The sequence below is a fragment of the Pseudomonas sp. FYR_7 genome (genome assembly GCF_043106155.1).
GTDB lineage: Bacteria > Pseudomonadota > Gammaproteobacteria > Pseudomonadales > Pseudomonadaceae > Aquipseudomonas > Aquipseudomonas parafulva_B.
In genome coordinates this window covers 1-56,986 of the sequence record NZ_JBICMI010000051.1, presented here as the reverse complement: position 1 = coordinate 56,986, position 56,986 = coordinate 1, and the positions used below count along the sequence as shown (strand labels likewise).

Below are 56,986 nucleotides of genomic sequence, written 5' to 3'. Positions count from 1 at the left end.
TCGCGTGTGTTCCACCAGGTCACTTCCAGCGCAGGTAAGGCCAGCGGGCCGCTGTGGGTAGGGATGAGCGCCTCGCGTTCCTCGCGGGTGGCTGTCATGCCCCGTTCGCTGATCTCGTTGCGCAACAACGGCTGGTCGGGGTAGCGGCGCAGGCCGTTGGCCTCGGTGGGCGGCACTGGCGGCAACTGAGCGCTGGACAGGCCTTCGGCGCGCAGGGTGACGGTGCGGGTCAACGAGTCGCCGATCTGGGTCTGCTGAGCGGCAGGATCGGGGCTCCAGCGTTCCTCCAAGGTCAGGCTACGCGCGGGCAGCCAGGGCAGTCCGGCTGGCCACTGGGCCGGGACGGGCCGTACCGTCAGGCGCAGCGGCAGTGAGCTGACCTGTATCTGGCGGCCGGCACGTCCAGCGCCGTTGCCGTTCTGCTCGGCCTGGCTGCTGGCCGCAGCCGTGGCGGTGAAGGTCAGTGAAGGAATGTCCAGGGTGCCGCTTTGCTGGGCATAGACCGCATAGCGCGTTTCGATCACGCCATGGCGCACACCCTGGATTTCCTTTTCGTAGGTGCGCGATTCGCCCAAGGGCTCGACCTTGGCGTTGTCCAGTTGCAGCGGGCTGAGGCTGCTGTCGTCATACAGCGCCACCGAATGGTAGATGCGCAGGGTCAGTACAGCCTGGGCCTGCACGTAGACATCGGTGCTGTCCAGGGTTGCCTCGATGAATACCTGGGCGTTGTCCTCGCGGTTGGCATCGGCTTGCAGCACTTGCAGGTCCACCGGCTGGCTGAACGACTGCCCCAGTTGCAGAGCAGGAATCTGCAGGCTGCCGCTGCGCCGGGGCAGGAGCGTGATGATCCAGCGGGTGCTGGCGCGGGTTTCGCCATCGAGGGTGTGCAAGCTATTCAGCTGCCGGGTGCTGCGCACCTCGAAGTCGCCTTCCAGGGCTCGCAGGTCAGGCTTGCCGAACTCGGTCACATCCTGGCTTTCGAGGGTCAGCTCCAGGCTCTCGCCGGCTTCCAGGCGGGTACGGTCGACACTGGCCTTGAGCGACGGCTCGGCATGAGCCAGCAGGTTCCAGAGCAGCATGAGGAGAAAGACGCCGCAGCGACTCATCGTGGGGTTTCCTGTTGCAATTGCTGTTCGTACCAGAATTTGCGCCGGAGCAACTGCGCGGGATTGTCGGGGATTTCTCGTAGCCATTGTTCAAGCGCCTGGCGTTGCTCGGCATCCAGCGCGGTGGTGACAGGCGTGTGGGGTGGTTCGACCACATCGTCATCCTCGCCTGGCGGGTTGCCAGGTGCACCCTGGTCACTGCCGTCGCCTTGCGCCGAGGCGCCGTCCCCCGCCTGCTCGTCGGAACCGGGCGCAGGCTCTGCCGGGCTGCCTTGTGCGCTGCTGTTCCCCTCGGTTTCACGACCTGGCGAACCCTGGGCTTCGGTGCTGGCGGGCTGTTCGGCAGCTTTGCCCTGGCGCTGGGCCAGCATTTGCTCGACCAGGGCCTGATTGTCCAGCGCCGCCTGCAAGTCCGGCTGACGCTCCAGGGCTTGATCATACGCGTCCAGCGCTGCTTCCAGTTCACCACTGTACGCCAGGGCATTGCCGCGATTGTAGTGGGCGGCGGCGGTGTCCACCTGCAGAAAGGCCTCGGCGGCGCCGGCATAGTCGCCCGCCTGGTACAAGGCCATGCCCCGCCATTGGGGGTCACGGAAGCGGCCGGCGGCTTCGGCGGCTCGACCCTGTTCGAGCAGGCGCTGGCCTTGCTGGTCGGGGCGCAGCCACAGATCCTCGAGTTCGAACGCCTGGCCGGGCTGGGGCAGGGCGAGCAACAGGGGCAGGCAGAATAGCCAACCCCGCCGACCGGCACAGGCTGCCAGCAACAGCAATGGAATCAGCAGCCAGTACCCCTGGTCGGCCCAGCTGTCCAGTTGCAAGGTCTGGCCCTCGCTGCGTGTGCTGCGCGGGTTGTCGAACAGCCCGAGGCCGCGCAGGTCCAGGTCATCGATGCGGGCATGCCGGTAGCGCCCGCCGGTGCCGTTGATGAAGCCTCTAAGGGCTGCACTGTCCAGCCTGGGCAACAGGATCGCGCCCTGGTCATCCTTGAGAAATTCGCCGTTGGCCTGGCGCACTGGCGCCCCGTCACGGCTGCCGATGCCCAGCATCAGCAGGCTCGGACCATGGCGACCCAGTGCCTGGCTGATGCCTTGGCGCTCGGCGGCGCTGAGCGAGGACCCGACCAGCAGCAATCGCCCCTGGCCAAGGCCGCTCTGGGCGAGCAGCGCCAAGCCCTTGTGCACGGCAAGGTCTGCCCGTTGGCCGGGCTTGGGCATGATCGAGGGGGCGAGCGCTTCGAGCAGGTTGCGGGTGGTGGCCAGGTCATCGGACAGCGGCACCAGGGTATGCGCCGACCCCGCGTAGACCACCAGTGCGGTCTGGCTGTCACGGCGGTGCTCAAGTACGTCGAGGACCTTGCGGCGCGCCTGCTCAAGGCGATTGGGCGGACTGTCCTCGGCCAGCATCTGCGGGGTCAGTTCCAGCAGAATGACCAGAGGGTCGGCAGGCCGCTGGTGGTTTTCCTCCACGCGTTGCCAACTCGGGCCCAGCAGGGCCAGCACCACCAGCAGCCAGGCCAGGCCCAGGGCTATCCAGGGTAGCTTGCTGGTGGCGCCGCTGCCGCCACCGAGCAGCACGTTGTGGAAGGCCGGGGGCAGGATCATTTGCCAACGCCCGGCGCGCCTGCGCCGGTGCCATAGCTTGAACAGCAACCAGCCGAGCACGGGCACGCTCAACAACCACAGCGGGCGTAGCCATTGGGGCCACAGATCAATCATCGCGGCCTCCTCAGGCGCAGGCGTTTGAGGCGCTGCCGCCATTGTGGGTGCGGTTGCAGAAAGCGCGGCTTGCGCAGCTGGCGCTGCAGCGGGTTGTCCGGCCACTGCACGCTGATCACCAGCAGCACGCTCAGCAGCAGCGCCAGGGCCAGCGGCCAGGCATACAGGGCCTTGGCGGTACGCGCCTGGGTCGGCTGTTGCGCCACAGGTTCCAGCCGGTCCAGCGTGTCGCCAATGGCGTCGAGTTCGGCGCCATCATGGGCGCGGAAATATGCGCCTTCGGTGGTCTCGGCGATTTCGCGCAAGGACGCTTCATCCAGGTCCAGGCTGGGGTTCAGGCCCAGCAGGCCAGGGGTGCCGGTGGCTTGCGGGTCGGCGCCAATGCCGATGGTGTAGATGCGCACGCTCTCCTGAGCGGCCAGACGGGCGGCGGTGAGGGGGTGGATCAGCCCGCCATTGTTGGCCCCGTCGGTGATCAGCACCAGTACCCGGCTCTGCGAGGGCCGCTGGCGCAGCCGCTTGACGGCCAGGCCGATGGCGTCGCCGATGGCGGTGTTCTTGCCGGCGATGCCGATCTGGGCTTCATCGAGAAAGGTGCGCACCGTGCGCCGGTCGAAGGTCAGCGGGGCCTGCAGGTAGGCCTGGCTGCCGAACAGGATCAGCCCCACTCGGTCACCTTCACGGTCCTGCAAAAAGTCGCCCAGCAGGGCCTTCACCAGGTCGAGCCGGCTGATGTCCTCGCCTTGCCACTGCATGTCCGGGAAGTCCATCGAGCCAGACACGTCCACCGCCACCAGTAGATCGCGCCCACTGGCTGCCACCGGCATCGGCTCGCCCAGCCATTGGGGGCGAGCGGCGGCGCACAGCAACAGCAGCCAGATCACGACGAACGGGGCCTGCTGGCGCCAGGTTGGCAGGTTCAGACGGGCGCGGCGCCCCGCCAGGCTCTCGAGCTCGTGCAGGAAGCCGACTTTCAGCACGGGCTCGCCACTGTCGGCGGCAGGCAGGACGAGCCGTGCCAGCCAAGGCAGGGGCAGCAAGGCGAATATCCACGGCCAGGCCAGTTCAAACATGCTTGCGAATCCAGGTTTCCACCGCCTGGCTGAGCCCGGCGATGGCCTTGTCGTCCAGGCGGCATTCGGGTTTGTAGGCCCCTTCGACCAACACCATCCAGCGGGTCAGGCCTGCCGCCGGGCAGCGGTTGTCAAGAAACGCCAGCCACTGCCGGCCATTGAGCGTGTGGCTGTTGGCCAAGGGGTAGTGACTGCGACACAGCCGTTTGAGCAGGGCGTTGATCTGCTGCAGCCAGGCGCCGGCAGGCGCTTTGTCATAAGGGCGGGGCAGGCGCGCCAGTTCCTCGAGGGCGGCCACGCGCACCGGGTCCAGCGGCTGCTCGGTGCGGGGTACGGGCCGTTTGCGGGGGCGCCAGTGACGCACGCGCCACAGGCCCCAGGCCAGCACGGGCACCAACGCCAGCAACAGCCACCAGCCAGGCGCCGGCGGCCATGGGCTGATCGGCGGGGGCGCGATCAATGGCTGCAACTGGTCAAGCGGGTTCATGAGGCGTTGCCCAGGCGTTGTGCGCTCAGGTAATCGCGCAATTGCTCGATCATCTCGCTTTGCGTGGTCAGGGGCATCAGCAGCACCCTGAGCTTTTGCGCCATCAATTCCCAGCGCTCGATGCGCGCCTCGGCCTGTTGCCGGTAGGCCTGGCGCAGCCCTTCGTCCAGCGTGTCCAGTTCCAGCTGCGCACCCCGTTGCGCGAACCTCAGCAAGCCGGCTGCCGGCAGGGCGTGGTCCAGTGGGTCCGATACCGGCATCAGCAACAGGTCGCAGTGACGGGAGAGCATGGCCAGGTGCTGTTCGCACTGGGGCGTCAACGAGCGCTCATCGCAAATCACGATGGCCAGGCTGCCAGGCCTCAATACTTCCCGCGCCCTGCGCAGCGCAAGGCCGAGGCTATCGGTCTGGGCCACGCCTTCGGTGTGCAGCGACTGGTTGACCTTGGCCAGGCGATTGAGCAGTTGCAGCAGGCTTTGCTTGCTGCGCCTGGGTTTGATCTCGTGGGGATCGTTGTCACCGAACACCAGCCCCCCGATCCGGTCGTTGTGCCCCAGCGCGGCCCAGCCGAACAGGGCAGCTGCCTGAGCCGCCAGTACCGACTTGAACACCAGCCCGGAGCCGAAGAACAGCCGCTGGCTCTGCTCAACGAGAATGAAGATCGGCCGCTCGCGTTCTTCGTGGAACAGCTTGGTGTGGGGCTCTTGGGTACGGGCAGTGACCCGCCAGTCGATATTGCGCACATCGTCACCGGCCTGGTACACCCGCACCTGATCGAAGTCCACACCCCGGCCCCGCAACTTGGAATGGTGCAGGCCCACCAGCGGGCTGCGTTGGCCGGGGTTGGAGAACAGTTGGATTTCGCGCACGCGGTGGCGCATGTCGATGAGTTCGGCAAGGGTGATGCGAATGCCGGGTTCGATCAGCGGGGCGCTGGACATGGGGTCAGGCAACGGCCACGACGTCGAGGATACGCTGCACGACCCGGTCCTGGTCGACCCCCGCCGCCTCGGCTTCGAACGACAGGATGATGCGGTGGCGCAACACGTCGAACAGTACTGCCTGAATGTCCTCGGGGCTGACGAAATCGCGCCCGGCAAGCCACGCGTGGGCCCGTGCGCAGCGGTCCAGGGAAATCGAACCGCGCGGGCTGGCGCCGTAGGCAATCCAGTCGGCCAGTTCGTTGTCGAATTTGGCCGGCGTACGCGTGGCCATGACCAGTTGCACCAGGTACTCCTCCACCGCGTCCGCCATGTACAGACCGAGGATCTCCTTGCGTGCTGCGAAGATCGCCTGCTGGCTGACCCGCCGTTCGGGCTTGGTCTCACCCCCCAGCGCCTCGCCACGGGCCTGGGCCAGGATGCGGCGCTCCACGGCGGCGTCGGGGAAGCCGATCTTGACATGCATCAGGAAACGGTCGAGCTGCGCTTCGGGCAGGGGATAGGTGCCTTCCTGCTCGATCGGGTTCTGCGTGGCCATGACCAGGAACAGCGGCGACAGGTCGTAGGTACTGCGCCCCACACTGACCTGACGCTCGGCCATGGCTTCGAGCAGCGCCGATTGCACCTTCGCCGGCGCCCGGTTGATTTCGTCCGCCAGCACCAGGTTGTGAAAGATCGGCCCCTGCTGGAACACGAAGCTCCCTGTCTCGGGCCGATAGATCTCGGTGCCGGTGATGTCAGCGGGCAGCAGGTCAGGGGTGAACTGGATACGGTGAAATTGCGCCTCGATGCCCTCGGCCAGTTCCTTGATGGCCTTGGTCTTGGCCAGGCCCGGTGCACCTTCCACCAGCATGTGGCCATCGGCCAACAGCACGATCAGCAGCCGCTCGACCAGCTTTTCCTGGCCAAGGATCTGGGAAGAGAGAAAGGTGCGCAGCGCGATCAGCGCCTCACGGTGTTCCATCGGCGACGGTTCCTGATAGAGGACCAGGCGGCTGATGGCAGCGGCCCGGCAAGGGTTGATACTTTAATCCATCCGAGGGGGTGGCGACCAATGGCGGCTTGGAAATTTATCCATCCTCGGCTGCCTGGCACCCGGAAATGTCCTGCCCGATGATCGCCATTGCCTGATGGTTCGGCATCGTGCCGTGGCGCTTGCTTGTGCTTTTCAGCCAGGCAGGTAGCACTACAATGCAGACGCACATCACCGGGAGCCACAGGGCAGACGCTATCGAAATACGTCTGGGCCTATTCTTCGACGGCACGGGCAACAATCAGCACAACACCACGGTGTCGCACGGCAAGGGGGCAAGCTACGACAATGCCTTGAGCAACGTCGCACTGCTGCATGACCTCTATGCGCAGCAACCGGAAGACGATGGGCAGCGCGTCGTGCTCAAGCACTATGTCCAGGGGATTGGCACCCAGGCTGGGGAAGCCGATGACATCTATGCATCGGCCACCGGTCGCGGGCGTACGGGCATCCAGGCGCGTGTGGAGCAAGCGCTGGCCGATATCGCCGCGCTGTTGCGCGACTGGCAGCAAGGCCATCGGCAAACGCGCATCGAGCGGATAAGTGTGGACCTGTTCGGTTTCAGCCGCGGTGCAGCGGCGGCCAGGCATATGGCCAATGTGTTGCGCAACGAGCCCGCGCGTTTGTTTCCACACTGCCCGATCGTCATCCATTTCATCGGCTTGTTCGACACGGTGGCAGCCATCGTTGCACCCCTGCAAGGGGATTTCGACCCCGCCGATACCCGTCAGGGTGGGCTGCAGCTCGGGTTGCCCGAAGGCATTGCCAACCATGTCGTGCAACTGGTGGCCGGGGATGAGCAGCGCCACAACTTTCCCCTGATAGGCAGTGGGCACGACATCGTGCTACCGGGTGTGCATTCGAATATCGGTGGTGGCTATCAGGATGTGGTCGACGAAGACGTGCTGCTGTGCAAGCCCCAGTCCCAGCGGGTAGCGGCTGGGGTGCCTGCACAACAGACCGGCGTCTACACAGCCGTCGCCGCATTGATGGTCACCGCGTTCAAGGACCTTGGCCAACCGCCTGCGCGGGTGGTTAGTTGGGAACATCCTGTGCCTGGTGGGGAGCCCCGTGAACCGCAGAAACAGGTTTATGCCGCCATCGGTCGAAGGCGACAGGTAGCCGGGCAGCTGTCACGGGTCTACTTGAGCATCATGCGCGAGTACGCAGCGCGCGCGGGCGTGCCCTTTGCACCGCTGGGCTGCCACAGGCAGCACGCTGTACCGGAGGAGCTGCGTGGCATCAGCGACAAGTTGCATGCCTATGCGTTGGGGGCCTGCCCATCGCTGGAACTGACCGAGCCGGAGCAAACTCTATTGCGCGAGCGCTACATCCATACCTCGGCGCACTGGAATGCCGTCAAGGGCATGCGCAGCAGTTCACTGGACGTGCTGTTCATCGACCGGCCGGGCGTAGCGGGGCGGGTGGTGCATCCTAATCCTGTCTAGGGTGTTCGGGTGCAGAGTGGGGCTGCCTTGCACCAAATCCGTAGGCTATCGGGTTTTCCGGGGGTGCAGCTTAGCCGCGATGGGCCGCAAAGTGGCTCCCCGACATTCTCGGCTGCAAAGCTGAAATATTGGGGCCGCTTCGCGCCCATTGCGGTCAGTCCGGCCCCCCGGCAAGCCCGCTCCCACAAAGAATCCCTCACACCTCGGTATCCTGAGCCCTGCACGCTATCGATCACAGCGATAACCACTATCGAGCGGCCGGCCTCTCGCCTGGCAGCCCTTGCTCTTATACTCGCGGCCTGATTTAGCCTCTCGTGCGCCTGTCTCAGGCGCCCTGTCATGGAAGTGTGCACAATGCCAAGCGTCAGCCCGGCCCCTCGTGGTCTGCCCGAACACCAACAGCAAAGCCTGCTCCAGCAATGGCTGGCCATTCTCTCCGTGGCCGTGGGCGCGTTCGCCCTGGTGACCAGCGAGTTTCTCCCAGTAGGCGTGCTGAACGACGTCGCCAACGATCTGGGCATCAGCGCAGGGCTTGCCGGGCTGATGGTCACCTTGCCCGGCATCATGGCGGCCCTGGCGGCGCCGACCATTTCTGTCGGTGTCGGCAACCTGGACCGGCGCTACCTGCTGATTGGCCTGACCCTGATCATGATCCTGGCCAACGCCATCGTCGCCTTTGCCGGTAACTTCCACCTGTTGCTGCTCGGGCGCGTGCTGCTGGGGGTGAGTATCGGTGGCTTCTGGGCGACCGCCATCGCCTTGAGCAGCCGCCTGGCGCCCGAGGGCGTCGGGGTGGCCAAGGCCAATTCGATCATCATGGCCGGCGTCACCCTGGCCACGGTCATCGGCGTGCCGGTGGGTACCTGGCTCAGCGGGTTGATGGGCTGGCGGATGACGTTCCTGGTCACCGCTGTGGTAGGGGTGCCGGTACTGCTGGCGCAGGTCATGCTGCTGCCCCGGTTGATGCCGGAAAAGGCGATCCGCATCAGCGACCTGCCGGCGTTGTTCATCAACCCGCAAGCGCGCGTGGGCCTGATTGCCGTGTTGCTGATCGGCCTGGCGCATTTCGCGGCCTACACCTACGTGGCCCCTTTCTTCAAGCAAAGCGCCGGCTTCGATGGCCCAACCATTGGCTCATTGCTGCTGCTTTACGGTGTGGCAGGCTTCATGGGCAACATCTTCGCCGGCTTTGCGGCCAACCGCAGTGTGCGGCATACCCTGCTGCTGGTGGCATTGCTGATAGCCACCAGCACGGCGCTGTTCCCGCACTTTGCCACTGGCATGACGGGCGCTGCCATGCTGATCGCGTTATGGGGCTTTGCCTTCGGGGCGTTTCCTGCCTGCGCGAACATCTGGATGTTCGTGGTCGCGCCCAAGGATGTGGAACGGGGCATGCCGCTGTTCGTGGCCATGTTCCAGGTCATCATCGCCGTGGGCTCGTTCTTCGGTGGTCAGGTGGTCGATCACTTGGGCACCGGCGTGCTGCTGAGTGCGGCCACGGCACTGGTAGGTTGCGGTTTCGTGACGGTGCTGGTGCTCGGGCGCAGTGTCAGCAATGCGATGGTCAGCCAGCCGGGTTGAGCCTGGCAATGATCGACCCGCGTCTGGGCGGTGTGGGGGGATTGGAATGAACGCGGCGCACCGACTAAGGGTCGCATGTTCACACCCTCCAAGAAGGAAACCTGCAATGAAAGCGATGACTCGACTGTTCACTGGCCTGGCCCTGGTTGGCGCGATGGGCGCTTCTGTTGCCTGGGCCGATCAGCCCGGCGCCGACTGGAAAGTGAACAAGGATCAGGCCGAAGCTGCCCTCAAAGGCGCCGGTTACACCCAGATCACCAAGATCGAAGCCGATGACGGTCACTGGGAAGGCGAGGGGATGAAAGCTGACGGCAAGCAGTACGAGTTCAAGGTCGACCCGCACGATGGCCGTATCGTCAAGGATGAACTGGATAACTGAGTTCAGCCTGCATTCAAAGCCCATCAGGCCCACGCAACAGCGTGGGCCTGATGCATTGGGTCAGCGGCGCAGCAGGCGCGAGACTACCATGGCCAGCGCGGCACCGATGGCTACAGCTGCAAACGGCTTTTCCTTGACGAACGACGAGACGCAGTTCACGGCATCACCGTAAGTCTTGGTCACCTGGCCGGCAGCCTGACGGCCTTCGCCTTCGGCTTCCAGGGCCGGATCGTCGATCAGACGACCTACAGCGCTCTGGGCTTTACCGGCAATGTTCTCTGCTACACCTTCGATCTGTTCGCGTTTCATGGTTCGGTCATCCTTTCGCTAACGGGATTGGTTAAATAGCAAAAGGTTAGGGCTTTAGCGCCGCCCATTGGTTCCAACGAAAGCGGTCCCAACTACTGCCGCCCCGTGCACCTGCCGCTGCTACGTGCCCTCACGCACATGCCGTTCCAGGATCCTCGGCCCGCTGCCTTCCTCGCCCAATACATCCTGTGGGTTACGTAGCGGGCATTGCTCCAGCGACAGGCAGCCGCAGCCGATGCAGTTGTCCAGGTTGTCGCGCAACGCCTGGAGCAGACGGATGCGCTGGTTCAGGTCTTCTCGCCACGCGCTGGACATTTCGCCCCACTGAGCCGCCGTGAGCTTGCTGTTGGGCGGGTAGCGCCCCAGCGCCTGCTTGATGTCATCCAGGGCAATACCGGTACGCTGGGCCACCTTGATGATCGCCAGGGTGCGCAGCACCAGCGACGGATAGCGGCGTTGGTTGCCAGCTGTGCGCGTGCTGGCGATCAAACCTTTGCTTTCATAGAAATGCAGTGCCGATACTGCGATACCGCTGCGGCGAGCCACCTCACCTACGGTAAGCATCCGTGTCGAATCTGCTGCCATGCGGGTCGATCTCCAATGAGTGGCTGTGGTGCGTCAGAACGCTGGGGGGAAAGCAGCGGCGCTGGCGGGCATGCGGTCGCGGCGTAGCTGGTTGACCAGGCTGTAGCGATCAGCGGGGTAAAGGTTTTCGCAGACCGCCATCAGGTCGCCGTTTTCCTCGCGGTAGTGGCGCACCACGCACAGCGCCGGTGAACCCGGCTCGGCACTCAATACCTGTGCCTGTTGCAGGGTGAGCGACTGTGCCTGAATGTGCTGGTCGATCACCGCGATGACTCGCCCGTAATGCTGCTCGATCAGGCGGGCGATCAACTGCTCGGGATGTGCCTGGGCCAGCTCGATCACCTGCACGTAGTCGGATTGGGCATAGACGGCGCTTGCACACAGCGCCAGGGCGTGCCCGGCAGAGGTACGGTGCAGCGCCTCGATGCAGAAGTACTGTTCCCCTGGCACCAGTCCCAGGCGCTCGGCCTCTTCAGGGGCGGCCACGAATTGGCGGATATCGCGAATCTGACGTACCGGTGCCTGAAGGTGATGCGAGAGCTCTGCCAGGTTCGCGATCGACTGCCGGTAGCCGATCTCGGGGTGGCGCGCCTGGACACGTGTCCCAACGCGCTTGCGCCGGGACACCAGGCCCAGGCTCTGTAACTGCTCGACCGCCGCGCGAACCGTGTGCCGGCTTACACCATACAGCGCGCACAGCTCCATTTCAGTGGGCAACAGGCCCCCGACCGGGTAGCGGCTGCTGGCGATTGCCTCGATCAAGTCCTTGGCCACGGTGGCATAGCGGGCTTGGTGCATGGGTCGAACCTGTCTGGATGTTGTACAAAGGCGCCAGTGTACCAGCCGTCGGTCGCTCCCGAGCCAAGCTCCCCTCCATGGCCTCATTGCCCCTTGTGCGACCTCAGTAGCAACGCTGCCACCGCACAGCCGAGCAACGCCAGGCAGGCCAGGTAGAACGCATCGCTGTAGGCCATCAGGTAGGCTTCGCGGCCGATGGTGCCCGACAAACCTTCGAGCCACTGCTGTGAGTGCCAGAGCCATGTCTGCACGGTCGGGTCCAGGCGCGCGTGCAACTGCGGCTCGAACACGGTCACGTGCTCATGGATGCGCGCACTGTGCAGGCGTTCGCGCGTGGCTACCAGTTGGGTCAGGCCGGCCGTGCCGATGGCGCCACCCAAGTTACGCAGCATCGAGAACACCGCCGAGGCGGACCCGGCCTCGCGCTTGTCCAGCCCGGCCACTGCCAGCACGGACAACGCGACCATGATGAAAGGCTGGCCGATGCCCCGCACCACGGTGGAAGGGATGATCACATTGTCGGCACTGTCAGCAGTCAGGCTGGCGCCCATCCAGCAGCCCAGCGCCATGATCAGGAACCCGCTGGCCACCATGAACTTTGCGCTGGTCCACCTCATCAGGCGCGGCATCAACGGCGCCAGCAGCAGCTGCACGAGCCCGTAGGCGATCAACGCCACACCCACGTCTCGTGCACTGAAGCCCTGCAGTTGCGACAGGTAGTTGGGCACCAGAAACACCAGCCCGAAGGTGGCCGCGCCGAATATGAACATCGCCAGGCTGGCCACGCCGAAGTTGTAACGGCCCAGCAACCGCAAGTTGATGAACGCGCGGGGGCCGAACAGCTGGGCCGTCACGAACAGCACCAGGGCCAATGCCGACACCACGGTCATGCCGGTGATGAACGAAGACCCGAACCAATCCAACCGGCCGCCTTCTTCCAGCACGATCTGCAGCCCGCCCAGGCCGATCACCATGGCGGCGATGCCCAGCCAGTCACCGTGGCGCAGCAGCTGCAACTTCATCGGCCTGGCCTCGATGGACCAGGCAATGGCGCACAGCAACGCGATACCAGGAAACAGCTGCAGGTAGAAGATCCAGCGCCAGGAATAGGCATCGGTCAACCAGCCGCCGATCGAAGGGCCCGCGGCCTGCGCCACGCTGTTGGCCAGGCTGAACAAGGCCATGCCCATGGCCATCCGGCTGGCCGGCAATTCGGTGATGATCAGCTGGAACGACAGCGGAATCAGGACGGCACCGGCGGCGCCCTGAATTACCCGGATCACGATCATGGTTTCAAGGTTCGGCGCCCACGAACAGGCCACCGACGCGATCAGAAAGACCAGCGAGCCCGTCCACATCACCCGGCGCAGGGAGAACACCTCCACCAGCCAGGCCGTCAAGGGGATCATCACGATCTCTGCCACCAGGTAGGCAGTGGATATCCATGAGCCTTCCTCGAAGCTGGCGCCTAGCGAGCCGCGTATCTCGGGCAGTGCGGCGCTGGTGACGTGCACGTTCATGCCGGCCATGAAACAGCCGAACAGCCCGCCCAGCACGGCCACCCAGGCGCGCAGGGATACCGGTTGTTCAGCGCGCATCGGCAGGCTCCGACGTGCGCGTGTCGACGGTGGTTACCACCGACATGCCGGGCAGTATCTGCGGCCCGTTTGCGGGCAGGTCGAGCAGGATGCGCACCGGAAAACGCTGGACGATCTTGGTGAAGTTGCCCGTGGCATTGTCCGACGGCAGCAGCGCGAAGACATTACCCGAGGCCGGCGAGAAGCTTGCCACGTGACCTTTGAATGCATGGCCAGGGAAACTGTCTACCTGAACCTGCACAGGCTGCCCTGGGCGCATCCGAGCCAACTGGGTTTCCTTGTAGTTGGCCACGACATAGGCTTGCGCCACCGGCACCACCGCCAGCAACGGCTGGCCTGGCGCCACGTATTGCCCTGCACGCACGCGGCGTTGGCCCACTACGCCTGCCACCGGGGCGCGCAGTACGGTGTCTTGAGCGTCCTGTTCGGCCAGCCGGCGTTCGGCGCTGGCGCTTTCGAAGGCGGCCTGGCGCTGCTGCAAGTCGGCCTCGGCCTGGGCAGCGCCGGCCTTGGCCATCCGTTGCTGTGCCTGTTGTTCACGCCATGCTGCCTTGGCCCCTTGCTCGACAGCCTTGGCCTGGTTGGCGGCGGCCAGCGCCTGCTCCAGCCGTTGGGTCGTGGCGGCCTCATCGCGTACCAAGCCCTGGTAGCGCTGCAGGTCCAGCTGGCTGCGACGACGTTCGGCGCTGGCACTGTGCACGGCGGCTTCGGCCTTGAGGGTTGCTTGGGCCTGCTGCTCGATGCGCTGCACGGCCAGCTCGCGGTGAGCCTGCGCCGCGTCTATGGCCGCCTGCGCCTGGCGTTCGACAGCGCGCGCGCGATCCCTGCGAGCCTGGTAATCGCGATCCTGCAACCGCACCAGCACAGCGCCGGCTTGAACCGGCTGGTCATCTTCGACCTCTACCGTCGCCACATAGCCTGCCACACGCGAACTCAATGCCACCCAATCGGCGCGGATGTAGGCGTCATCGGTACTTTCCAGGTAGCGCCCGGTGGTGAACCAGTAGCCAGCGAGCGCCAGTAGCGCCAGCACGCCCAGGCCTGCGCCGCCGATATAGACCAACCGCCGTCGTGTGCGAATGGTTGCATGCTCGGTAGTCGGGGTTGGGGTGGGCGTTTCTACAGCAGCGTTCATAGCGGCGTTCCATTGTCGAGTGAAGGCAGTTGCGCTTTGCGAGCGGTGGGCGTTGGGTGGTGAGCGGTGCCTGGGGCGTGGCGGATTCACCATCCCCCGCCCAGCGCGCGAAACAGGTCGATCTGCGCCCTGGCCACCTTGCCGCGCGCCTCGAGGAGCTGGTCATGCAGGGCAATCAGCTCGCGCTCGCTGTCAAGCAGGGCCAGCCCGTCCTGGGTGCCCGCACGGTAGCTGGCCTCTGCCAGGGCGAAGCCACGCTGGCTGTGCTCAAGCGCGGCCTGCAGCGAAGACAGGTGCTGCTGCTCACCGGCATGACGGGCCAAGGCCTGGCGCACATCCTTCAGGGCCTTGAGCGCGACGCTGCGATAGTGAGCGCGCTGAGCCTGCTGCAAAGCCTGGGCCTTGCCCAACCGGGCACGATTGGCTTGCAGGTTGGGTAATTCCCAGCTGATCAGCGGGCCGACGCCGAACGTGATGGCGCGGCTGGCACCCAGGCCATTGATGTGGCGATCAGCACTAGCCAGCTGGGCGCCAAAGCGAACCTTGGGGTACAGGTCGGCGCGCACGATGTCCGTTTCCAGGCCGGCGGCTTGCAACGCTCGTTCAGCCTGGCGTACGTCGGGGCGCCGTTCGAGCAGGTGCCAGCCATCGCCTGTGGGCAGCGCTGCCGTGAGCGACGGGATGGCAGCGCAGGGTTGGGTGTGATCGACCGTGACCTCACCCGCCAGCGTGCTCAGCTCGAACAGTGCCACCTGGCGCCGCGCCTCGAAAACGGGTATCCGGGCGCGAACCTGCTCACGCAGGCCAAGCAGCCGCTCACCGTCCAGCGCCGTAGCGATGCCGGCCTGACGCTGGCGGTCGCTCAACAGCAGGCTGCGATCAAGGGTGTGTAGGGCTTGCCTGGCTTGACTCAGGCGAGCGGTGTAGACGCATTGTTCGATGTAGGCACGGCTGGTCTGGGCTGCCACCTGCAGCCCCACGGCATCGTGTGCGGCGGCCGCGGCCTGCGCTTGCGCCTTGGCGCGATCGATTTGGGCTTGCACCTGCCCCCACAGGTCCACCTGATAGGCCAGCTCCATGCCCGGATTGAACTGCCAAGAGGAAGTAGCTCGGCTGTCACGGGCCTGGGCCAGGGTCTGATCGTCACTGTCCCTGCCGTAGGTCGCAGCAATGCCCAGCGAGGTGGCAGGCAGGCGCTGCGCCTGGAACTCGCCAATGCCGGCCAGCAGTGCGCGCACGTTGGCTTGAGCCTGAGCCAGGTCCTGGTTATTGGCCAATGCGCGCTCCACCCAGTACTCGAGTTGCGGGTCCTGGTACAGCTGCCACCAGCGCCCGGGTAAAGGCTGTGCGCTAACCCCGGCCTGGGTCTCGGTCAAAGGGTTGACCCGCATGGCCGCAGGGGGCTGTTCGCAGACGACAGGGTGCGTGCAACCTGCCAGCAGGCCGAACGTCAGCACAGTGCAAAGGCGTACGGGGGAGGGGATCATCGACAAAGTGGGCATCATGAACATCGCTTGGCAGTCATGATGCAACGTTAACGAGACCAGTCAGGCCAAGGCTGCCGCAAGCGGGACAACCATGCGCGCCAGCCGGACAATCCGAGCCGTTTCAGCGGGGGCGTGCGCTACCGTCCTGCCAGTCGCTGGGCGCGCACCCCAGGATGCGCCTGAACACGGCTGCAAAGGCGCTGGGGCTCTGGTAGCCGTGTTCGAGCGCCACATTGATGATCGGCTGACCTGCCGCCAGGCACTGCTGGCTCAACATCACCCGTGCCCGAGCGCGCCATTGGCCGTGGGACATGCCCAGCTCGCGCTGGAACAGCCGGGCCACATTGCGTGTGCTCATGTTCAGCGCCGTGGCGCACTGTTCAAGGGCATGTTCCTCGGCTGGTGCCTGCAGCATGCGCTCGCACCAGGCCCTCAGGCGTGGGTGCGTCGGCAGTGCTATGAACGTGTCGATGCGCCTTGCGTGGGCGAGCTCGCCCAGTATGAGCGCCCGTACGTGCTCGCCCTCCCGGATACCGAGCATGCGCGAGGCGGCCAGGATCAACTCACGCAGCAACCCCGTCACCACGATCACCTGGCAGTGGTCGACGTGGGGCGCCAGCAGCAGGGAGCGCATGCTGACGACGCCTTCCATGACAATCGCATGGCTGACGCCGGCCGGCACCCACAGCGCATTGCCCCCATGAATCACCCAGCTTCCCGAATCGGTACTCACATGCACAGTGCCACTGGCTGCGTAGATCAGCTGGTCGTGGGCGTGGCAGTGGCTGGCCACCTGATCGCCGGGGGCGTAATCCATTTCGAGTGTTTGCATGGCGGGATCCATGGTGGGAATGGATCCAATTGTAAGGATGGATTGTGTGTAGATGTTGCAAAGCGTGGGGTAGCGTGCGTGCTAAGTGCGATTGAATTGCTTGATCTTCTTAAAAGTTGAGGCTTGATTGCGGATTATTTGGTTTTTGCAGTTGTAACTGTGTAGCCGAGCGGAGTGTCTAGGGAGCGCTCAACGATCTATCCCGGGCATGCCGGCTGTCGAGGGAGGTCGGCATGCAGGAACTGGACGTTACAAGCCTTCCTCAAGCGCGAGCAGTGCTTCGACGGTCTGCCGACGTCGGATCAAGCGCACGGCCTGGCCTTCGATCATCACCTCTGGCAGCAAGGGCCGGCTGTTGTAGTTGGACGACATGGAGGCACCGTAGGCACCGGCATCGTGAATCACCAGCAAGTCGCCGACCTGGGCCTGGGGCAAGACCTGAGGGCAGAGTGCCTGGTCATCCTGAGTGAACACGTCGCCTGATTCGCACAGTGGGCCGGCCACCACGGTCGGTTGCCGCGGGCGGTCCACGGGGCGGCCATCGGCATCGAGCAGGGTCATGGCATGGTAGGCCCCATACATCGCAGGGCGCATGAGGTCGTTGAAGCCAGCATCGACCAGCACGAACGTGTTGCGGCCCACCTGCTTGACGGCACGGACTTCGGTCACCAGATAGCCCGACTCGGCCACCAGAAAACGCCCTGGCTCGATCTCCATGCGCACCGGGTGGCCCAGCAGCGCTTCGATTTCCTGGCGTGCCACTGCCCAGGTTTGCGCGTAGCGCTGCAGGTCCACCGGCGTGTCGGTAGTGCGGTACGGCGTCGAGAGCCCACCGCCGATCGAGAACGCTTCGATATCGGTGTCCAGGCGCGCGATCAGCTCGATCATGGCGCGAGCCACCTGCTCCAGATGGGTGTAGTCCACGCCGGAGCCGATGTGCATGTGCACGCCCACCAGGTGCAGGCGATGGGCCCTGATGCAGGCGAGCGCCTGCGGCAAGTCTTCATGCCAGATGCCATGCTTGCTGTTCTCGCCCCCGGTATTGGTCTTGCGGCTGTGGCCATGGCCGAACCCCGGGTTGATGCGCAGCCAGACACGGTGCCCTGGCGAGTGCTCGCCCAACTGGCGCAGCATGTCGATGGAGCCTGCGTTGACTTCGATCTTTTCCGCGACCACGCGTGCCAGGGTAACGCGGTCCAGCACATCGCAGGTCAGCACCACCCCCGCAGGCTCGCCCGCCACACTGGCGCCGGCTGCAAAGGCGCGTTCCATTTCCCCAAGCGATACTGCATCGAGTACCAGGCCGTGCTCGCGCATCAAGCGCAACACCTGCAGATTGGGATTGGCTTTCTGGGCGAAGCGTACGGTATCGAATGGCTTGAGCTGTTCTATCCGGCTGAGGATGGTGGCGGCGTCGTAGGCCCACAGGGGTGAACCGTACTGGCGAACGGCGTTGGCTAGGACAGAGAAGGGAATGGTCATGATCGAATGGCTCGGCACAGGTGGAAGCCGACAGCATGGCCCGTAGACTCGATTCAGAAAAATAGCTATTTTTGCGCCGTCCATTCATCTCTGATATGCCCTGAGAATGCAGTCGGTGCTCCCATGAAACTCTCCGCCCGCCACATCGAAGTGTTCCGCGCCATCATGGCCTCAGGTAGCGTCACAGGCGCGGCGCGTCTGTTGTTCACCTCGCAGCCGACCATCAGCCGTGAGCTGGCGCGGTTGGAGCACGTGACGGGCCTGCATCTGTTCGAACGCACGGCCGGTCGGTTGGAAGCCACCGCCCAGGCGTTGCTGCTGATCGAGGAGGTAGAGCGGGCGTATGTGGGGCTTGAGCGCATCGAGCGTTGTGCCCAGGCCATTCGCAACTTCCAGCAGGGCCAGTTGGCCGTCACCTGCCTGCCGTTGTTTTCGCAGACCCTGCTGCCCAAGGTCTGCCAGCGTTTTCATAAGCAGCACCCTGGGGTGAGCGTGAGCATCAAAGCCCAGGAGTCGCCGCTGCTGGAGGAGTCCCTGGCCACCCAGCAGCATGACCTGGGCCTGACGGAGGTCGCGCAGATACCCCGCGGGGCGAGCGGGGAATTGCTGTTCAGCGCCAACATGGTCTGCGTGCTGCCTGAGCAACACCCGTTGCAGGCCAGGTCACGGCTGAGCCTGGCGGATTTCCATGAGGTCGATTTCATCAACCTGGCCAGCCTGGACACCTATCGCCAGCGTCTGGACCACCATTTTCGCGCGGCTGGAGTGAACCGTCGCACGGTCATCGAGACCACCAGCGCCGCCTCGGTGTGCGCCATGGTCAGGCAGGGCCTGGGCGTAGCCATCATCAACCCCCTGAGCGGGCTGGAGGCCGCTCAGAGTGGCTTAACCATCAGGCCGCTGGACATCTCGATCGCCTACCAGGTGATGCTGGTCAGGCCAGACCATCGACCGGCCTCGGCGGCAGTCGAGCCGTTCTGCCAGACACTGCGCGAGCAGGCGCAGGCGATGCAGCGCGCCCTGGCTTAGCCCCCGTGGCACGCGGCAAGCCTGCCCAGTGATCGACGGATCAAAGCTCGCAGACGAAAGTGCCGGTGCCGCTCAGGATGTTCTCCAAGGTTTGCCTGATCTCGTCCAGGTCGCTCAGCGTGCCGGTCAGGTTGATCTGAAGCACCTCATCACCGCGCAAGGCGTCCCGGTCACCTGCTGCCACTTCGATCAACAGGCTCGTTGCCTTCAAGGTCACTTTCAAGCCGTCCAGGGTCGAGGGCTCATCGTCCAGGGTCAGATCAACCGTGTCTTCGTCAGGGTAGCGGGTCAGCAAGAACATCTGACCTTTGTCACTGTGGCAGCACAGGGTTGCCATGTTGTCCTCCTCTTCATCGCAGGGGGTGGCGAACAGCACGGCGGTGTCGATTTGCATGGCAAGCTCGGATCTAAGGAAACGGAAGGGAATTCTGACAGTCTTGCTTACATGCATAAACGTAAAGTTACCGCCCCTTGAACGAAATTGTCGCAGCGCTGCAAGCCTTGATGACCGGTCAGTCGTTAAGCTTCGCCCAGTCCTGGGCGTGCATGCACACGCTCAACGCCTGGTTTTCATCGTTCGCCCTGCCTGCAATCGTCTATCGTTGACCCCGGCACGGCGCACGCAGCGACGCTTCAACTATTACAAAGCCCAAGCGGAGTACCACAGATGGCGTTCTTCACCGCGGCCAGCAAAGCCGACTTCCAGCATCAACTGCAAGCGGCCCTGGCGCAGCACATCAGCGAACAGTCCCTGCCACAAGTGGCGCTGTTCGCCGAGCAGTTCTTCGGCATCATCTCTCTGGACGAACTCACCCAGCGCAGGCTTTCCGACCTGGCGGGCTGCACCCTCTCGGCCTGGCGCATCGTCGAGCGTTTCGACCCCGAGCACCCGCAGGTGCGCGTGTACAACCCCGATTACGAGCGCAACGGCTGGCAGTCGACCCACACGGTCGTCGAGGTGCTGCACCATGACCTGCCGTTTCTGGTGGACTCGGTCCGCACTGAGCTCAATCGCCGCGGTTACAGCATTCATACCCTGCAGACCACGGTATTGAGCGTGCGCCGCAACGCCAACGGCGAGTTGCTGGAACTGCTGCCCAAGGGCACCCACGGTGAAGGGGTGGGGCACGAGTCGCTGATGTACCTGGAAATCGACCGCTGCGCCAACGCTGCGGAGTTGAGCGTGCTGGCCCGGGAAATCGAGCAGGTGCTGGCCGAGGTCCGCGTGGCGGTCGATGATTTCGAACCGATGAAGGACAAGCTGCGGGAGGTCGTGGCGCTGGTCGAGCAGACCCCGTACGGGCCGGCTCAGCATGAAAAGGGCGAGGTCAAGGCATTCCTTGAGTGGTTGTTGGACAACCACTTCACCTTCCTGGGCTATGAAGAGTTCACCGTCCAGGCCGATCAGGCCGGCGGGCAGATGGTCTACGACGAGCAGTCGTTCCTTGGCCTGCCGCGTCGCCTGCGCGTTGGCTTGACCCCTGAAGAGTTGCGCATCGAAGATTACGCCGTGGCCTACCTGGCCGAGCCACTGCTGCTCTCCTTCGCCAAGGCTGCGCTGCCAAGCCGCGTACACCGCCCGGGCTACCCTGATTACGTGTCCATCCGCCAGCTCGATGCCTCGGGTAACGTGCTCAAGGAACACCGCTTCATGGGCCTGTACACCTCCACGGTGTACGGCGAAAGCGTTCATGCCATCCCTTACATCCGGGTCAAGGTCGCTGAAGTCGAGCGCCGTTCCGGCTTCGATACCAAGGCTCACCTGGGCAAGGAACTGGCGCAGGTGCTCGAAGTGCTGCCGCGCGACGACCTGTTCCAGACCCCGGTGGATGAGCTGTTCAGCACGGTCATGTCCATCGTGCAGATTCAGGAGCGCAACAAAATTCGCGTCTTCCTGCGCAAGGACCCGTACGGACGCTTCTGCTATTGCCTGGCCTATGTACCGCGTGAAATCTATTCCACCGAGGTTCGCCAGAAAATCCAGCAGGTGTTGATGGAGCGCCTGAAGGCCAGCGATTGCGAATTCTGGACCTTCTTCTCCGAGTCGGTACTGGCCCGTGTGCAGCTGATTCTGCGGGTGGACCCGAAGAACCGCATCGACATCGACCCACAGCAGCTCGAGCGTGAGGTCATCCAGGCCTGCCGCTCCTGGCAGGACGATTTCTCGGCGTTGGTCGTGGAGAACTTCGGCGAGGCCCAAGGCACCAACATCCTGGCCGATTTCCCCAAAGGCTTCCCAGCCGGCTACCGCGAGCGCTTCGCCGCCCATTCGGCCGTGGTGGACCTACAGCATGTGCTGGCCCTGTCGGAAAGCAAGCCACTGGCCATGAGTTTCTACCAGCCGCTGACGCGGGTTGGCGAGCGCACCCTGCACTGCAAGCTGTACCACGCCGACACCCCCCTGGCGCTGTCGGACGTGCTGCCAATCCTCGAAAACCTCGGCCTGCGCGTGCTGGGCGAGTTCCCGTATCGCCTGCGCCACGCCAATGGCCGCGAATACTGGATTCACGACTTCGCCTTCACCTACAGCGAAGGCCTGAGCTTGAACATTCAAGAGCTCAATGACACCTTCCAGGATGCGTTCATCCACATCGTCGGCGGCGATGCCGAAAACGATGCCTTCAACCGCCTGGTGCTCACAGCGGGCCTGCCATGGCGTGACGTGGCGTTGCTGCGTGCCTATGCACGCTACCTGAAACAAATTCGCCTGGGCTTCGACCTGGGCTACATTGCCAGCACGCTGAACAACCATACCGACATCGCGCGCGAGCTGACCCGCCTGTTCAAGACGCGTTTCTACCTGGCCCGCAAGCTGACCCAGGATGACCTGGAGGACAAGCAGCAGCGGCTTGAGCAAGCGATCCTCAATGCGCTGGACGAGGTGCAGGTACTCAACGAGGACCGCATCCTGCGTCGCTACCTGGACCTGATCAAGGCCACCCTGCGCACCAACTTCTATCAGCTCGATGCCAACGGTCAGAACAAGTCGTATTTCAGCTTCAAGTTCAACCCCAAGCTTGTGCCCGAACTGCCCAAGCCGGTACCCAAGTTCGAGATCTTCGTCTATTCACCCCGGGTCGAGGGGGTGCACCTGCGCTTTGGCAACGTTGCGCGCGGCGGCCTGCGCTGGTCGGACCGCGAGGAAGACTATCGCACCGAGGTGCTGGGCCTGGTCAAGGCGCAGCAGGTGAAGAACTCGGTAATCGTGCCGGTCGGCGCCAAGGGTGGTTTCCTGCCACGGCGCCTGCCACTGGGCGGCACGCGAGACGAGATCGCGGCAGAGGGCGTAGCGTGCTACCGCATCTTCATCTCGGGATTGCTCGACATTACCGACAACCTCAAGGACGGTGGCGTAGTACCGCCGGTTGGCGTGGTGCGTCACGACGATGACGACCCGTACCTGGTGGTGGCGGCCGACAAAGGCACGGCCACATTCTCGGACATCGCCAACGGCATCGCCATCGACTATGGTTTCTGGCTGGGTGATGCCTTCGCATCGGGTGGCTCGGCAGGCTACGACCACAAGAAAATGGGCATCACCGCACGTGGGGCCTGGGTTGGCGTCCAGCGTCACTTCCGTGAGCGCGGCATCAATGTGCAAGAAGACCCGATCACCGTGATTGGGGTGGGCGACATGGCAGGCGACGTCTTCGGTAACGGCCTGTTGATGTCCGACAAGCTGCAGCTGGTAGCGGCCTTCAACCACCTGCATATCTTCATCGACCCCAACCCGGAGCCGGCCTCCAGCTTTGCCGAGCGCAAGCGCCTGTTCGACTTGCCACGTTCGGCATGGACCGACTACGACACCAGCATCATGTCCGAAGGCGGCGGCATTTTCCCGCGTAGCGCCAAGAGCATCGCCATTACGGCGCAGATGAAGGAACGCTTTGCCATCGAGGCCGACCGCCTGACGCCCACCGAGCTGCTCAATGCCCTGCTCAAGGCGCCTGTGGACCTGCTCTGGAACGGTGGCATCGGCACCTACGTCAAGGCCAGTGGCGAAAGCCACGCCGATGTGGGCGACAAGGCCAACGACGCCTTGCGTGTCAACGGCAACGAGCTGCGCTGCAAGGTGGTAGGCGAGGGCGGCAACCTGGGCATGACCCAGCTTGGCCGGGTGGAATTCGGCCTGCACGGCGGCGCCACCAACACCGACTTCATCGACAACGCCGGCGGCGTGGACTGCTCCGACCACGAGGTCAACATCAAGATCCTGCTCAACGAGGTGGTGCAGGGTGGCGACATGACCGAGAAGCAGCGCAACCAGTTGCTCGGTAGCATGACCGAGGAAGTGTCTGGCCTGGTGCTGGGCAACAACTACAAGCAGACCCAGGCGCTGTCGCTGGCAGCGCGCCGCGTGCGCGAGCGCATTGCCGAGTACAAGCGCCTGATGGCCGACCTCGAGGCCCGCGGCAAGCTTGACCGGGCCATCGAGTTCCTGCCTTCAGAGGAACAGCTGGCCGAGCGCCTCGCCGCAGGCCAGGGCCTGACCCGTGCAGAGCTCTCGGTGCTGATCTCCTACAGCAAGATCGACTTGAAAGAGCAGCTGCTCAAGTCCCAGGTGCCGGACGACGACTACCTGACCCGCGACATGGAAACCGCGTTCCCGCCGTCGCTGGTCAGCAAGTTCGCCGACTCCATGCGCCGCCACCGCCTCAAGCGCGAGATCGTCAGCACCCAGATCGCCAACGACCTGGTCAACAACATGGGCATCACCTTCGTGCAGCGGTTGAAGGAATCGACCGGCATGAGCCCTGCCAACGTGGCCGGGGCCTACGTGATCGTGCGCGACATCTTCCACCTGCCGCACTGGTTCCGTCAGATCGAGGCACTGGACTACCAGGTTCCTGCCGAGATCCAGCTGACCCTGATGGACGAACTGATGCGCCTGGGCCGCCGTGCCACGCGCTGGTTCCTGCGCAGCCGTCGCAATGAGCAGGACGCTGGCCGTGATTGCGCCCACTTCGGGCCGAAGATCGCCCAGCTTGGGCTCAAGCTCGACGAATTGCTCGAAGGCCCAACCCGCGAACGCTGGATGGTGCGTTACCAGAGCTTCGTCGAAGCGGGGGTGCCAGAGCTGTTGGCACGTATGGTGGCGGGCACCAGCCATCTGTACACCTTGCTGCCGATCATCGAGGCAGCTGATGTGACAGGTCACGAGCCAGCGCAGGTGGCCAAGGCGTTCTTCGCCGTGGGCAGCGCGCTTGACCTGACCTGGTACTTGCAGGAAATCAGCAATCTGCCGGTGGAGAACAACTGGCAGGCCCTGGCCCGGGAAGCCTTCCGCGACGACATCGACCTGCAACAACGCGCGATCACCATCTCGGTATTGCAGATGGCCGATGCTCCGCAGGACATGGATGCACGGGTCGCGCTATGGGCCGAGCAGCATCGGGTGATGGTGGAACGCTGGCGCGCCATGCTCGATGACCTGCGCAGCGCTTCGGGCCATGACTACGCGATGTATGCAGTGGCCAACCGCGAACTGGTCGATCTGGCCATGAGCGGACAGGCGACTGTGATGCCGTCTTGAGTCAATGCTGAACTGAAAAAGCCCCGGCAGTGATGCCGGGGCTTTTTTATTGTTGGATGCTGTTCACGATATTGAAGCTCAAACTCCACGACATCATCAGGCAAACCCCCACTACTGCGTCATTTGAAACGCCGCTCTACACCCTTCTCGACCAGAATCTTGGCCGAGATCTCTTCCACCGAAAAATGCGTGGAATTGATATTGGGAATGTTCTCACGGCGGAACAGGCTCTCGACTTCACGCACCTCGAATTCGCACTGGGCAAAGCTCGAATAACGGCTGTTGGGCTTGCGCTCGTGGCGAATGGCGGTCAGCCGGTCGGGGTCGATGGTCAGGCCGAACAGCTTGCTGTGGTGCTTTTTCAATACCGCCGGCAGTTGCAGGCGCTCCATGTCGTCTTCGGTCAACGGGTAATTGGCCGCGCGGATGCCGAATTGCATGGCCATGTACAGGCACGTCGGCGTCTTGCCGCAACGGGATACACCCACCAGGATCAGGTCAGCCTTGTCGTAGTAATGGGTGCGGGCGCCGTCATCGTTGTCCAGGGCGAAGTTCACCGCCTCGATGCGCTCCATGTAGTTGGAGTTGCCACCAATGGAGTGGGATTTGCCCACCGAATACGAGGAATGGGCGGTCAGCTCCTGCTCCAGCGGTGACAGGAACGAGGAGAAGATGTCGATCATGAACCCATTGGAGGTGGCCAGGATCTCGCGGATGTCCTGATTGACGATGGTGTCGAAGATGATCGGTCGCATGCCGTCGCGCTCGGCGGCCGCATTGATCTGCTGGACCATGTTGCGCGCTTTTTCAGGAGAGTCGATGTAAGGCCGGGTGAATTTGCTGAAAGGAATGCTCTCGAACTGCGCGAGCAGGCTCTGGCCCAGGGTCTCGGCAGTGATGCCGGTGCCGTCGGAGATGAAGAACGCGGTTCGTTTCATTTGCGATCGGGGCCTTAGTGATGATGACGTTTCTTGATTATGATAAGTTCGCTTTGCCGAATGCGGCTGTCGGCATTCTCACTTATTTTCCAGGTACAGGCCACATGCGTCCGGCCCAGTCACGAAGACAGGCGGGCGCCGTTGAGCTTTTCCAATACAGCTAGTGGAGAGATCACCTTGGTAGAGTACGTAGTTTCCCTCGAAAAGCTCGGCGTCCATGATGTAGAGCATGTGGGGGGCAAGAACGCATCCCTGGGCGAGATGATCAGCAATCTTGCCGGTGCCGGCGTGTCCGTGCCGGGCGGCTTTGCCACTACGGCTCAGGCGTACCGTGATTTCCTCGAGCAAAGTGGGCTCAACGACCGCATCCATAAGGCGCTCGACGCCCTGGACGTGGACGATGTCAACGCCCTTGCCAAGACCGGCGCGCAGATTCGCCAGTGGGTGATGGAAGCCGAGTTCCCGGCGCGTCTGGATGCCGAGATCCGCACCGCCTTCGCCGAAATGGCCAATGGCAACGACAACATGGCCGTGGCCGTGCGCTCTTCGGCCACCGCCGAAGACCTGCCGGACGCCTCGTTCGCCGGCCAGCAGGAAACCTTCCTCAACATCCGCGGCGTGGACAACGTGATCCGTGCGGCGAAGGAAGTGTTCGCCTCGCTGTTCAACGACCGTGCCATCTCCTACCGTGTGCACCAGGGCTTCGACCACAAGCTGGTCGCCCTGTCGGCCGGTGTGCAGCGCATGGTTCGCTCCGAAACTGGTACCGCCGGCGTCATGTTTACCCTCGACACCGAGTCGGGTTTCCGGGATGTCGTGTTCATCACCGGTGCCTACGGCCTGGGTGAAACCGTGGTCCAGGGTGCAGTCAACCCCGATGAATTCTACGTGCACAAGCACACCCTGCAAGCCGGCCGCCCCGCCATCCTGCGCCGCAACCTGGGCAGCAAGGCGATCAAGATGGTCTATGGCGAAGAAGCCAAGGCCGGCCGTTCGGTCAAGACGGTCGAAGTCGATCGCGCCGAGCGTGCCCGCTTCTGCCTGACCGACGAGGAGGTCGTTGAGCTGGCCAAGCAGGCGATGATCATCGAGCAGCATTACCAGCGCCCGATGGACATCGAGTGGGCCAAGGACGGTGACGATGGCAGGCTCTACATCGTCCAGGCCCGCCCTGAAACGGTGAAGAGCCGCGCCAGCGCCAACGTCATGGAGCGTTACCTGCTCAAGGAAAAAGGCACGGTGCTGGTCGAGGGCCGCGCCATCGGCCAGCGCATAGGCGCCGGCAAGGTCCGCGTGATCAACGACGTGTCCGAGATGGACAAGGTGCAGCCAGGCGACGTGCTGGTCTCGGACATGACCGACCCGGACTGGGAGCCGGTCATGAAACGTGCCAGCGCCATCGTCACTAACCGTGGCGGGCGCACCTGCCATGCGGCCATCATCGCTCGTGAGCTGGGTATCCCGGCGGTTGTCGGTTGCGGCAACGCTACCCAGATTCTCAAGGATGGCCAGGGCGTGACCGTCTCCTGCGCCGAAGGCGATACAGGCTTCATCTTCGAGGGTGAACTGGGCTTCGACATCAAGCAGAACTCGGTGGACGCCATGCCCGAGCTGCCGTTCAAGATCATGATGAACGTCGGCAACCCGGACCGCGCCTTCGACTTCGCCCAGTTGCCCAACGCCGGTGTAGGCCTGGCGCGCCTGGAATTCATCATCAATCGCATGATTGGCGTGCACCCCAAGGCTTTGCTCAACTACGCCGGCCTGCCGGCCGACCTGAAGGACAGCGTCGACAAGCGCATCGCTGGCTACGACGACCCAGTCGGCTTCTACGTGGAGAAGCTGGTCGAAGGCATCAGCACCCTGGCAGCGGCGTTCTATCCCAAGAAAGTGATCGTGCGCCTGTCGGACTTCAAGTCCAATGAGTACGCCAACCTGATCGGCGGCAAGCTGTACGAGCCGGAAGAAGAAAACCCGATGCTGGGCTTCCGTGGGGCCTCGCGCTATATCAGCGAAGCGTTCCGCGATTGTTTCGAGCTCGAATGCCGCGCCCTCAAGCGCGTGCGTAATGAAATGGGCCTGACCAACGTCGAAATCATGGTGCCGTTCGTGCGTACCCTCGGTGAGGCCAGCCAAGTCGTCGACCTGCTGGCTGAAAACGGCCTGGCCCGTGGCGACAACGGTCTGCGCGTCATCATGATGTGCGAACTGCCGTCCAACGCCATCCTGGCCGACGAGTTCCTCGAATACTTCGACGGTTTCTCGATCGGGTCGAACGACCTGACTCAGCTGACGTTGGGTCTGGACCGTGATTCGGGCATCATTGCCCACCTGTTCGATGAGCGAAATCCTGCGGTCAAGAAGCTGCTGGCCAACGCCATCGCAGCGTGCAACAAGGCCGGCAAGTACATCGGCATTTGCGGTCAGGGCCCTTCGGACCACCCAGACCTGGCCAAATGGCTGATGGAGCAGGGCATCGACAGCGTGTCGCTGAACCCGGACTCGGTGCTTGAAACCTGGTTCTACTTGGCCGAAGGCCAAAGCGCGACCTGATACCGAAAAATGCGAGGGGCGTCTGGCGCTCCTCGCCTGGTTTTTTCCAGGGCGAGTTCCAGCGATGGATTTCGCCCTTTTTTGTGCGACAAGCAACCGACCTATGCAAAGCAGCAGTACATTATTTCCCGTCGCCTTGCTCAGTGCCGAGCGTCGCGGCGACCTCAGTGAAGATGTCTATCGCATCAAGGCCGGCCTGGGTCCCGATCCCAGCGTGGAGCTGGCCGTGACTCGCCTGGGCCTGGCTGATCAGAGCAGCGCCCAGGGTATCCCGGTCATCCTGCTGCATGGCAGCTTTTCCAATCGGCGTTTCTGGTATTCACCCAAGGGGGGTGGCCTCGGGGCTTACCTGGCCCGGGCCGGCTTCGATGTGTGGATTCCCGAGATGCGGGGGCACGGGCTGTCGCCGCGCAATCGGGATTGGGCACAGAACACGGTGGCTGCCTATGCGCGTGATGACGTGCCGGCCATCGGTGCCTTCGTGCATGAGAAAGCAGGCAGGGCGCCCCTGTGGATCGGGCATTCGTTGGGCGGCACCACGCTGGCGGTCGCCCTGGGTAGTGGCGCATTGGCTGCGCAGCATGTAGCGGGCGTGGCGCTGTTCGGTTCCCAGGTAAGCCGCAGTTACTGGCCGTTGAAAGTGCCTCCGGTGGTGTGGGGCGTGCGCTGGCTGCTTCGCCGCTGGGGGCACCTGTCTGGCGCGCGCTTTGGGCGCGGCCCAGAGGATGAACCCGTCGGCCTTGCCTTTGAACACATGCGCTGGCACGGCTTGTTTGGGCGTTTTGGCGACAAGCAGGGTGATTGGTGGGCAGGCCTTGCGCAAGTCGACGTGCCGACGCTTGCCGTGGCCGCCGCGGCCGACCCGCAGAGCCCACCGTGGGCCTGCCGCATGTTGTTCGAGCAATTCGGGGGTGCACGCAAGCAGTTCCTCTGCCTTGGGCCTGGGGCGGGCTTCGAAGCCTTTGGCCATGCGGACATGCTGGCCAGCCAGGCTGCTCACGTGCAGGTATGGCCGCTGGTAGAACGCTGGTTACGTGAGCCCGGGTTGCCGGTGCATGCCTCCATCGAGGCCTTGGCGCTTGTGCCAGCTGTATGAAAGGCGCTGACCGAGCGGTCTCGGGTGACTGCGGTGTGCTCCAAGGTGTAGCCTTGGCCCACAATCGCTTTCGTTATGACTGACAGGAGCTTGCCATGCAGCATTACGTAACGCCCGACCTGTGTGACGCCTACCCGGACCTCGTGCAGGTGCTGGAGCCGATGTTCAGCAACTTTGGTGGCCGTGATTCGTTCGGCGGCCAGATCGTCACCATCAAGTGCTTCGAGGACAACTCGCTCGTGCGTGAGCAGGTCGAGCTCGATGGCCGGGGCAAGGTGTTGGTGGTCGACGGCGGCGGTTCGCTGCGTCGCGCCCTGTTGGGCGACATGCTCGCCGAGAAAGCGGCTAAAAACGGCTGGGAAGGCTTGGTGATCTACGGCTGCGTACGCGACGTCGATGCACTGATCCAGACCAACGTAGGTGTACAGGCGCTGGCCAGTCACCCGCTCAAGACCGACAAGCGTGGCATTGGCGACCTCAACGTCGTGGTGAATTTCGCGGGCGTTACCTTCAGGCCCGGTGAATACGTCTACGCCGACAACAACGGCGTGCTGGTCTCGCCAAGCCCGCTGCAGATGCCGGAGTGACGCGCCGCAGGCGCTGATGGAGCTTTGATGTTCGAGGAAGACAACGCGCAGTGGGGGCTGGTGCATGCCCTGGTGCTCGACGGCAAGGGCGGGGCACGCGCCATCGCCCGAACCGAGCTGGGCGACTTGCAACTGCAGCCAGAGCAAAGCCTCTGGTTGCACTGGGATCGCAGTCATCCCCAAACCCGGTCTTGGCTGCTTAGCGAAAGTGGTCTCAGTGAATTCGCCTGTGAGCTGTTGCTTGAAGAGAACACGCGGCCGCGCTTGCTGCCGATGGCCGACGAGCAATTGTTGCTCTTTTTGCGCGGGGTCAACCTCAACCCTGGCGCCGAGCCTGAAGACATGGTTTCGGTACGCATCTTCGCCCAGGCCCAGCGCGTGATTTCGCTGCGCTTGCGCCCGCTCAGGGCCAGCGACGAAATCCTGCTGCAGCTGGAGCAGGGCAGGGGGCCCAAGACCGCTTCCGAGCTGCTGTTGCTGATGGGCGAGCTGCTGACCGAGAAAGTCCAGGGATTGGTCAGCGACCTGTCCGAGCTGGTCGATGTCGAAGAAGAAAAGGTAGAGGCTGACGAGCGGCACCAGCCTGATCAGGGCAGCTTGCAACAGATCCGCCGCCGCGCGGCCGGGCTGCGACGTTTTTTGGCCCCGCAGCGCGACATCTATGCACATCTTTCACGCAGCAAGTGGAGCTGGTTTGCCGAGGTCGACGCCGATTACTGGAACGAGCTGAACAACAGCCTGATCCGCTACCTCGAGGAACTCGAACTCACCCGCGAACGTGCGGCACTGGTGCTCGAGAGCGAAGACCGCCGCCGCAGCGAACGCATGAACCGCACCATGTACCGGTTCGGCATCATCACCTGCATCTTTTTGCCAATGAGCTTCATCACCGGGTTGCTGGGCATCAACGTGGGTGGCATTCCTGGGGCGCAGAACCCTTATGGGTTTCTCCTGGCGTGCCTGGTGGTAATAGGGCTGGCAGCAGGGCAATGGTGGTTGTTCCGGCGCTTGCAGTGGGTGTAGCCACCGGCGCGCCGGCGGCCTGGTCGACGCAAGGTGTGACCCGTCGCCAAGCCGTCTCGTCTCTTGCTGATACTACGCGAGGTGCCCATGCACGATCCGTTTGAACAATCCCTGCGTGACCTGCTCAAGGCATCCCCGTCCGGCAATGACCGCCATGACCAGGATGATGCCGCCTGCCTGGGTCGCGTGCTCAAGACCGCCAACCGCCAGGTTGGCGCCGGTGATCTGTTCAGCTTGCTTGGCCGTTGGAGCCAGGCGCTGATGATCGCCATCAACAATGGCTCGGCGCACGTCGCGCCGGTGCGTAGACATTCTTCCCGCAACGCTGCCGCTGGCAGCAAAGCTGATAAGGCCGACTGAATATGGAACTCGATCTCTGGACCCAGAGCCTGGTCACCGCCATGACCGCCCTATGGACCAAGGTGGCGAACTTCATCCCCAACCTGTTCGGCGCGTTAGTCGTGGTGCTGCTGGGCTTCGTGGTAGCCAAACTGCTCGATACCTTGCTCTCCAAACTGCTGGCCAAGCTTGGCCTCGATCGCCTGATGGCTGGTACGGGGCTGACCAAGATGCTGGGCCGCGTTGGCATTCAGGTACCGATTTCCACGCTGATCGGCAAGATCGTCTACTGGTTCGTGCTGCTGATCTTCCTGGTGTCGGCCGCCGAGTCGCTGGGCCTGGAGCGTGTCTCCGCCACGCTCGACATGCTGGCCTTGTACCTGCCCAAGGTATTCGGTGCCGCGTTGGTATTGCTCGCGGGCGTTCTTCTGGCGCAGGTGGCCAACGGCCTGGTGCGCGGCGCCGCCGAAGGCGTAGGGCTTGAGTACGCCGCAGGGCTTGGACGCATCGTTCAGGGCCTGGTGATCATCATCAGCATTTCGGTGGCAATCAGCCAACTGGAGGTCAAGACCGACCTGCTCAACCATGTGATCGTCATCGGCCTGATTACCGTTGGTCTGGCCGTTGCGCTGGCCATGGGCCTGGGTAGCCGCGAAATCGCGGGTCAAATCCTGGCCGGCATCTATGTCCGCGAGTTGTTCCAGGTGGGCCAGCAGGTGCGCATTGGCGAGGTCGAAGGGCATATCGAGGAGATTGGCACGGTCAAGACGGTGATTCTCACCGACGATGACGAGCTGGTTTCCCTGTCCAATCGGGAATTGCTCGAGCAGCGGGTCAATAGCCGCTGACCGAACAAAGCTGTTAATGTATGCCGCCGCAAAAAACGGCCCTCCGGGCACTTGCGGCGACATTGACCTGACTGTCGGCCAGATCCGTTTTGAATAAAGTTCCCACGCCGCCCATGCGCTACGACCCCCGCGAACTCACCGACGAAGAGTTGGTGGCGCGCTCGCATGAGGAGCTGTACCACGTCACCCGCGCGTATGAGGAACTCATGCGTCGCTACCAGCGAACCCTGTTCAACGTGTGTGCACGTTATTTGGGGAACGACCGAGACGCGGACGATGTCTGTCAGGAAGTGATGTTGAAAGTGCTCTATGGCCTGAAGAATTTCGAGGGAAAATCCAAATTCAAGACCTGGCTTTACAGCATCACCTACAATGAATGCATCACCCAGTACCGCAAGGAGCGCCGCAAGCGCAGGTTGATGGATGCCCTGAGCCTGGACCCCGTCGAAGAGGCGTCCGAGGACAAGGCACCCAAGGCTGAAGAAAAGGGCGGGCTGGACAAGTGGCTGGTCCATGTGAACCCGATCGATCGGGAAATCCTGGTGCTGCGATTCGTCGCCGAACTGGAGTTTCAGGAGATCGCGGACATCATGCACATGGGGCTCAGCGCGACAAAAATGCGTTACAAGCGTGCGCTTGACAAGCTTCGGGAGAAATTTGCCGGTCTCGATGAAACTTAACGACCAGCAAATATCTCTAACGAACCGGCGAGTTCTGCTAGACTCGCCGACGAGTTGTCCCCCCGGTTTTGGTGGGACTGCTTAACTATCACCAGATGGGGATTTAACGGATGAAACTGAAAAACACCTTGGGCTTGGCCATTGGTTCGCTCGTAGCCGCCACCTCGATTGGCGCTATGGCACAAGGCCAAGGCGCCGTCGAAACTGAAATCTTCTACAAGAAAGAATTCTTCGACAGCCAGCGTGACTTCAAAAACGACGGTAACCTGTTCGGCGGCTCCATCGGTTACTTCCTGACCGACGACGTTGAACTGCGTCTGGGCTACGACGAAGTCCACAACGCTCGTGGCGACGACGGCAAGAACATCAAGGGCTCCAACACTGCCCTGGACGCCGTTTACCACTTCAACAACCCGTACGACGCCATCCGTCCGTACGTTTCCGCTGGTTTCTCGCACCAGTCGATCGGCCAGACCGGCCGCGGTGGTCGTAACCACTCCACCTTCGCCAACGTTGGCGCTGGCGCCAAGTGGTACATCACTGACATGTTCTACGCCCGTGCCGGCGTTGAAGCTCAGTACAACATCGACCAGGGCGACACCGAGTGGGCTCCAAGCGTTGGTGTTGGTCTGAACTTCGGCGGTAGCCCGAAGAACCAGGCTGCTCCTGCACCTGCTCCAGTTGCTGAAGTCTGCTCCGACTCCGACAACGACGGCGTTTGTGACAACGTCGACAAGTGCCCAGACACCCCGGCTAACGTCACTGTTGACGCCGACGGCTGCCCGGCTGTTGCCGAGGTCGTTCGCGTTGAGCTGGACGTCAAGTTCGACTTCGACAAGTCGGTCGTTAAGCCAAACAGCTACGGCGACATCAAGAACCTGGCTGACTTCATGAAGCAGTACCCACAGACCACCACCGTGGTTGAAGGTCACACTGACTCCGTAGGTCCAGACGCTTACAACCAGAAGCTGTCCGAGCGTCGTGCTAACGCTGTCAAGCAGGTTCTGACCCAGCAGTACGGCGTAGAATCCAGCCGTGTTGATTCGGTTGGCTACGGCGAAACCCGTCCGGTTGCTGACAACGCCACCGAAGAAGGCCGTGCTATCAACCGTCGCGTTGAAGCTCAGGTAGAAGCCCAGGCCAAGTAATTGGTTTGAAGCCTCATGAAAAACCCGGCCTCGGCCGGGTTTTTCTTTGCCTGCCTGACAGCACGTGATGTCTAGCAGGCAAGCACTGGTATAAGGCCCAACCAAGGCAGTGTTTGCCTGCTACACATTTGTCTATACGTTCACCTGCAGCAAACCTGCAGGCCAACATCGGGCTGTCCTGTCCCGTCAGCGATAGCTATAATCGCCCCCTCACTCACCCCGAGTCTTGTCTGCCCATGTATAACCTGGCCCGCCAGCTGCTGTTCAAACTGTCACCGGAAACTTCTCATGATCTGTCGTTGGACCTGATCGGTGCCGGCGGCCGACTTGGCGTGAACGGCAAGCTGTGCAAGCGCCCGGCCTCATTGCCGGTGAAGGTCATGGGCCTTGATTTTGCAAATCCGGTAGGTCTGGCGGCTGGCCTGGACAAGAACGGTACGGCTATTGACGGCTTCGCCCAGCTGGGTTTCGGGTTCGTCGAGATCGGCACCGTCACGCCTCGCCCGCAACCGGGCAACCCCAAACCGCGCCTGTTCCGCTTGCCAGAGGCAACTGCCATCATCAACCGCATGGGTTTCAATAACCTGGGTGTTGATCATCTGCTGGGCCGTGTTCGCGCTGCACGTTATACGGGTGTGCTGGGTATCAATATTGGCAAGAACTTCGACACCCCCGTCGAGCGTGCGGTGGACGACTACCTGATCTGCCTGGACAAGGTCTACAGCGCGGCCAGCTATGTCACGGTCAATGTCAGCTCTCCAAACACACCGGGGCTGCGCAGCCTGCAGTTCGGGGATTCGCTCAAGCAATTGCTCGATGCCTTGGCAGAGCGGCGGACGCAGCTGAGCGTGCGCCATGGCCGGCACGTTCCCTTGGCCATCAAGATTGCCCCTGACATGAGCGATGAAGAAACGGCACTGGTAGCCGCTGCGCTTGTGGAGTCAGGCATGGACGCGGTCATCGCGACCAATACCACGCTCGGGCGTGAGGGCGTGGAGGCGCTGCCCTATGGCGGCGAAGCGGGCGGACTCTCAGGTGCGCCAGTGCGCCAGAAAAGCACGCGTATCGTCCAGGTATTGGCCGGTGAAATGGGCGGCAAGCTGCCGATCATCGCAGCTGGGGGCATCACGGAAGGAAAGCATGCGGCAGAAAAAATCGCCGCAGGTGCGAGCCTAGTGCAGATTTACTCAGGCTTCATCTATAAAGGGCCGGCACTCATTCGTGAAGCCGTGGACGCCATCGCCGCCATGCCCAAGCGGTAAGCCCGCCAATAAAAAAGGGCCCCTTTAAGGGGCCCCTGGGCCTCAGCCCGACGCCCTGGTGGGGCGTGCCTGGTAAATCGGGTAAATGTCCTCTATCAGCCTACGGCGTGATTTTCGTTGAGCCTGTGGATACCGGCGGTGCCAGTCATACCGTCCCAGTTGTCACCGCGGCCCTCCCGCCAGCCATTGATCCAGGCTTGACGAACAGATGGCAGGGTAAAGGGGCAAAGCTCCCGGGATTTGCCGGTGACTCCATATTGGTAGCCACGTGAAAATGCTCTTTCCAACGGATCACGCTTAAGTCTTCTCATAGGGTGTTGCCCTCACTTGTTGACTGTAATGTCCCGTCGGCCTCCTGGAGGCCGGGCAGAATCGTTCTGCCGGTGTGGGCTCGCTGCCGGCGTCGCGAGCCTGAAGTGCCGCTTCGTTGCGATGCGACCTGTGCTCAGTTCTAACCAATGCGGGTGACGGTGGGAATGATCGATTTGTCATAAGCACGTAACCTTTCCAAGGGTCAGGGGATAAGTAAATAAATGCGACTCATCCTTATTCCCGCTGTAAGCCTGCAGAATCAAGGGTTCGTCGAAGTTTGACGCCATTTTGCCATCGCCCTTGCGATGCGTTTGAAATAGCTCGAAATGCGACGAAGGGTCACATCGGCCCCGGCTTCGCAAGAATTTTATGTACTGCTCGATGATCTAAGCTGTCTGTGCCGTCGGGCAGAGATGGGTAAGTCGGGCGGCCCGGTCATCGCGCCTCCGCAAGGGGCAGATGGCCACTTGCACACCTGTTGAAAAGGCGTGCAGGTAAACAGGGCGTTGCGATGCGTCGCAGCGCCAGTCTAATAGCCCTAATGTGCTGGATAACTCATGTCGGACCGTTTCGAACTCTACCTCACTTGTCCCAAAGGCCTTGAAAGCCTGCTTGCAGAAGAGGCCCGCAGCCTGGGTCTGGACGAGGTCCGTGAACACACCTCGGCCATCCGCGGGGCTGCCGACATGGAGACCGCCTACCGCTTGTGCCTGTGGTCTCGGTTGGCAAACCGCGTATTGCTGGTACTCAAGCGTTTTTCCATGAAAAACGCCGACGACCTGTATGACGGTGTCAACGCCGTGGAGTGGGCTGATCACCTGGCCGCCGATGGTACCCTGGCAGTTGAGTTCAGCGGTCATGGGTCGGGAATCGACAATACCCATTTCGGCGCCCTCAAGGTCAAGGATGCCATTGTCGACAAACTGCGCAACCGTGACGGGCTACGCCCGTCGGTGGAGAAGATCGACCCGGATGTGCGCGTCCACCTGCGTCTTGACCGGGGCGAAGCGATCCTGTCGCTGGACCTTTCCGGCCATAGTCTGCATCAGCGGGGCTATCGCCTGCAGCAAGGTGCAGCACCGCTCAAGGAAAACCTCGCCGCCGCGGTGTTGATTCGCTCCGGCTGGCCACGCATCGCGGCCCAGGGCGGCGCACTGGCCGACCCCATGTGTGGTGTCGGCACCTTCCTGGTCGAGGCGGCCATGATCGCCGCGGACATCGCTCCCAACCTCAAGCGTGAGCGTTGGGGGTTCACGGCGTGGCTGGGCCATGTGCCCGCGCTCTGGCGCAAGGTGCATGAACAGGCGCAGGCGCGCGCCGAGGCTGGCCTGGCCAAACCTGCATTGTGGATCCGCGGCTATGAAGCCGATCCGCGCTTGATCCAGCCAGGGCGCAACAACGTCGAGCGTGCAGGCCTGAGCGATTGGGTGAAGATCTATCAAGGCGAAGTGAGCACATTCGAGCCGCGCCCGGACCAGAACCAGAAAGGCTTGGTCATCAGCAACCCACCCTACGGGGAGCGTCTGGGTGACGAAGCCAGCCTGCTTTACCTTTACCAGAACCTTGGCGAACGCCTGCGTCAGGCATGCATGGGTTGGGAAGCTGCCGTCTTTACCGGCGCTGCGCAGCTGGGCAAGCGCATGGGCCTGCGTAGCCACAAGCAGTACGCATTCTGGAACGGTGCACTGCCCTGCAAACTGCTGTTGTTCAAGGTCCAGCCGGACCAGTTCGTCACCGGCGAGCGCCGGACCGAACAGCCGCAAGCCCCGCAAGCACACGAGCCGGCGCCATTGGCCAGCGAGCCTGCACGCCTGTCCGAGGGTGCGCAGATGTTCGCTAACCGCCTGCAGAAAAACCTTCGGCAACTGGGCAAGTGGGCTCGCCGCGAACAGGTCAGCTGTTACCGTCTGTACGATGCGGATATGCCCGAATACGCCCTGGCTGTAGACGTGTATCAGGACTGGGTGCACGTGCAGGAATACGCGGCACCGCGTTCGATCGACCCCGACAAGGCACAGGGTCGTCTGCTCGACGCGCTGGCAGCCATCCCCCAGGCCCTTGGTATTTCGCCACAACGCGTAGTGCTCAAGCGCCGGGAGCGTCAAAGCGGAACCCGCCAGTACGAGCGCCAGGGCACGGAAGGTCGTTTTCAGGAAGTGTCGGAAGCTGGGGTCAAGCTGCTGGTCAATCTTACCGACTACCTCGATACCGGCCTGTTTCTGGACCATCGGCCGATGCGCGTACGCATTCAGCGTGAGGCGGCCGGCAAGCGTTTCCTGAACTTGTTCTGCTATACCGCGACGGCGACTGTACATGCCGCCAAAGGCGGGGCGCGCAGCACCACTAGCGTCGACCTGTCGAAAACCTATCTGGACTGGGCGCGGCGCAATTTGGCGCTCAACGGCTTTTCAGAGCGCAATCGTCTGGAGCAGGGCGATGTCATGGCGTGGTTGGAGGCCGAACGTGAAAGCTACGACCTGATCTTCATCGACCCGCCCACGTTCTCCAACTCCAAGCGCATGGAAGGTGTGTTCGACGTCCAGCGCGACCACGTTCAGTTGCTGGACTTGGCGATGGCGCGTCTGGCCCCAGGTGGCGTGCTGTATTTTTCCAACAACTTCCGCAAGTTCCAGCTCGACGAGCACCTGTCTGCTCGTTACGCCGTGGAAGAAATCACCGCCCAGACGCTTGACCCGGACTTCGCCCGCAACAACCGCATCCACCGTGCCTGGAAGCTGCAGTTGCGTTGATGCGCCGTTGCCTGTGCCCTTGCAGGGCACAGGCCGTGCAGGTCACTTGGCGGCTGTACTGGCGCCTGCGCTGGGCTGGCGGTAGAGGTCCAGCAGCACCTGGTCAAGCACTTGAGAGGCGCCCCACGGTTTGGGGTCGTTGAGGATAGCAGCCACTGCCCAGGTATGGCCGTTGCTGTCACGGCTGAAACCAGCGATTGCGCGTACGGTGTTGAGCGTACCGGTCTTGATGTGGCCCTCACCGGTCATGGCGGTACGCTTGAGCCGTTTGCGCATGGTGCCATCCATACCCACCAGCGGCAGCGAGCTCATGAACTCGGCAGCGTAAGGGCTTTTCCAGGCCGCTTGCAGCATGGCTGCCATCTCACGAGTGCTCACGCGCTCGGCCCGGGATAGGCCTGAGCCGTTTTCCATCACCAGATGCGGTGCAGTGATGCCTTTCTTGGCCAGCCACTGGCGCACGACACGCTGCGCGGCACGGGCGTCATCGCCATCGGCATCGGTCCGGAACTGGGCACCCAGGCTCAGGAACAGCTGCTGAGCCATGGTGTTGTTGCTGTACTTGTTGATGTCACGGATGATTTCGACCAAGTCCGGTGAGAATGCACGCGCAAGCAACCGGGCGCTTTTGGGCACGTTTTCGATGCGATCGGCACCTTGGATGGTACCCCCCAGCTCGCTCCAGATGGCACGTACCGCACCGGCGGCATAGGTCGGGTGATCGAGCAGCGAGAGGTAGGTCTGGGAGTTGCAGCCATCGCCCAGTTGACCACTGACCGTCACGGTGATGCCGTCCGGCTGTGGCACGGGGTTGTAGCGTACGTCGCCGGCGCAGTTCTTGCTGTTGATAGCCTTGACCTGATTGTCTATGCGAATGCTGGCAATCGGTGGCTCCACGGCAACGCTGACCCTGCCGCCATCGTTGCGCGCCACGAAGCGCAAGGCCTTGAGATTGACCAGCAATGCGTCAGGCTTCACCAGGAACGGCTTGTTCTGATCACCCCCGTCGTCATTGAATTGCGGAAGATTGGGCTGCACGAAATGGCTGCGGTCGAGCACCAGGTCACCTGTAATGGTGCGCACACCGTTGGCGCGCAGGTCACGCATCAGCAACCACAGCTTTTCCATGTTCAGCTTCGGATCGCCTCCACCTTTGAGATAGAGGTTGCCGTTGAGTACACCGTTGCTGAGCGTGCCGTCGGTGAAGAACTCGGTTTTCCACTGGTAGGTCGGCCCCAGCAGCTCCAGGGCAGCATAGGTGGTGACCAACTTCATGGTCGAGGCAGGGTTCACGGACACGTCGGCGTTGAACACCGTGGCTGTGCCGGGGCCATCCAAGGGCAGCATCACCAATGACAATGCCGTGTCTTGTAGCTTATTAGCCTTGAGTGCCTGCTGCACCTTGGGTGGAAGGCTTGTATTGACCGCAGCGGCCTGGCTGGTCAGGGCCAAAGGCAGCAACAGGCCGGCGAGTAGGATGGGGCGGAGCGTTTTGATCATGATCAACGGATACCCTGCAAAGAGGAGAAAGGGCATTGGGGCTGTAGAGGAATGATGGCCCCAGAACGAATGCACACGCATTATGCCCCAAGCCCCCCGGGGTTGCGCCAGTTCGATGCACATGGGTTTCACATCGGACCGCTACGGTGAGTTTGTTCTGCACTGCGGCTTGTGTGCAGATCCGAAAGTAAAAAGGCCACCCCTGGGGGTGGCCTTCTGCGAACGAACCCGACAGAGATTACTCTGCCTTGTTGATCGGCTTTTCCGGGTACCAGGCGTCGAGCAGTGGGCTGACTTCGACCTTGGTCAGTTCGCTGCGGCCTTTGAGCCAGCTTTCGACGGCAGCGCGCTGCTCTTCGGTGACCGAGCCACGCTTGACCGAGCACACCAAGCCGTAATCGTCACCGCCGACATAGTCGAGGCCGTTGGCATCCATGGCTTCGGCAAGGAACGCGTCGAGGAATGCATCGATTGCCTGGTCATCCAGATCCTCTTTGAATTCCAGGTTCAGCTCGAAGCCCAATTCCTGAAACTCGTCGACACACAGCTTTTTGCGCAGACGACGGGAGCGGTTTGTGGCCATGAAACAATCCTCTTAGGTAATAACGCCGCGCAGTCTATCAGTTAACACGTCCGGTTGCCCGCCTGCGTGCACGTGGTTGTCGACAAGTCCAGCGTCAGCGCTCGGTGCACACGGCGCATGTGCCTGGCCAGGGCTTGTCGTCGCACTCGCACTTGGGCAGGGGTGAGGTCCTCACTTTCAAGGGCGGCGCAGGCCCGCATCAGCGCTGCCGCTTCCAGCATGCGTGCTGCGCTCAGGATTTTGTGCGCTTGGGCGGCGATGGCCTGTTGATCTTGATCAGGCTTCAGGTCCATCAAGAGCGTGAAGTCTGTCTCCAGGCTTCGTTGCAGCGTCTGCAGGAATCGCAGATGATCAGCCGGGTCATGCCCAACCACCGCGTTGAGTCCATCCAGGCAATAGGGTTTGCGTCGGTTCTTTTTTCGGCGCTGCATGTTCACTGCTGCAAGGTGCTGACTTAGGGTGCTGAGGCTGATGGGTTTGAGCAGGCAATCGTCCATGCCCGAGTCAAGGCATTTGCGCCGTACCTCGGGTTGTGCGTTGGCGGTGTAGCCCAGGATCGTGCAGCGTCTGCGTCCTGTTCGTTGCTCTTCGGCACGTACCGCAGTCGCCAATTGGTAGCCGTTCATGTGGGGCATGTTGCAATCGAGTACCAGCACATCGAAGTCGCCTGCACGCCATGCCGACAGGCCTTCGCGACCGTCCTCAGCCGTCGCGTGCTGCAGCCCGAGGTAACCGAGCTGCTGCGCCATCAGTTGCAGGTTAGCAGGGTGATCGTCGATCACCAGCACTTTGAGGTGAGGGTCGGGTGTCAGCAAGCGTTCGGCAGCTGGTACCGGTGCCGATTGCACTGCAGTGTCGGCCTGTTGCAGCGGCATCTTCACCCGGACTTGTGTGCCCAGGCCTTCCAGGCTCTTGATACTGAGGTCGGCTCCCATCATTTCGCAGAGTGTGCGGCAGATAGTAAGGCCCAACCCGGTGCCGACGCGTGCGCCCTGGCTGTGCGGGTTCGCCTGAACGAACGGATGGAATAGCCGTTCTATGTCGTCCGGGCGGATACCAATGCCACTGTCGCGCACCTCCATGTCTAACAGCGAGCTGGCGCTGTCTTCGTTCTGTAGTAGCTTGGCGTGGATGCGTACCTGCCCGTGCTCGGTGAACTTGATGGCATTGCTCACCAGGTTGGACAGCACTTGCTTGAAACGCAAGGGGTCCAGCAGGACATGACAACGTGCCGCGGGCTCGATGATGACTTCCAGCGCCAGTCCTTTCTGCCTAGCCTGGCCTTCGAATATGCGCCCTACCGACTCGAGCAATTCAGCCAGGTCGACCACTTCAGGGACCAGCGTGAGGTGCCCTGACTCTATGCGCACGATGTCCAGGATATCGCCAATCAAGCCAAGCAGGTCCTTGGCCGAATGGTGGGCCAGCTGAAGGGCGCCGCGATCGACCTGACCCTGTTCGGCGCGCTTGACGGCGAGTTCGAGCATGCCGATGACTGCGTTCATGGGCGTGCGGATTTCATGACTGATGGTGGCCAGGAACGTGCTCTTGGCCCGGTTGGCGTCATCGGCCTGCTGCTTGGCTTGACGCAACTCGTTGACCAGCTGGCGGCGGTCGCTGATATCGATCCATCCGCCAATGATGCCCTGTACCTCGCCCAACGAATCCCGGTAGGGCAGGATCCAGTGGTAGATGGTGATTTCCCGGCCCTTGATGCGCAAGGGACGGTCCATGATCAACGGCGTACCAGCCGCCATCACCTTGGCGTAGTCGTTCTGGATTTGTCGGGTCTGTTCGCAGTCGGCAAACAGGCTGCTCTCCAGTTGCTTGCCCAGGACCTCCTCGGCGCTGGCCTGGACCGCTTCGAGGTAGCTGTAGTTGCAGCTTTGCAGGCAGCCTTCGCGATCACGGACGTACATCGGGTGTGGCGTACCGTTGAGCAATGCGCGCATGAATGCCACCTGATCGTTCAGGGCGCGCTCTGCTTGCTGGCGTTGACGGATCTGCAAACGCAGGCGGGCATTCCATAACAGGGCCAGCAGCAGCAATACCGCCGCACCCAGGGCTACCAATACCGTCAAGCGGCGCACCCCCTCGCCCTTGGCATCTTCGAACAGGGTGAAGCCTCGCCAGCGGTTGTTGATTACCCCCAGCTCTTCAGGTGAAATGCTCGAAAGTGCCTTGTCCAGTATTGAAATGAGGGTTTTGGAGGGGGTACTGGTGGCCATTGCATAACTGGCAGGTTCGCTGCCCACTGTGGTGCGGATGATCAGGTCGGGATTGCTGGCCAAGGCATGGTTGGCGTCGATCAGTGTGGTGATGACCGCATCCACTGCTCCGCTGTTGAGCAGGGCCATGGAGTAGTACGAGCTTTCCGTTTCTATCCAGCCAATTTGCGGGTGGTAGCGCGAGAGCATGGTGTCCAGGGCGCTGTAGCGCGTGATTGCGATCCGCTTCCCACGCAGATCGTCAAGCGAAGTGGCTGCCGCGTTGTCCTTGTGATTGACCAGCACGTAGGTGCTGTCCAGATATGCCTGACTGATCTGCAGATCGTTCTGGTCGATGCCGCCGCTTGCCAGTGCAGCGATCACATCGGCGCGCCCGTCCTTGACCCGGGCAATCATGTCCGCGATGCCACTGGCCCGTTGCACCTCGAAACGCAAGCCCGTACGCAGGCTGATCAGTTCCAGCAGGTCGGCGGTGATGCCGCGGAAATAGCCCGATTTGTCGAAGTAGGACAATGGCGCCGCCGTACCGTCGACAACGACACGCATGACTGGATGACGCTGCAACCACTGCTCTTCGGTACGCGTCAGTCGAAGCTTGCGGTCGGTCAAAAGCAAATCGCTGCCTGCACTCCAGCGTTTGAATATGCTCGAACGCAGGGCGGGGGACTGACTGTCGAGCGCAGCATTGACCAGCGCGAGCAGTACCGTGTCTTGCTTGCGTAGGGCGAAGCCGAAGCCAAATGCTTCATGGTTGCCAAAGCTGGCCATACGCAGCCTTGGCAGGTGCCCGCGGTTGAGTTGATAGTGGGTGGAAATCGTGTCGCCGATGAAGACATCGGCCTGGCCGAACGCCACCGCATTCAAGGCTTCGCTGGATGATCCGAAGGCCAGGACCTTGGCATCGGGATAGACACTGAGTACTTCTTTCCTGGGCAGGTAGTGATACAGCATGCCAAGGCGCATGCCCGCCAGGCCAGTGTCCAGCGCCCGATGTTCGTCCTCTCGCGTGACCAGCACGGGTTGGTCGATGGCGTAGGCGTGCGACAGCACCACGCCTTCATAGTTGGCGTCATAGCCGTTGGCACTGCCTAGCAGATCGATGTCGCCTTGTTTGAGCGCCTGCAGCGCCGCTTGGCGGCTTGGATAGCGCAGCACGCGTACCGGCAGGTCAAGCGCCTTGCCCAGCAGGCTGGCGTACTCTGCGGTAAGGCCTTGGTAGTCGCGCCCCCCACTGCTGATGTCAAAAGGTGGATAATCCGGGGCAGAGGTGCCGACCACCAGTTCGTGGCGAGCATTCAGCCATTGCTGTTGTTCAGGGGTGATCGCAGGCATGGCGGGCCGTGCGGTGGAGCGAGCGACCAGGGACAGCTGGGACGCGCCTTGCTGCCCGGCGTTCGCCAGGTTGCCTGGCAGTGTGGCGACCAGGAGCAGGAGGGCGATAAAACGTGCCATGGAGCCCTCAGACCAGTGCGTTGCGCTTAGCCATGTCGATCAGATCGACCAGCGTGCTGGCTTCGAGTTTGTGCATGAGGCGTTTCTTGTAGGTACTGACCGTCTTGCTGCTTAGAAACATGCCTTTTGCAATCTCCTTGTTGGTTCGCCCTTGTGCGAAAAGTTGAAGAACCATCAATTCCCGATCATTGACGGTACTGAGAAGTTGCAGGTCGTTGTCAACAGGTGCATGAGTCTGCATCGCCTGGCTGGGAAAGTAGTTGTACCCAGCCAAAACCGCCTTAACCGCGCTGAGTAATTCGCTCAGGTCTTCTTGCTTGCAGACATAGCCCGCTGCCCCTGATTGCATGCAGCGCACTGCGAACAGCGCTGGCGACTGCGCGGTCAGCACCAGGATTTTCTGTGACATCGCCATCGACTGAAACCGTGCCAGTACTTCCAGGCCATCGAGCTTGGGAATGCTGATATCCAGGATGATCAGGTCTGGATTGGTTTCGCGAATCATCTGCATGGCATCCACGCCGTTGTCCGATTCGCCAGCGATTTTGTAATTCTGATTTTCCAGAAGCATGCGCACTGCCAGCCGGATTACCGGATGGTCGTCGACGATGAATATGGAGTACATGTTCTACTTCCCTGCTATCAATGAGGGTGACAGTTGGCACCTTAACCCAGTTGAAAGCGGCAAGTAATGCGGGGGCGGCTCAATAACCGTATATAGGAAATGGCCTACAAATTTAACAAAAACTACTTACGTACGGTTGCATCAACAACCAAAGTCAAACTTTGTTTGTTAGCTGATGTTTATGGTTTGAACTTGGCATCCAAGGTTGGTTGAATTGGATGTAAGTCTTTCCTGATTCACCCGTTTGAAAGCGCAGGCCGACAGATTTTCTGCGCATCTTCATGCAGAGCCGGAACGCCCTGTCATCTCCCGTGCCATTTCGCTGGCGTAGCTGTCGGTCATACCGGCTATGAAATCGATCATGCGCAGGAAAGCCTGATAAAGCGAACCATGGGGGTCGGGGGCATTGTTGCCTAGCAGGTCCAATACCCTACGGCTCTTGAACGAGGGCGTGCGCCCCCCATGTTGCTCCAGTGCGGCGCCACAGAAGGTGTTCAACAGGATTTCCAGCGTGGTGTAGGCACCGATCTCGTGAAGCGTCTTGCGCTTGTCCTGAAAAATCTTGTTTCGCGCCATCGCCTTGGCGTGCAGTACGCAACGTTTAGCGGGGCCGTGCATGTGCTCGACAAGATCACCGGTCAAATGGCCGGCGAGCAGTGCATCCTGCTGTTCCACGAAGGCCTGCGCCGCCGCATTGGTCAGGTGTTCGATAGCCTTGCCGCGCAGGATCGCCAACTTGCGGCGCCTCGAGTCACTTGGACCGAGCTGCCTGTAGGTTTCCGGCAGGTCGCTGCCTACCAGATCGAGTAACAGCGCTTCAACTTCAGCGTACTGCAGAAGCTCCATTTCTAGGCCATCTTCCAGGTCGATCAGGCCATAGCAGATGTCATCGGCAGCCTCCATCAAATACACCAGGGGATGCCGTGCCCAGCGCTGATCGTCTACTTGGGGCAGGCCCAGGCGACCTGCAATCTGTTCCAACAGCGGCAATTCGCTCTGGTAACTCCCGAACTTATGCTTTTTATAGCCCAGAGCATCGGCATGACGCGCGCTCCAGGGGTACTTGAGATAGGTTCCGAGGGTGGCATAGGTCAAGCGGGTGCCCCCATCGAACTGGTGGTACTCCAGCTGCGTCAGTACCCGAAAGCCTTGGGCATTGCCTTCGAAATTGAGGAAGTCGGCACGTTCATCATCGCGCATGTCGTCCAGCCAACCACGATTGGCGGCCTGCTGAAACCAATGACGGATGGCATCTTCACCGGAGTGTCCGAAGGGGGGGTTGCCGATGTCATGGGCAAGGCAGGCCGACTGCACCACCATGCCCAAGTCACTCGGATCACACCAGTCGGGCAGGCTTGTACGTAGCGTTTCCCCAACGCGCATGCCAAGGGACCGGCCTACGCAACTCACCTCCAGCGAATGTGTCAGGCGCGTGTGAATGTGATCGTTGCTGGTGACAGGATGAACTTGCGTCTTGCGCCCCAGGCGACGAAATGCGCCGGAGAAAATGATGCGGTCATGGTCTTTGTGAAACGGGCTGCGTCCCAATTCTTCAGCACTGTACTGAGCTTTGCCCAGGCGTTCGCGGGTGAGCAGGGTATGCCAATCCAAGGCGCAGTCTCCAGAAGGGGTTGCAGCGAAGCATACGCCGTGTCAGTGGTTCTTGTCCGCGAACAACCACTGACGCGGCGTGAGGTGGGGATCACCGGCGACGACGGTTGCTCTGCATGAAGAGCTTGACCAAGGGAATCAGGCTGGCACCTAGGCGGACAAGGCGGGGAAGACCACCACTTCGAACGCCCTTGCCTGTCAGAAAGCCCATGGCCACTACCGCCCCTATGCCCCACAAGGGTGCATGCTTGATGCCAAGCCCGGCATGGAGCGAGCTACCCATGCCGCGTATGCGCCGCACAGGCTCGAGCAATTGGCCGGTTTCATGGCGGATTTCCTGGCGGTGCATTTCCATGCGCAGGCGCAGCAGCGCTTTGCGCAGTTCACGCGGATTACGTGTATTGGGCAAGTCAGGCAGATTCATGGCAGAAGGCGCTCCCGATCTTTGGCCAGTTCCTCAAGCGTGGAGTGGAAGGGCGAGGACTCGTCGAACACCGCGCTTTTCAGGCGCAGGCCACAGTACAGCGCTGCCAGTCCATAGAACACGCACAGACCAATTATGCCGGCCAAGCGATAACTGTCCCAGAGTAGAACAAGCACCAACCCGGAAAGCGCTGTCAACAGCAGCAGCGCGAAAACCAGCGCCAGGCCTGCGAACAGCAACAGGCGCAGGGTTCGTCCTTTCTGCTCCTGCAGTTCGATGCCGAACAGTTCTATATGGCTGTGCAGCAGCCCAAGAACAGCTGCACCGAGCCGCTTGCCGGTGGCACCGGTGCCGATGGCGTCATTGTCCATGAAAACCCCTTAACGACGGTTCGCCAGCAGGCCGATTAACAGGCCAACGCCGGCGGCGATACCAATGGCATGCCAGGGTTTTTCCTGGACATACTGCTCGGCGCTGCCCAGTGCCTCCTGGCTGCGTTCGCGCAATGATTCCTGGGTGACTTCCAGCGCCTCGCGTGCTTGCGCCAGGCGCTCGTGCATCTGTTCGCGCAGCACTTGCGCCTGGTCACCTGCCAGGTTGGCGGTATCGGCCAGCAGCTTCTCCGTGTCGCGGACCAGTGCCTGGAAGTCAGCCATCAGTACATCTTGTGCATGCTTTGCCGAATTGCTGGCCATGTGTCTCTCCCTGTCGGTTGATGTTGGTACTTCGAGTGACGTGGCTACTGGAAGGTTCAAGTCAGCACACTGGTACAGGCTTTGCTTGGTTTATGCATCGTTGCAGGGCGCCCTCTCAACGCGCTGCGCTGCTTCGGGGCGCGTGCCACCCGCCACGCCTAAACATTAACCCAAATTGCCCAGACTGCCAGATTGGGCTCCCGTCCATTCGTGGCAAGTGCCCATAACTGCCTTGCCAGGCACCGAAGCGGTGCAGGAAGGGGGTCGATTGAGCATTGTTGGTGCCGCCGACAGGTGCTGCTGCTTCATGGATATGACTTCAAGCGCGATTCAGTCTCAGGTAAACGGTTCAAATACGTTGTTCATCCTGGTAGGCGCCATTCTGGTGCTCGCCATGCATGCCGGCTTCGCGTTTCTTGAGGTCGGCACCGTACGCTACAAAAATCAGGTCAACGCCCTGTCCAAGATTTTGAGCGATTTCGCCGTGTCGGCGATCGCCTATTTCTTCGTCGGCTATTGGGTGGCCTACGGGGTTGCGTTTTTCCAGCCTGCCGCAACCCTGGCGGCCGATAATGGCTACGCCTTGGTCAAGTGCTTTTTCCTCCTGACGTTCGCAGCTGCCATACCGGCGATCATCTCTGGCGGGATTGCGGAGCGAGCGCGCTTTGCACCCCAACTGTGCGCCACGGCATTGATCGTGGCACTGGTGTATCCCTTTTTCGAGGGGATAGTGTGGAATGGCAACTTTGGCGTCCAAGCGTGGTTACAGGTGCATGTCGGTGCGCCGTTCCATGATTTTGCCGGCTCGGTGGTGGTACATGCCATGGGCGGCTGGCTGGCGCTGGCTGCGGTTGTGCTACTGGGCCCCAGACGCGGGCGCTACCGTGAAGGGCGATTGGTCGCGTTCGCGCCCTCGAGCATCCCGTTTCTGGCCTTGGGCTCTTGGATACTGATCATCGGCTGGTTCGGCTTCAATGTGATGAGTGCGCAAACCTTGCAGGGCGTCAGCGGCCTGGTCGCTATAAATTCATTAATGGCCATGGTTGGCGGCACGCTGGCCGCGCTGCTGGTGGGTCGCAACGACCCAGGGTTCCTGCACAACGGCCCGCTGGCAGGGCTGGTCGCCATTTGCGCAGGCTCCGACATCATGCATCCCGTGGGCGCGCTGGCTACGGGCCTGGTGGCCGGAGTTCTGTTCGTGTGGGCATTCACCGCCGCGCAGAACCGTTGGAAGATCGATGATGTTCTGGGTGTGTGGCCCCTACATGGGTTGTGTGGGGTATGGGGCGGAGTCGCCTGCGGTATTTTTGGGCAGGTCTGGATGGGGGGGCTGGGTGGGGTCAGCGTTTACAGCCAACTGCTGGGAAGCCTGGCCGGTGCAGCCATGGCGCTGCTGGGTGGCCTGGCCGTCTATGGCGTGATCCGCAAGGTACTTGGCTTGCGGCTCAGTCACGAACAAGAGTTTGAGGGGGCAGATTTGTCCTTGCACCGGATAGGCGCTACGAGCCAGGACTGATACTCAAAAGATGCAGACGTCAGTAGGGCGGCATAGAATAACGGCCTGTGCAACTGAGTGAGGATATGTGCCATGTTGCCTGAATGCCAGCTGTTCGGCACCTTGGGTTGTCATTTGTGCGAGGTGGCTGAGGCCATACTGATGCCTTTTGTCGATCATGGATTGCTCGTCGAACTGGTCGACATTGCCGAAAGCGATGCGCTGTTCGAGCATTATGGCCTTGCAATCCCCGTGCTGAGACGTCGCGACAATGCGGCGGAATTGCTTTGGCCTTTCGATGCCGAACAAGTAGCGGCCTTTTTGAGGCACCCAAACCCCTAGTGGAGATTTGACCCTGCTCCACTGCAGAAACATCAATACGATGATCCGATTCAGGCACTGGGCGCAGCCTGAGTGTCGACTCCGCCTTCTGTTATCGGATCTGAACGTCATGTTGCTCACCCCACATTTCACCCTCAACGAAATGACCGTCTCCCAGGTCGCGGCCCGGAACAGTGTTGATAACACGCCTTCCCAGCCGGTCATCGACAATCTTCGTCTGCTGTGCGAAACCCTTGAACAGGTGCGTGCCCTCTGGAACGCGCCGATCATCATCAGCAGTGGATACCGCAGCGAGCAAGTTAACCGGTTGCTCGGCGGCGCCTCCAACAGCCAGCACATGCAGGGGCTCGCCGCTGACTTCACGGTCGTCGAGCGTTCTCCCAGGGACACGGTGCACCGCATCAGCACAAGCCCGATCGCGTTCGATCAGCTCATACTGGAATACGACCGCTGGGTGCACCTGTCTGTAACCCCTGGCATTCCACGCCGACAGGTGCTCACCCTGCGCAAGGGAGGTGGTTACCTCGCGGGTCTGGTATGAGACGGATTGACGGCAACGGAAGGATGTTCGTATGCTGTACATAAATACAGTATCAAGGTGAGCCCATGCTCAACGTCGAGCAATTGAAGTACAGCGTCAACCGGATGCCCGTCGACAGGGTGGCCGATGCTGTCTTGGAGCTGCGGCTTGAAGGCCTGGTCACCGACGACCGCACGCCTTTCGGCAAGGTGCACTTCAACACCTGCTTTGCAGAGGTGGAGGCGCTGTTCCAGCGGGCTGGCTACCACCGGGGGCTGGATGTGGTGGGTTATGAAGGGCTGGTGTATGCGCTGTACGACCCCAGCCGCTGGGAGCCCGTTCAGGTGCTGCGCTGGCTCAAGGCGCGCAGCGAGTCGCTGGCCCAGGCTGGCTGATCAGCGGGGCTTGAAGGATAATACGCCGCCAAGCCAGGTTCCGAGCCCGACGATGACGCCATTCGACCCCGCCCGACTGCAAGCCAGCACGGTATGTCTGCCTCCTGGTCCATGGGCTACGGTGCTCGATTGCTTGTGCGATCACTTCAAGGCCATTGATCGTAGCCAGTGGGTGGACCGTTTTGCCCGGGGACGGGTGCTGGGCGCGGACGGCCAGGCTATTTCGGCCGGTCATCCCTACAAGCGCGGTCTGCGTCTGCACTATTTTCGCGAAGTGCCGAACGAGCGAGTGATTCCCGTGCAGGAAGCGATATTGCATGTGGACGAACACCTGGTGGTAGCTGACAAACCCCATTTTCTGCCGGTCACCCCAGGGGGTGCGTACGTGGAGCAGACCTTGCTGCGCCGTCTCATCCATCGGCTGGACAATCCGCACCTGGTGCCCCTGCACCGCATCGATCGGCACACGGCGGGGCTGGTGCTGTTCTCGGCCAACCCTGAGTCACGCAGCACTTACCAGCGCTTGTTTCCAGAGCGGCGGATCGAAAAACGCTATCAGGCCATTGCCGCAGCGCTTGGGCAGCATACCTTCCCACTGGTGCACCGCAGCCGCCTAGAACACGGGGAGCCGTTCTTTCGCATGCATGAGGTGCAAGGGCCGGCCAACAGTGAGACGCACGCCCGCGTATTGGAAAAGAACGAGGAGCAGTGGCGGTATGAACTCTCGCCCATCACGGGCAAGACGCATCAGCTGCGTGTGCACATGGCTGCTTTGGGAGCAGGCATCAGTAACGACCCGTTCTACCCGGCATTGCTTGATGTAGAGGATGACTATCAACGGCCGCTGAAATTGCTGGCGCAAAGCCTGAGTTTCGATGATCCGTTAACCGGGCAGGCCCGTCACTTCGAAACCCATCTGCGGCTTGACTGGTAGGGTTGATCATGCAAAGGGTCGACGATGCCGACCCCGCGCTGGCTATCCGATCTAGCGGTTGAACCGCTCCACCAGTGAATATTGGCTACCGGCCGTGCTGTTGAGGGCCTCACTCAGCACTGCCGAGTGCTGTGCCTGCTCGGCAGTTTGGTCGGCCAGGTCGGCAATGGTGCTGATGTTACGGCTGATCTCGTCGGCCACCGCAGTCTGTTCCTCGGTCGCAGCGGCAATTTGCGTGGCCATGTCGGTGATGTTCGCCACGGCTTCACTGATGCCCACTAGCGCCTCGTCAGCCTGCATGACCCGATCAACACCTTCCTGGGCCTGGCGGTGCCCACTTTCCATGGTCGTCACGGCGTTGCTGGCAGTTTGCTGGAGCTTGGCGATCAGGCCGTGAATCTGCCCGGTCGATTCAGCCGTGCGCTGGGCCAGCTGCCGCACTTCGTCGGCAACCACGGCGAAGCCCCGGCCCATTTCGCCTGCCCGTGCCGCTTCGATGGCGGCGTTCAACGCCAGCAAGTTGGTCTGGTCGGCAATGCCCTTGATGACATCGACCACACCGCCGATCTCGTCGCTGTCCTTGGCCAATTGCGTCACGGTCTGCCCAGTTTCTCCAACTGCGGCTGACAAGCGTTCGATGGCTGCCCGGGTTTCACCGGCAATTTGACGGCCCTGGCCTGTCAAGCGATTGGCCTGCTGGGTCGCATCGGCGGTGCGTTGTACATGGTTGGCCACCTCCTGGGTGGTGGCGGCCATCTGGTTCACTGCGGCAGCGACCTGTTCGGTTTCCACACGCTGGCGCTCTAGGCCTGATGAACTCATATGCGCCAGCTCGTCTGACTGCCGCGCCTGATCGCTCAGGTGCTCGGCGCTGTCCTGCAACCGTGTCAGGCAGGTCTTCATCCGGGCATCCTGGCTGAGCATGGCCATTTCCAGGCGCGCCTGCACGCCACGGCTGTCGGTATACATCTGCGCAATCAGTGGATCGGACGTGGTCTGTTCGGCCAGGCGCAACAAGCGCTTGAGCCCACGTTGTTGCCAGGTCAGGCCGAGCAGGCCCAGGGGGACCGACAACGCTGCCGCCAAGGCAAAACCCCATGAGTGTCCGAGCCAGTTGCCGATGAGGAAGCCTATCTGGCTGATCAGGATGAATGGCAACCAGTCCTGCAACACGGGTAACCAACGATCACGGCGCGGCACAGCAGGCTTGCCTTGGTTGATACGCTGGTACAGGGCCTCGGCCCGGCGAATTTGCTCGGCAGTGGGCTTGACGCGCACCGACTCGAAGCCGACGACCTGATTGTTGTCGAAAATCGGTGTGACGTACGCATTGACCCAGTAGTGGTCACCCGACTTGCAACGGTTTTTGACGATGCCCATCCAGGGCAGCCCCTGCTTGAGGGTCTGCCACATGTGAGCAAACACGGCGGGCGGCACATCAGGATGACGCACCAGGTTGTGCGCTGCGCCCATCAATTCATCGCGGGTGAAGCCACTGATTTCGATGAAGGCATCGTTGCAGTAAGTGATCACGCCTTTGGCATTGGTGGTGGAAATCAACCGCTGCTTGGCAGGGAAAGTCCGTTCTCTCTGGGTAATGGGCTGGTTGTTGCGCATGGCTAGGATGTCCGCAGGGCTTTGGACTGGTATCGGCACGGTGCGCGCTTTATTGAGGGAATATTTCCAGGAATTGACCCATGGCAGTGCATGGCAGATACGGGTGGGCTACTGGCATTTCGCGGTCGGTTCCCACTGCGATTTTCATAGGTACTTTGGTGGAGGGGAGGCTAGCAAGGGCAGATTGGAAGAAGGAGGGTGCCAGCCTGCGCACAGACTGGCACCCGCGCGGGGCCTACGCGGCGATCAACTGACGCAGCACGTAGTGCAGGATTCCACCCGCCTTGAAGTACTCCACTTCATTGAGGGTGTCGATCCGGCAGAGCACGTCGATCTGCTCCTTCGTGCCGTCTTCGCGGAGGATGGTCAGTGCCAGGCTCATGCCCGGCACAATGGCAGCCCCCTCCAGGCCAGTGATATCGATCTGCTCTCTACCCGTCAGGCCGAGTTGTTTACGGTCCTGGCCTGCCTTGAACTGCAACGGCAGCACGCCCATGCCAACCAGATTGGAGCGGTGAATACGCTCGAAGCTTTCGGCCAGCACTGCCTTCACGCCAAGTAAATTCGTGCCCTTGGCAGCCCAGTCGCGGCTGGAGCCTGTGCCGTATTCCTGGCCGGCGATCACCACCAGGGGCGTGCCTTGCTGCTGGTAGCGCATGGCGGCGTCGTAGATCGAGAGTTTCTCGCCGCTTGGCACATGCACGGTATTGCCGCCTTCTTCGCCTGCAAGCATCTCGTTGCGGATGCGAATATTGGCGAACGTACCGCGCATCATGACTTCATGGTTGCCGCGCCGTGACCCGTAGGAATTGAAATCGCGAGGCTCCACACCCTTCTCGCGCAGATAGCGACCCGCAGGGCTATCGGCCTTGATATTGCCGGCCGGAGAGATATGGTCCGTTGTGACCGAGTCGCCCAGCAACGCCAGGATGCGGGCGTTGTGGATATCGGTGATCCGAGGCGCCGGTCCTTCGATACCTTCGAAGAAAGGGGGGTGCTGAATATAGGTCGAGTCTTCTTGCCATACATACGTGGCAGCCTCTGGCACTTCGATAGCCTGCCACTGCTCGTCGCCCGCGAACACTTCGGCATATTCCTTGTGGAACATGGCCGTGCTTACCTTGGCCACAGCCTCGGCGACTTCTTGCTGGCTAGGCCATATGTCCTTCAGATAGACCGGCTGCCCGTGCTTGTCGGTGCCCAATGGATCCTGGGTCAGGTCGACTTTCACGCTACCAGCCAGTGCATAAGCCACGACCAGAGGCGGTGAGGCGAGCCAGTTGGTCTTGACCAGTGGATGCACGCGTCCTTCGAAGTTACGGTTGCCGGACAACACCGAGGCGACGGTCAGGTCGGCGCTGCTGATGGCGTTTTCGATAGGCTCGTCCAAGGGGCCAGAGTTGCCGATGCAGGTGGTGCAGCCATAACCGACGAGATCAAACCCGAGCTCGTCGAGGTAGGGCGTGAGACCCGCCGCCTCGAAGTATTCGGTGACCACCTTGGACCCCGGTGCCAGCGAGCTTTTCACCCATGGCTTGCGCTGCAAACCTTTCTCGAGGGCTTTCTTGGCCACAAGGCCGGCCGCCATCATCACACTGGGGTTGGAGGTGTTGGTGCAGGAGGTGATAGCCGCAATGACCACGGCGCCGTCGCGCAGGGTGTGGGTCTGGCCTTGGTGACTGTAGTCGGCTTCGCCCGCCTGATCGGCATTGCCCACGGCAACGCCACCCCCGCCCTCGCTCTCAAGCCTGCCGACTTCCTTGGCGGCAGGTTTGGGTTGCAGCTCGACGAACTGTTCGAACGCCTGCTTGACCTGGGCTAGGGCAACCCGGTCTTGCGGACGTTTGGGGCCGGCCAGGCTGGACTCAACCTCATTCATGTCCAGCGCCAGCGTGTCGCTGAAGATGGGCTCCTGCCCAGGCAGGCGCCACAACCCCTGAGCCTTGCAGTAGGCCTCGACCAGTTGCACGGTTGCTTCAGGTCGACCCGACAGGCGCAGGTAATCCAGCGTCACTTGATCGACGGGGAAAAAGCCACAGGTTGCGCCGTACTCCGGAGCCATGTTGGCAATGGTGGCGCGGTCAGCCAAGGGCAGTTCGGCCAGACCGTCGCCATAGAACTCCACGAACTTACCTACCACGCCTTTCTTGCGCAGCATCTGGGTGACCGTCAGCACAAGATCGGTGGCTGTGATGCCTTCGCGCAGCTTGCCCGTGAGCTTGAAGCCGATGACCTGTGGGATCAGCATCGACACAGGCTGGCCAAGCATGGCGGCCTCCGCTTCGATGCCCCCCACGCCCCAGCCCAGCACGCCCAGCCCGTTGATCATGGTGGTGTGGGAGTCGGTGCCGACCAGCGTGTCCGGGAAGGCATAGGTGCGGCCGTCGGCTTCGCGGGTCCACACGGTACGCCCCAGGTATTCGAGGTTCACCTGGTGGCAGATGCCAGTGCCAGGCGGTACCACACTGAAGTTATCGAAGGCACTCTGGCCCCAACGCAGGAACGCATAGCGCTCGCCGTTGCGTTGCATCTCAATGTCGACGTTCTCGCCAAAGGCCTGCGGTGTCCCATATCGATCGACCATCACGGAGTGGTCGATCACCAGGTCCACAGGCGAGAGCGGGTTGATGCGCTGGGGATCGCCGCCAGCCTTGGCCATGGCCGCGCGCATGGCGGCGAGGTCCACCACGGCTGGCACGCCGGTGAAGTCTTGCATCAGTACACGCGCGGGACGGTACTGGATTTCGCGGTCCGAGCGCTTTTCAACGAGCCACTGGGCCAGTGCCTGCAGGTCTTCGCCGGTAACGGTCTTGCCGTCCTCCCAGCGCAGCAGGTTCTCCAGCAGCACCTTGAGCGACATGGGCAATTGCTGCAGGTCCCCGAGCTGCCGAGCAGCTTTCGGAAGGCTGAAGTAGTGATAGGTCTTGTCACCGACATCGAGCGACGTGAGGGTATTCAGGCTATCGAGCGAGGGCATTGCCAACTCCTTCTGAGCCGGTGCCCCGGCAACGTCTCTAAGGGCTGCCGGTGGCACCGCTGTGTACAGGCCCGCACGGCACGGGTCCGACTGAATGGTCAGGTTAGTCCTGTTTGCCTGACCTGACCCTTTTCTGGACCAGCGGGGCATGTCCCGGGTTCCGATCTTCCTTTATCATCGCCGCCCTGCCGGCGCCTGTGTCGCGCCAGCCGTCGTGGAGTGAGAGATGGAAACCCTGTTCATGCATTGCCGGCCCGGCTTCGAGGGTGAGGTGTGCGCCGAAATCAGTGAACATGCCGCCCGCCTGGGGATTGCCGGCTATGCCAAAGGCAAGCCTGGCAGCGCCAGCGCCGAGTTCGTCTGCAGCGAGCAAGGCGGTGCCGAGCGCTTGATGCAGGCAGTGCGGTTCAACCAGCTGATTTTCCCAAGGCAGTGGGCGCGTGGCGCGTTCATCGAGTTGCCCGAGAGCGATCGTATCAGCGTGTTGTTGGCGTACCTTGCCGACCAGCCGGTGTTCGGCAGCCTGTGGCTGGAGGTGCTCGACAGCAACGAGGGCAAGGAACTGTCGACGTTCTGCCGCAAGTTCGAAGCACCATTGCGCAAGGCGTTGGAGAAGGCCGGTCGCCTGGTGGATGACCCGAATCGCCCACGACTGCTGTTGACGTTCATCAGTGGCCGCCGGGTGTTTGTCGGGCAGGCTTTTGCTGGCAACAGTGCCTTATGGCCGATGGGCATTCCCCGCTTGAAATTCCCGCGTGAAGCGCCCAGTCGCTCGACCTTGAAGCTGGAGGAGGCCTGGCATCAGTTCATCCCACGCGAGCAGTGGGAGCAGCGGCTGGGCGATGACATGACCGGTGTCGACCTGGGGGCCTCACCGGGTGGGTGGACGTATCAGCTGGTACGGCGGGGCATGCTGGTGACGGCCATCGACAATGGTCCGATGGCCGAGAGCCTGATGGACACGGGGCTTGTCCAGCATTTGATGGCCGATGGCTTTACCTGGCAGCCCAGGCACCCGGTGGATTGGATGGTGTGCGACATCGTCGAGAAACCGGCGCGCACCACGGCCTTGATCGAGACGTGGTTGGGGGAGGGGTTGTGCCGCGAGGCGGTGGTGAACCTGAAGCTGCCGATGAAGCAGCGGTATGCTGAGGTACGGCGGTTGCTCAATCGCATGGAGGCGACATTCAAGGCCCGGAAGGTGAGGGTGCTGATTGCGTGCAAGCAGCTGTATCACGATCGTGAAGAAGTGACGTGTCATTTGCGGCGGGTTGATTTGAAGGGGCGGTGAGGGTCTAACGAGGCCGAGCCAGGCGTGGCCTGTACTGCTTTGCGCTGAATCGGCCGCGATGCTCGAAATCAGGCCAAATCGATCCGTTGCCGTTGCCGTTGCCGTTGCCGTTGCCGTTGCCGTTGCCGTTGCCGTTGCTTTGGCTTTTGCTTTTGCTTCTAAGCGCGCGGTAGCACAGACGCCGCAGATCGCGACTTCAGGAGGCCGAGC

Annotated in this window: 49 protein-coding genes (1 of these 49 cut by a window edge); 22 read left to right on the top strand and 27 right to left on the bottom strand. The window is 62.0% G+C overall.

Annotated elements, in window-relative coordinates; genetic code table 11:
* The 6 genes in view from ACF8R3_RS13105 to ACF8R3_RS13080 are tightly spaced (at most 4 nt apart) and all read right to left on the bottom strand, a layout consistent with a single transcriptional unit that may run on beyond the window.
* Positions 1–1,106 carry the 5' portion of a BatD family protein gene (locus ACF8R3_RS13105; protein ID WP_078478240.1) on the bottom strand. It extends 523 nt beyond the left edge of the window, so 1,106 of the gene's 1,629 nt are visible here — the first part of the coding sequence; the start codon lies at positions 1,104–1,106; its stop codon lies off the left edge, out of view.
* Positions 1,103–2,821, bottom strand: coding sequence for a tetratricopeptide repeat protein (locus ACF8R3_RS13100; RefSeq protein WP_392515695.1), 1,719 nt, complete (start codon positions 2,819–2,821; stop codon positions 1,103–1,105). The genes ACF8R3_RS13105 and ACF8R3_RS13100 overlap by 4 nt, the downstream gene beginning before the upstream one ends.
* Positions 2,818–3,894 (bottom strand): vWA domain-containing protein, encoded by a 1,077-nt coding sequence (locus ACF8R3_RS13095; RefSeq protein WP_392515694.1) that lies wholly within the window; start codon positions 3,892–3,894, stop codon positions 2,818–2,820. The genes ACF8R3_RS13100 and ACF8R3_RS13095 overlap by 4 nt, the downstream gene beginning before the upstream one ends.
* The gene (locus tag ACF8R3_RS13090) at positions 3,887–4,381 is read right to left on the bottom strand and encodes a DUF4381 domain-containing protein (RefSeq protein WP_058637649.1); all 495 of its coding nucleotides are present in this window, start codon (positions 4,379–4,381) and stop codon (positions 3,887–3,889) included. Before ACF8R3_RS13090 ends, ACF8R3_RS13095 begins: the two co-directional genes overlap by 8 nt.
* Entirely contained in the window at positions 4,378–5,322 is a 945-nt protein-coding gene (locus tag ACF8R3_RS13085; protein ID WP_392515693.1) for a DUF58 domain-containing protein, read from the bottom strand. Before ACF8R3_RS13085 ends, ACF8R3_RS13090 begins: the two co-directional genes overlap by 4 nt.
* Before the next feature lie 4 nt (positions 5,323–5,326).
* Positions 5,327–6,286, bottom strand: a complete 960-nt coding sequence (locus ACF8R3_RS13080; protein WP_023533720.1) for a MoxR family ATPase — start codon at positions 6,284–6,286, stop codon at positions 5,327–5,329.
* Positions 6,287–6,513: 227 nt separating this feature from the next.
* Here ACF8R3_RS13080 and ACF8R3_RS13075 point away from each other — a divergent pair, with 227 nt between their 5' ends.
* The 3 genes from ACF8R3_RS13075 (at position 6,514) to ACF8R3_RS13065 (ending at position 9,763) form a co-directional block, all read left to right on the top strand.
* A complete protein-coding gene (locus ACF8R3_RS13075) occupies positions 6,514–7,803 on the top strand; it encodes a DUF2235 domain-containing protein (RefSeq protein ID WP_196186480.1) in 1,290 nt (429 codons plus the stop codon).
* Positions 7,804–8,157: 354 nt separating this feature from the next.
* Positions 8,158–9,384 carry an MFS transporter gene (locus ACF8R3_RS13070; protein WP_058604510.1) on the top strand — a complete coding sequence of 409 codons (1,227 nt, stop codon included), beginning with the start codon at positions 8,158–8,160 and terminating at the stop codon, positions 9,382–9,384.
* 106 nt (positions 9,385–9,490) lie between these two features.
* Positions 9,491–9,763: a PepSY domain-containing protein gene (locus ACF8R3_RS13065; protein WP_023533665.1), complete on the top strand. Its 273-nt coding sequence runs from the start codon at positions 9,491–9,493 to the stop codon at positions 9,761–9,763.
* Between the two features lie 60 nt (positions 9,764–9,823).
* On the opposite strand, the gene ACF8R3_RS13060 is transcribed toward ACF8R3_RS13065, so the two are convergent.
* The 8 genes from ACF8R3_RS13060 to lysA all read right to left on the bottom strand — a co-directional run bounded on the left by ACF8R3_RS13060 (position 9,824) and on the right by lysA (position 17,989).
* A complete protein-coding gene (locus tag ACF8R3_RS13060) occupies positions 9,824–10,072 on the bottom strand; it encodes a CsbD family protein (RefSeq protein WP_023533700.1) in 249 nt (82 codons plus the stop codon).
* 120 nt (positions 10,073–10,192) lie between these two features.
* Positions 10,193–10,657 carry a redox-sensitive transcriptional activator SoxR gene (gene soxR, locus ACF8R3_RS13055; protein WP_058604511.1) on the bottom strand — a complete coding sequence of 155 codons (465 nt, stop codon included), beginning with the start codon at positions 10,655–10,657 and terminating at the stop codon, positions 10,193–10,195.
* A gap of 33 nt (positions 10,658–10,690) precedes the next feature.
* Positions 10,691–11,455: a GntR family transcriptional regulator gene (locus ACF8R3_RS13050; RefSeq protein WP_392515692.1), complete on the bottom strand. Its 765-nt coding sequence runs from the start codon at positions 11,453–11,455 to the stop codon at positions 10,691–10,693.
* Positions 11,456–11,538: 83 nt separating this feature from the next.
* On the bottom strand, positions 11,539–13,053 hold the full coding sequence (locus ACF8R3_RS13045) for an MDR family MFS transporter (RefSeq protein ID WP_392515691.1): 1,515 nt from the start codon (positions 13,051–13,053) through the stop codon (positions 11,539–11,541).
* Positions 13,043–14,188, bottom strand: a complete 1,146-nt coding sequence (locus tag ACF8R3_RS13040; RefSeq protein ID WP_392515690.1) for an HlyD family secretion protein — start codon at positions 14,186–14,188, stop codon at positions 13,043–13,045. The genes ACF8R3_RS13045 and ACF8R3_RS13040 overlap by 11 nt, the downstream gene beginning before the upstream one ends.
* 86 nt (positions 14,189–14,274) lie before the next feature.
* The gene (locus ACF8R3_RS13035) at positions 14,275–15,690 is read right to left on the bottom strand and encodes an efflux transporter outer membrane subunit (protein WP_392515709.1); all 1,416 of its coding nucleotides are present in this window, start codon (positions 15,688–15,690) and stop codon (positions 14,275–14,277) included.
* Between the two features lie 106 nt (positions 15,691–15,796).
* Positions 15,797–16,507, bottom strand: coding sequence for a helix-turn-helix domain-containing protein (locus ACF8R3_RS13030; RefSeq protein ID WP_196186483.1), 711 nt, complete (start codon positions 16,505–16,507; stop codon positions 15,797–15,799).
* 249 nt (positions 16,508–16,756) lie between these two features.
* Positions 16,757–17,989 (bottom strand): diaminopimelate decarboxylase, encoded by a 1,233-nt coding sequence (lysA, locus tag ACF8R3_RS13025; protein ID WP_392515689.1) that lies wholly within the window; start codon positions 17,987–17,989, stop codon positions 16,757–16,759.
* A gap of 123 nt (positions 17,990–18,112) precedes the next feature.
* Between lysA and ACF8R3_RS13020 the strand changes: the two genes are divergently transcribed.
* Positions 18,113–19,018, top strand: a complete 906-nt coding sequence (locus ACF8R3_RS13020) for a LysR family transcriptional regulator (RefSeq protein WP_145256370.1) — start codon at positions 18,113–18,115, stop codon at positions 19,016–19,018.
* A 40-nt stretch (positions 19,019–19,058) separates the two neighbouring features.
* Here ACF8R3_RS13020 and ACF8R3_RS13015 read toward each other — a convergent pair whose 3' ends face one another.
* Positions 19,059–19,412, bottom strand: coding sequence for a hypothetical protein (locus ACF8R3_RS13015; protein ID WP_078478249.1), 354 nt, complete (start codon positions 19,410–19,412; stop codon positions 19,059–19,061).
* A 77-nt stretch (positions 19,413–19,489) separates the two neighbouring features.
* Between ACF8R3_RS13015 and ACF8R3_RS13010 the strand changes: the two genes are divergently transcribed.
* Positions 19,490–19,624 (top strand): hypothetical protein, encoded by a 135-nt coding sequence (locus tag ACF8R3_RS13010; protein ID WP_256675187.1) that lies wholly within the window; start codon positions 19,490–19,492, stop codon positions 19,622–19,624.
* A gap of 61 nt (positions 19,625–19,685) precedes the next feature.
* Entirely contained in the window at positions 19,686–24,551 is a 4,866-nt protein-coding gene (locus ACF8R3_RS13005) for an NAD-glutamate dehydrogenase (RefSeq protein WP_196126923.1), read from the top strand.
* 119 nt (positions 24,552–24,670) lie between these two features.
* Here ACF8R3_RS13005 and ACF8R3_RS13000 read toward each other — a convergent pair whose 3' ends face one another.
* On the bottom strand, positions 24,671–25,489 hold the full coding sequence (locus tag ACF8R3_RS13000; RefSeq protein WP_027916539.1) for a pyruvate, water dikinase regulatory protein: 819 nt from the start codon (positions 25,487–25,489) through the stop codon (positions 24,671–24,673).
* A gap of 177 nt (positions 25,490–25,666) precedes the next feature.
* Between ACF8R3_RS13000 and ppsA the strand changes: the two genes are divergently transcribed.
* From ppsA to ACF8R3_RS12955, 9 genes are all read left to right on the top strand, one after another.
* A complete protein-coding gene (ppsA, locus tag ACF8R3_RS12995) occupies positions 25,667–28,042 on the top strand; it encodes a phosphoenolpyruvate synthase (protein WP_392515688.1) in 2,376 nt (791 codons plus the stop codon).
* Between the two features lie 103 nt (positions 28,043–28,145).
* Entirely contained in the window at positions 28,146–29,138 is a 993-nt protein-coding gene (locus tag ACF8R3_RS12990; RefSeq protein WP_230384527.1) for an alpha/beta fold hydrolase, read from the top strand.
* A 95-nt stretch (positions 29,139–29,233) separates the two neighbouring features.
* Positions 29,234–29,725 carry a ribonuclease E activity regulator RraA gene (rraA, locus tag ACF8R3_RS12985; RefSeq protein ID WP_058604522.1) on the top strand — a complete coding sequence of 164 codons (492 nt, stop codon included), beginning with the start codon at positions 29,234–29,236 and terminating at the stop codon, positions 29,723–29,725.
* 27 nt (positions 29,726–29,752) lie between these two features.
* A complete protein-coding gene (locus ACF8R3_RS12980) occupies positions 29,753–30,748 on the top strand; it encodes a zinc transporter ZntB (protein ID WP_392515687.1) in 996 nt (331 codons plus the stop codon).
* Positions 30,749–30,835: 87 nt separating this feature from the next.
* Positions 30,836–31,108 carry a hypothetical protein gene (locus tag ACF8R3_RS12975; protein ID WP_023533663.1) on the top strand — a complete coding sequence of 91 codons (273 nt, stop codon included), beginning with the start codon at positions 30,836–30,838 and terminating at the stop codon, positions 31,106–31,108.
* 2 nt (positions 31,109–31,110) lie between these two features.
* Positions 31,111–31,935: a mechanosensitive ion channel domain-containing protein gene (locus ACF8R3_RS12970; protein WP_058637638.1), complete on the top strand. Its 825-nt coding sequence runs from the start codon at positions 31,111–31,113 to the stop codon at positions 31,933–31,935.
* A 113-nt stretch (positions 31,936–32,048) separates the two neighbouring features.
* Positions 32,049–32,615: an RNA polymerase sigma factor SigX gene (sigX, locus tag ACF8R3_RS12965; RefSeq protein ID WP_023533721.1), complete on the top strand. Its 567-nt coding sequence runs from the start codon at positions 32,049–32,051 to the stop codon at positions 32,613–32,615.
* Positions 32,616–32,725: 110 nt separating this feature from the next.
* On the top strand, positions 32,726–33,763 hold the full coding sequence (locus tag ACF8R3_RS12960; protein ID WP_023533705.1) for an OmpA family protein: 1,038 nt from the start codon (positions 32,726–32,728) through the stop codon (positions 33,761–33,763).
* Between the two features lie 236 nt (positions 33,764–33,999).
* Positions 34,000–35,025: a quinone-dependent dihydroorotate dehydrogenase gene (locus tag ACF8R3_RS12955; protein WP_058637637.1), complete on the top strand. Its 1,026-nt coding sequence runs from the start codon at positions 34,000–34,002 to the stop codon at positions 35,023–35,025.
* 95 nt (positions 35,026–35,120) lie between these two features.
* On the opposite strand, the gene rmf is transcribed toward ACF8R3_RS12955, so the two are convergent.
* On the bottom strand, positions 35,121–35,336 hold the full coding sequence (rmf, locus tag ACF8R3_RS12950) for a ribosome modulation factor (protein ID WP_023533691.1): 216 nt from the start codon (positions 35,334–35,336) through the stop codon (positions 35,121–35,123).
* Between the two features lie 558 nt (positions 35,337–35,894).
* Between rmf and rlmKL the strand changes: the two genes are divergently transcribed.
* Positions 35,895–38,087, top strand: a complete 2,193-nt coding sequence (gene rlmKL, locus ACF8R3_RS12945) for a bifunctional 23S rRNA (guanine(2069)-N(7))-methyltransferase RlmK/23S rRNA (guanine(2445)-N(2))-methyltransferase RlmL (RefSeq protein ID WP_196121918.1) — start codon at positions 35,895–35,897, stop codon at positions 38,085–38,087.
* A 42-nt stretch (positions 38,088–38,129) separates the two neighbouring features.
* Here rlmKL and dacB read toward each other — a convergent pair whose 3' ends face one another.
* The 8 genes from dacB to ACF8R3_RS12905 all read right to left on the bottom strand — a co-directional run bounded on the left by dacB (position 38,130) and on the right by ACF8R3_RS12905 (position 47,205).
* Positions 38,130–39,587: a D-alanyl-D-alanine carboxypeptidase/D-alanyl-D-alanine-endopeptidase gene (gene dacB, locus ACF8R3_RS12940; protein ID WP_058637687.1), complete on the bottom strand. Its 1,458-nt coding sequence runs from the start codon at positions 39,585–39,587 to the stop codon at positions 38,130–38,132.
* A gap of 238 nt (positions 39,588–39,825) precedes the next feature.
* Entirely contained in the window at positions 39,826–40,170 is a 345-nt protein-coding gene (locus tag ACF8R3_RS12935; protein ID WP_023533709.1) for a YggL family protein, read from the bottom strand.
* A 41-nt stretch (positions 40,171–40,211) separates the two neighbouring features.
* Positions 40,212–43,850: an ATP-binding protein gene (locus ACF8R3_RS12930; RefSeq protein ID WP_145256358.1), complete on the bottom strand. Its 3,639-nt coding sequence runs from the start codon at positions 43,848–43,850 to the stop codon at positions 40,212–40,214.
* Between the two features lie 7 nt (positions 43,851–43,857).
* Positions 43,858–44,475: a response regulator transcription factor gene (locus ACF8R3_RS12925; RefSeq protein WP_058604528.1), complete on the bottom strand. Its 618-nt coding sequence runs from the start codon at positions 44,473–44,475 to the stop codon at positions 43,858–43,860.
* A gap of 279 nt (positions 44,476–44,754) precedes the next feature.
* A complete protein-coding gene (locus ACF8R3_RS12920; protein ID WP_196126920.1) occupies positions 44,755–46,086 on the bottom strand; it encodes a deoxyguanosinetriphosphate triphosphohydrolase in 1,332 nt (443 codons plus the stop codon).
* A 91-nt stretch (positions 46,087–46,177) separates the two neighbouring features.
* Complete coding sequence (locus ACF8R3_RS12915; protein WP_027916551.1) at positions 46,178–46,510, bottom strand: hypothetical protein; 333 nt, start codon at positions 46,508–46,510, stop codon at positions 46,178–46,180.
* Positions 46,507–46,881 (bottom strand): phage holin family protein, encoded by a 375-nt coding sequence (locus ACF8R3_RS12910; RefSeq protein ID WP_144966533.1) that lies wholly within the window; start codon positions 46,879–46,881, stop codon positions 46,507–46,509. Before ACF8R3_RS12910 ends, ACF8R3_RS12915 begins: the two co-directional genes overlap by 4 nt.
* Before the next feature lie 9 nt (positions 46,882–46,890).
* Entirely contained in the window at positions 46,891–47,205 is a 315-nt protein-coding gene (locus tag ACF8R3_RS12905; protein WP_078478256.1) for a YqjD family protein, read from the bottom strand.
* 307 nt (positions 47,206–47,512) lie between these two features.
* Here ACF8R3_RS12905 and ACF8R3_RS12900 point away from each other — a divergent pair, with 307 nt between their 5' ends.
* The 5 genes from ACF8R3_RS12900 (at position 47,513) to ACF8R3_RS12880 (ending at position 50,891) form a co-directional block, all read left to right on the top strand.
* Positions 47,513–48,721: an ammonium transporter gene (locus ACF8R3_RS12900; protein WP_197844319.1), complete on the top strand. Its 1,209-nt coding sequence runs from the start codon at positions 47,513–47,515 to the stop codon at positions 48,719–48,721.
* Positions 48,722–48,793: 72 nt separating this feature from the next.
* Positions 48,794–49,042 (top strand): glutaredoxin family protein, encoded by a 249-nt coding sequence (locus tag ACF8R3_RS12895; RefSeq protein WP_078478258.1) that lies wholly within the window; start codon positions 48,794–48,796, stop codon positions 49,040–49,042.
* 109 nt (positions 49,043–49,151) lie between these two features.
* A complete protein-coding gene (locus tag ACF8R3_RS12890) occupies positions 49,152–49,583 on the top strand; it encodes a D-Ala-D-Ala carboxypeptidase family metallohydrolase (RefSeq protein ID WP_196186676.1) in 432 nt (143 codons plus the stop codon).
* A 65-nt stretch (positions 49,584–49,648) separates the two neighbouring features.
* On the top strand, positions 49,649–49,957 hold the full coding sequence (locus tag ACF8R3_RS12885) for a hypothetical protein (protein ID WP_058639849.1): 309 nt from the start codon (positions 49,649–49,651) through the stop codon (positions 49,955–49,957).
* A gap of 52 nt (positions 49,958–50,009) precedes the next feature.
* A complete protein-coding gene (locus ACF8R3_RS12880; RefSeq protein WP_392515686.1) occupies positions 50,010–50,891 on the top strand; it encodes a pseudouridine synthase in 882 nt (293 codons plus the stop codon).
* Between the two features lie 51 nt (positions 50,892–50,942).
* On the opposite strand, the gene ACF8R3_RS12875 is transcribed toward ACF8R3_RS12880, so the two are convergent.
* Both ACF8R3_RS12875 and acnA read right to left on the bottom strand, forming a co-directional pair.
* Positions 50,943–52,508, bottom strand: coding sequence for a PAS domain-containing methyl-accepting chemotaxis protein (locus tag ACF8R3_RS12875; RefSeq protein ID WP_058604537.1), 1,566 nt, complete (start codon positions 52,506–52,508; stop codon positions 50,943–50,945).
* Positions 52,509–52,743: 235 nt separating this feature from the next.
* On the bottom strand, positions 52,744–55,485 hold the full coding sequence (gene acnA, locus ACF8R3_RS12870; protein WP_144966541.1) for an aconitate hydratase AcnA: 2,742 nt from the start codon (positions 55,483–55,485) through the stop codon (positions 52,744–52,746).
* A gap of 226 nt (positions 55,486–55,711) precedes the next feature.
* Here acnA and rlmM point away from each other — a divergent pair, with 226 nt between their 5' ends.
* Positions 55,712–56,776, top strand: a complete 1,065-nt coding sequence (gene rlmM, locus ACF8R3_RS12865; RefSeq protein WP_392515685.1) for a 23S rRNA (cytidine(2498)-2'-O)-methyltransferase RlmM — start codon at positions 55,712–55,714, stop codon at positions 56,774–56,776.
* The last annotated feature ends 210 nt before the right edge of the window (positions 56,777–56,986 follow it).

What these genes read in the sequence shown, in the direction of transcription:
- rmf (WP_023533691.1), bottom strand. Translation starts at nt 35,336, where the DNA reads ATGAGAAGACTTAAGCGTGATCCGTTGGAAAGAGCATTTTCACGTGGC.
- ACF8R3_RS12885 (WP_058639849.1), top strand. Translation starts at nt 49,649, where the DNA reads ATGCTCAACGTCGAGCAATTGAAGTACAGCGTCAACCGGATGCCCGTC.
- ACF8R3_RS12935 (WP_023533709.1), bottom strand. Translation starts at nt 40,170, where the DNA reads ATGGCCACAAACCGCTCCCGTCGTCTGCGCAAAAAGCTGTGTGTCGAC.
- ACF8R3_RS13065 (WP_023533665.1), top strand. Translation starts at nt 9,491, where the DNA reads ATGAAAGCGATGACTCGACTGTTCACTGGCCTGGCCCTGGTTGGCGCG.
- ACF8R3_RS12880 (WP_392515686.1), top strand. Translation starts at nt 50,010, where the DNA reads ATGACGCCATTCGACCCCGCCCGACTGCAAGCCAGCACGGTATGTCTG.
- rlmKL (WP_196121918.1), top strand. Translation starts at nt 35,895, where the DNA reads ATGTCGGACCGTTTCGAACTCTACCTCACTTGTCCCAAAGGCCTTGAA.
- ACF8R3_RS13040 (WP_392515690.1), bottom strand. Translation starts at nt 14,188, where the DNA reads ATGAACGCTGCTGTAGAAACGCCCACCCCAACCCCGACTACCGAGCAT.
- acnA (WP_144966541.1), bottom strand. Translation starts at nt 55,485, where the DNA reads ATGCCCTCGCTCGATAGCCTGAATACCCTCACGTCGCTCGATGTCGGT.
- rlmM (WP_392515685.1), top strand. Translation starts at nt 55,712, where the DNA reads ATGGAAACCCTGTTCATGCATTGCCGGCCCGGCTTCGAGGGTGAGGTG.
- ACF8R3_RS13035 (WP_392515709.1), bottom strand. Translation starts at nt 15,690, where the DNA reads ATGCCCACTTTGTCGATGATCCCCTCCCCCGTACGCCTTTGCACTGTG.
- ACF8R3_RS13090 (WP_058637649.1), bottom strand. Translation starts at nt 4,381, where the DNA reads ATGAACCCGCTTGACCAGTTGCAGCCATTGATCGCGCCCCCGCCGATC.
- ACF8R3_RS13080 (WP_023533720.1), bottom strand. Translation starts at nt 6,286, where the DNA reads ATGGAACACCGTGAGGCGCTGATCGCGCTGCGCACCTTTCTCTCTTCC.
- lysA (WP_392515689.1), bottom strand. Translation starts at nt 17,989, where the DNA reads ATGACCATTCCCTTCTCTGTCCTAGCCAACGCCGTTCGCCAGTACGGT.
- ACF8R3_RS13015 (WP_078478249.1), bottom strand. Translation starts at nt 19,412, where the DNA reads ATGCAAATCGACACCGCCGTGCTGTTCGCCACCCCCTGCGATGAAGAG.
- ACF8R3_RS13000 (WP_027916539.1), bottom strand. Translation starts at nt 25,489, where the DNA reads ATGAAACGAACCGCGTTCTTCATCTCCGACGGCACCGGCATCACTGCC.
- ACF8R3_RS13075 (WP_196186480.1), top strand. Translation starts at nt 6,514, where the DNA reads ATGCAGACGCACATCACCGGGAGCCACAGGGCAGACGCTATCGAAATA.
- ACF8R3_RS12970 (WP_058637638.1), top strand. Translation starts at nt 31,111, where the DNA reads ATGGAACTCGATCTCTGGACCCAGAGCCTGGTCACCGCCATGACCGCC.
- ACF8R3_RS12980 (WP_392515687.1), top strand. Translation starts at nt 29,753, where the DNA reads ATGTTCGAGGAAGACAACGCGCAGTGGGGGCTGGTGCATGCCCTGGTG.
- ACF8R3_RS13085 (WP_392515693.1), bottom strand. Translation starts at nt 5,322, where the DNA reads ATGTCCAGCGCCCCGCTGATCGAACCCGGCATTCGCATCACCCTTGCC.
- ACF8R3_RS13045 (WP_392515691.1), bottom strand. Translation starts at nt 13,053, where the DNA reads ATGCGCGCTGAACAACCGGTATCCCTGCGCGCCTGGGTGGCCGTGCTG.
- sigX (WP_023533721.1), top strand. Translation starts at nt 32,049, where the DNA reads ATGCGCTACGACCCCCGCGAACTCACCGACGAAGAGTTGGTGGCGCGC.
- ACF8R3_RS12915 (WP_027916551.1), bottom strand. Translation starts at nt 46,510, where the DNA reads ATGAATCTGCCTGACTTGCCCAATACACGTAATCCGCGTGAACTGCGC.
- rraA (WP_058604522.1), top strand. Translation starts at nt 29,234, where the DNA reads ATGCAGCATTACGTAACGCCCGACCTGTGTGACGCCTACCCGGACCTC.
- ACF8R3_RS13060 (WP_023533700.1), bottom strand. Translation starts at nt 10,072, where the DNA reads ATGAAACGCGAACAGATCGAAGGTGTAGCAGAGAACATTGCCGGTAAA.
- ACF8R3_RS12905 (WP_078478256.1), bottom strand. Translation starts at nt 47,205, where the DNA reads ATGGCCAGCAATTCGGCAAAGCATGCACAAGATGTACTGATGGCTGAC.
- ACF8R3_RS12925 (WP_058604528.1), bottom strand. Translation starts at nt 44,475, where the DNA reads ATGTACTCCATATTCATCGTCGACGACCATCCGGTAATCCGGCTGGCA.
- ACF8R3_RS12910 (WP_144966533.1), bottom strand. Translation starts at nt 46,881, where the DNA reads ATGGACAATGACGCCATCGGCACCGGTGCCACCGGCAAGCGGCTCGGT.
- ACF8R3_RS13020 (WP_145256370.1), top strand. Translation starts at nt 18,113, where the DNA reads ATGAAACTCTCCGCCCGCCACATCGAAGTGTTCCGCGCCATCATGGCC.
- ACF8R3_RS13005 (WP_196126923.1), top strand. Translation starts at nt 19,686, where the DNA reads ATGGCGTTCTTCACCGCGGCCAGCAAAGCCGACTTCCAGCATCAACTG.
- ACF8R3_RS12900 (WP_197844319.1), top strand. Translation starts at nt 47,513, where the DNA reads ATGGATATGACTTCAAGCGCGATTCAGTCTCAGGTAAACGGTTCAAAT.
- dacB (WP_058637687.1), bottom strand. Translation starts at nt 39,587, where the DNA reads ATGATCAAAACGCTCCGCCCCATCCTACTCGCCGGCCTGTTGCTGCCT.
- ACF8R3_RS12930 (WP_145256358.1), bottom strand. Translation starts at nt 43,850, where the DNA reads ATGGCACGTTTTATCGCCCTCCTGCTCCTGGTCGCCACACTGCCAGGC.
- ACF8R3_RS12875 (WP_058604537.1), bottom strand. Translation starts at nt 52,508, where the DNA reads ATGCGCAACAACCAGCCCATTACCCAGAGAGAACGGACTTTCCCTGCC.
- ACF8R3_RS13030 (WP_196186483.1), bottom strand. Translation starts at nt 16,507, where the DNA reads ATGCAAACACTCGAAATGGATTACGCCCCCGGCGATCAGGTGGCCAGC.
- ACF8R3_RS12975 (WP_023533663.1), top strand. Translation starts at nt 30,836, where the DNA reads ATGCACGATCCGTTTGAACAATCCCTGCGTGACCTGCTCAAGGCATCC.
- ACF8R3_RS12890 (WP_196186676.1), top strand. Translation starts at nt 49,152, where the DNA reads ATGTTGCTCACCCCACATTTCACCCTCAACGAAATGACCGTCTCCCAG.
- ACF8R3_RS12990 (WP_230384527.1), top strand. Translation starts at nt 28,146, where the DNA reads ATGCAAAGCAGCAGTACATTATTTCCCGTCGCCTTGCTCAGTGCCGAG.
- ACF8R3_RS13095 (WP_392515694.1), bottom strand. Translation starts at nt 3,894, where the DNA reads ATGTTTGAACTGGCCTGGCCGTGGATATTCGCCTTGCTGCCCCTGCCT.
- ACF8R3_RS12895 (WP_078478258.1), top strand. Translation starts at nt 48,794, where the DNA reads ATGTTGCCTGAATGCCAGCTGTTCGGCACCTTGGGTTGTCATTTGTGC.
- ACF8R3_RS13100 (WP_392515695.1), bottom strand. Translation starts at nt 2,821, where the DNA reads ATGATTGATCTGTGGCCCCAATGGCTACGCCCGCTGTGGTTGTTGAGC.
- ACF8R3_RS12960 (WP_023533705.1), top strand. Translation starts at nt 32,726, where the DNA reads ATGAAACTGAAAAACACCTTGGGCTTGGCCATTGGTTCGCTCGTAGCC.
- ACF8R3_RS12955 (WP_058637637.1), top strand. Translation starts at nt 34,000, where the DNA reads ATGTATAACCTGGCCCGCCAGCTGCTGTTCAAACTGTCACCGGAAACT.
- ACF8R3_RS13070 (WP_058604510.1), top strand. Translation starts at nt 8,158, where the DNA reads ATGCCAAGCGTCAGCCCGGCCCCTCGTGGTCTGCCCGAACACCAACAG.
- ACF8R3_RS13050 (WP_392515692.1), bottom strand. Translation starts at nt 11,455, where the DNA reads ATGCACCAAGCCCGCTATGCCACCGTGGCCAAGGACTTGATCGAGGCA.
- soxR (WP_058604511.1), bottom strand. Translation starts at nt 10,657, where the DNA reads ATGGCAGCAGATTCGACACGGATGCTTACCGTAGGTGAGGTGGCTCGC.